This is a genomic window from Methylobacterium brachiatum (genome assembly GCF_020523825.1).
Taxonomy (GTDB): Bacteria; Pseudomonadota; Alphaproteobacteria; order Rhizobiales; family Beijerinckiaceae; genus Methylobacterium; species Methylobacterium brachiatum.
Genome location: NZ_JAJALK010000022.1, coordinates 1 through 55576 on the forward strand (window position 1 = coordinate 1; position 55576 = coordinate 55576).

Genomic DNA, 55576 nt, shown 5'->3' on the forward strand with positions numbered 1-55576 from the left:
TCGACTTGCATGTGTTAAGCCTGCCGCCAGCGTTCGCTCTGAGCCAGGATCAAACTCTCACGTTGAAGAGATTGATCTGGCCGATCACGTAATTCTCAGACGGAGCCTCACAATCGATCCCGCAGCGCTTCACAGCGCGACGAAATCGGTGAGCTCAAAAAGAGAAACACGACGATCGGCACTAGTCTCTCACTTGCCAGGGCACGAAGCCCCAGCCGCAAGGACAAACGCCGTCCGCGTCTCCCTTCCTCAAATCCAACAATGTCAAAGACCGGTCGATCGGGCCCGAGGGCCCACCCACCAGAGACAGACAGCCGATCGCCCGGCGTTCCCGCCGGCCAACCCCGCCGATCTGTCAGAAGATGCCTCAGCGCCCGGGCCACTTCCGCGGCCGGCGCCGATGAGCGGTGTATACGCAGATGGTTCCCGGCCGTCAACAGGGTTGTTCCGGGATGGAGCCGATTTTCTTGGACTCCGGTGACGACAGGGGTGTGACGGCCGATTCGCTCCCGACTCCCGGTTGTGCCTCCCCTCCCCTGGGATGCCGTGTCAGGCGTCGAGGGTCAGGGTCATCCCGTCATAGGCGGGCACCACGCTCGCCGGCAGGCGCTCGGCCAAGGCGGCGTAGTCGAGATCGGTGTGGAGGTTGGTCAGCACCGCCCGGCGCGGCTTCGTCTCGGCGATCAGCGCCAGGGCGTCCGAGACCGAGAAATGCGTCGGGTGCGGCGTATCCCGCAGGGCGTCGATGATCAGGAGATCGAGGCCGTGGAGCCGTGCCCGGCTCGCCGCCGGGATCAGGCTGACATCGGGCATGTAGGCGGCGCTGCCGAACCGGAATCCCAGCGCCGCCTCGGTGCCGTGCTCCACGGGCAGCGATTCGACCGGGATCGGGCCGCCCGGCCCGTCGAGGGTCAGTGCGGGGGGCAGGTCGCGCAGGTCGAGGATCGGCGGATAGGCGCTGCCGGGCGGCGTCTCGAAGCAGTAGCCGAACCGGGTCGTCAGCAGCGACCGGGTGAGCGTGTCTGCATAGACCGGGATGCGCGCCCGCATGGTGATCACCAGGGGCCGCAGGTCGTCGATGCCGTGGGTGTGGTCGGCATGGGCGTGGGTGTAGAGCACGGCGTCGAGGCGCTGGACATCCGCATCGAGGAGCTGCTCGCGCAGGTCCGGCGAGGTGTCGACCAGCACCGTGGTCCGCCCTCCCCCGGAGACGCGCTCGACCAGGATCGAGCAGCGGCGACGCCGGTTGCGCGGATCCTCCGGATTGCACGCGCCCCAGCCGCTGGCGACCCGCGGCACCCCGCCGGAGGAGCCGCAGCCGAGGATGCGCAGGGTCAGGCTGGCCGGCGCATCCACCGAAACCGTCACGCTGCCTCCCCGGGCTTGGCCTTGTCGAACAGGGCGAAAAAATTCGCCGTGGTGATCCGGGCGAAATCCTCGGCGGAGAGGCCCAGGGTCTCGGCCAGCGACCGGGCGGTGTCGGCCGTGTAGGCCGGCTCGTTGGTCCGTCCGCGATGCGGCTCGGGGGCGAGGAACGGCGCGTCGGTCTCCACCAGGATCCGGTCGCGGGGCACGCGCCGGGCGATGTCGCGCAGCGCGTGCGAGCGCCGGAAGGTGACGATGCCGGAGAACGAGATCGACAGCCCGAGCTCGACCCCCACCTCGGCGAGGCGCTGGCCCGACGAGAAGCAGTGCAGCACCGCCCGGAACGGTTTTTTGCCCATCTCGTCGGTGAGCACCCGCTCCATATGGTCGTCGGCATCCCGGGCATGGATGACCAGGGGCAGGCCGGACAGGCGCGCCGCCTCGACATGGGCGCGCAGCACCCGCTCCTGCACGGCCTCGGGGGCGCCGTCGGGATAGTGGTAGTCGAGCCCGGCCTCGCCGATCCCGACGCAGCGGGGATGCGCCTTCGCGATCCCCGCGATCGTCTCGGCGGGCACGTCCGGCTCCTCGGCGGCCCCGTCCGGATGGGTGCCGATGGTGAACCAGATCTCGGGATGGGCCTCGGCGATGGCCCGGTAGGTCTCGGCCCGGGCGACCCGGGTCGAGATGGTCAGCATCCCGGTGACGCCCGCATCCCGGGCGCGGGCGATCACGCCCGGCAGGTCGGCGGCGAAGTCTGGGAAATCCAGATGGCAGTGGCTGTCGATCAGCATCGTGTCTCGGAGTGCTGTCAGGCGGCCGGCGTTTCGGGCCGCTCGAACCGCGGGAAGACCGGGGCCGGGGCGGGCAAGGCGGTGCCCGGCACCAGGCGACCGCCCTCCCCCATATCGGCAAGCGTGCGCCGGTCCGACGGAACGGCGAGCAGGTCCAGGAGCCTGGACGCCGCCGTGGGCACGAAGGGCTGGACCAGGATGCCGAAGGCCCGCAGGGCTTCCAGCGTCGTGTAGAGCACGGCGTTCATCCGGGCCGGATCGGACTTGCGCAGCTTCCACGGCTCCTGGCCGGCGAAGTAGCGGTTGGCTTCGGCCACCACCGCCCAGATCTCGGCCAGGACGCTGTGGAGCGCGAGCTCGCCCATCAGCCCGCGCACCGTCTCCGGCAGCGCGTCGGCCAGCGCCAGGAGGGCGCGGTCGGCCTCGTCCAAGGAAGCGGGCAAGGCGCCGGGATCCGGCACCGCGGCGTCGCAATTCTTGGCGACCATCGAGAGCGAGCGCTGGGCGAGGTTGCCGAGGTCGTTGGCGAGGTCGGCGTTGATCCGGCCGATGATCGCCTCGTGGCTGTAGCTGCCGTCACCGCCGAACGGCACCTCGCGCAGCACGAAGTAGCGCACCGGGTCGACCCCGTAGGTGTCGGCGAGCTCGAACGGGTCGAGCACGTTGCCGAGCGACTTCGACATCTTCTCGCCCTTGGAGAGCAGGAAGCCGTGGCCGAAGACGCGCTTGGGCAGGGGCAGCCCGGCCGACATCAGGAAGGCCGGCCAGTAGACCGCGTGGAAGCGGACGATGTCCTTGCCGATCACGTGCAGGTCCATCGGCCAGAATTTCGCCCGGGGATCGGCCTCGTCCGGGAAGCCGGTCACCGTCAGGTAATTGGTCAGGGCGTCGACCCAGACATACATGACGTGGCCGGGATGGCCTGGCACCGGCACGCCCCAGTCGAAATTGGTGCGGCTGACCGAGAGGTCCTTGAGGCCGGAGCGCACGAAGCTCGCCACCTCGTTCCTCCGGGTCTCCGGGCCGATGAAGTCCGGCTGGTCCTCGTAGAGCTTCAGCAGCCTGTCCTGATAGGCGGACAATCTGAAGAGAAAATTCTCCTCCTCCATCCACACCACGGGCGTGTCGGTGGCGAGGCTGCGGCGGCTGCCATCCTCGAGCAGGCGGGTCTCGGCCGCGTCGTAATAGGCCTCGTCGCGCACCGAGTACCAGCCGGCATACTTGTCCAGGTAGATGTCGCCTCTGGCCTCCATCCGCCGCCAGATCTCCTGAGCGGCTGCGTAATGGCCGGGCTCGGTGGTGCGGATGAAGCGGTCGTAGGCGCAATCCATCCGGTCGGCCATCGCCTGGAACCGGGCGGCGGTGCCGTCCACGAAGGCGCGCGGGCTGGTGTTGGCGCGGGTCGCGGCCTGCTGGATCTTGAGGCCGTGCTCGTCCGTGCCGGTGGAGAACAGCACGTCGTAGCCGTCGAGCCGGTGGAAGCGGGCGATGGCGTCGGCGGCGATCACCTCGTAGGCGTGGCCGATATGCGGCGCGCCGTTGGGGTAGGAGATCGCGGTCGAGAGGCCGAAGGTCTTCTTGGAGTGCGCCGGGGCGTTGGACGTCACGTCTGTGGTGTTCCGGATGATCGCGAGAGGCTGCCCGCGTTGTCGCGCGGCAGCGGCGGGGACGCAACCGCCGGGATCGGCTCCCGGCCGGGTGCGGGACCGCCGGCGGGGGATGGCGGGCCCGTCAACGCGGCTGGCGCGCGCTTAAAACTTTGGCAATCCTATCGAGATGACAAGAATCCGGCATTCTCTCTTGTGGAGCCGGCCCGTCGTGAGTTTTGCGCTCGACATCGTCAGAAACATCGTCGCGCATCGCAGCGTCGAGATCCCGGATCCGATCATCGACCGCTGGGTGTTCGGCGACCGGGTTCCGAGCCCGCTCCCGGCGGCGCACGCCCTCGAGGCGGTCGCCCGGCTGATCGAGAATCAGGCCGAGTACGATCATGTCGGGAGCCTGCTCGACGCGCGCTCCCGCAAGCTCCTGGGCGACGTCATCACGTACCGCGCCCTCGGACCGGTCCGCTACGCGCTGCCGATGAGCACGCCGGACTACATGGACCTCTACGCCAAGGCCGCGACCTTTCGCGTCGGGCCGAGCGAGCAGGTGTTCCCGCCGTTCCTGTTCGAGACCTTCGCGGTGGAGGACCAGGGCCACAGGCTGGAGCTCGGCGCGTGGCTCGGCAACATCGTCGCGACCTTCCTGGTGCGGCAATACTACCTGGACGGGCCGCGCCGGATCCAGCCCGAGACCGGCGACGTCGTGATCGATGCCGGCGGATGCTTCGGCGACACGGCGCTCGCCTTCGCGGCCAGCGTCGGCGAGACCGGGCGCGTCTTCTCCTTCGACCCGCTGCCGGCGCATCAGGCGGTCATGCGCGCGAATTTCGACCGCAATCCGCAGCTCGCCGAGCGGATCGCGCTGGTCCCGCACGCGCTCAGCCACGCGGCCGGCGAGACCGTCCGGTTCGCCGCCAAGGGCGCGGGCTCCTTCATGCACGCCCAGGGCGAGATCGAGGCCCGGACCGACACGATCGACCAGCTCGTCGAGCGGCAGGGGCTCGACCGGGTCGATTTCATCAAGATGGATATCGAGGGCGCGGAGCGGTCGGCGCTGATCGGGGCCCGGGCCACGATCGCGCGGCACAAGCCGAAGCTCGCGATCTCGGGCTACCATTCCGAGGACGACCTGATCATCATCCCGATGCTGATCAAGCGCCTGAACCCAGACTACGAGATCCACATCGGGCACCACACCAACTTCGAGTGGGAGACGGTGGTCTACGCCGCCTGAGGCGCGCCGCCCTACGGCGCCTCGGCGAGGTCGCCGAACAGGGACAGGATCACCGGGCGCCGGTCGAGATTGTAGATCGCGGCCTCCCGGGCGGCGCGGCCGAACCGCTCGGCCACCTCCACCAGGGCGGCGAGGCGTGCCGGCGGCTCGTCCCGGCGCCGGTCGAGCTCGGCCGAGACGAAGCGCAGGACCGCGTCCTGGGCGGCCTCGAACCGGGCCTCGGCATCGCGCCCGGCCAGGGTCTCGGCGAGCTTGAGCACCCGGCCCCAATCGGGCGTCTGCGCCCGGGCCAGCAGGGTCTCGACCTCCGCGACGAGGCCGGCGGTGACCGGATCGAGCATCGCCAGCGCCCGGGCGACCGAGCCCTCGCACTGGGCGACCGCCCGGGCCAGGGCGGCCTCGTCGGGCTGCGCGAACGGCTCGGGCAGGCCGCGCACCACCTGGGCCACCGCCTCGGGCGCGATGGGGCGCAGCATCAGCACCCGGCAGCGGGAGCGGATCGTCGGCAGCAGGCGCCCGGGCTGGTGGGCCAGGATCAGGAACAGGGCGCGGGGCGGCGGCTCCTCCAGCACCTTGAGCAGGGCGTTGGCGGCGTTGGCGTTCAAATCCTCGGCGCTGTCGAGGATGCAGACCCGCCAGCCGGAATCGGTGGCCGTCGAGGCGAACAGATCGAGGGCCCGGCGAACCATGTCGACCGAGATCTTGGTCGGCAGCGCCTTGGCGCCGGCGGTGCGGTGGCGGCGCAGGGCCACGAGGTTCGGATGCGACAGGCCCGCGACCTTGCCGGCGACGGGGTTCTCGTCCGGCACATCGAGCCCGGCCGGCCCGCCGCCCTCGGGATAGGCGAGCAGGCGGCGAGCGACCCGGTAGGCGAGGGTCGCCTTGCCGATGCCGGGGGCGCCGCCGATCAGCCAGGCATGGTGCAGGCGCCCCGCCGCGATCCCGGCCGCGAAGGCGTCGGCCGCGGCCTCGTGGCCGACCAGCGCCCGGGTCTCCCGCGGGCGCGGGATGCCGGGAAGGTCGCCGGGCTCGACATCGTCGGCGGCGCGGTCTGCCAGTCTCATGCGGCCTGTCTCATCGCGCGAAGGCCCGACCACCCGGCAAGGAGCGGCAAGCGCTTTGAAGTCCTCGTTGCGCGCGGTTTACACAGACGGGACGGCGGCGCCCACCGCCCCGGGGCCGAATCACGCCGGCCTCCTCGCGCGGCGGGCCTCGCCAACCCGCTCCGCGAAGGCCGCACGGGGCCGGGAGTGCGGAGAATCATTCTCTCTCCGGCAGCCTCCAGAACAGCAGACGGCGCGTGGAGCCTGCACCTGCGCCTCGCCGTCCACCCGCTGAACTGGGCTCGGCGACACCCTGACGGGTGAAGGCCAGGGATCGGCGGCAGCCGCCACCGATCCCCCGCGCGAAGATCGACCCGTCGAGACGCCCCGCACACCCGGGTCCGGCCCCTCAGGCGACGCCCCGGCTTCCCTTCAGCGGCAGCAGGCCCGGCAGGCGGGACGCCACGGTGGCGCGGATCGCGGATTCCACCGAATCCGGGTCGCGCGCGGCGTCGATCACCGCGCAGCGCTGCGGCTCGGCCCGGGCGATCGCCAGGAAGGCCTCGCGCAGCCGGGTATGGAAGGCGAGGGATTCGGCCTCGAACCGGTCGGCCCCCTGCCCCGTCCCGGCGCCGCGCCCGGCCGCGCGGGCGAGCCCGTCCTCGGGCGGCAGGTCGAGGATCAGGGTCAGGTCGGGCCGGGTCGGTCCGACCACGACCCGCTCCAGGGCAGCGATCACCGCCGGGTCGAGCCCGCCCGCGGCGCCCTGGTAGGCCCGGGTCGAGTCGATGAAGCGGTCGCACAGCACGATCTCGCCCCGGCGCAGGGCCGGGCGGATCAGCCGGTCGAGATGATCGATCCGGGCCGCGCTGAACAGCAGCGCCTCCGCGAAGGGGCCGTAGGGCTTGGCGACGCCCCCGAGCAGGGCCGCGCGGATCTCCTCGGCCCGGGGCGAGCCGCCGGGCTCGCGGGTCACGCAGACCGCCCGCCCCGAGCGGGCCCGCAGGGTCGCGGCCAAGCGGGCGACCTGGGTCGACTTGCCGGCGCCCTCGCCGCCCTCGAAGGTGATGAAGGCTCCCTGCGCGCGCTCTTCGGCGTCTGGCACGATCACGGGCGCCCAATCACGTCGGATCGGCCGCCCGGTCGCCGGATTTCGCGTCCTTCTTGCCGACCCGGTCGAAGGCCTTGCGGACCAGGCCGGTGCCGAATTCGAGCGCCGCATCCATCGCCCGCTGCGACAGGGTGCCGGGCTCGACCGTGGCGCCGGCATAGAGCGGCTGGTCGAGGGCGACCGTGTCGCCGCGCTGGATCCGCAGGGTGCCGACCTGCCGGCCCTCCTCCACGGGAGCGATGAGCGGCCCGGTATAGACCGCCTTGGCGCTGACCCGGTCGCTGGAGCCGCGGGGCAGCAGCACCCGCACCGGCTTCTTCGAGACCAGGGGCACCGAGCCGGCCTCGCCGCCGAACACCGAGGCCTCGGCCACGGTCTCGCCCGCCGCGAAGATCTGCCGGGGCTCGAAGGCGCGGAAGCCCCATTCCATCAGCTTGCGCGCCTCGGCGGCCCGGTCCCGGGCGGTCTTGAGGCCCGAGATCACCAGCACGAGGCGCTGGCCGTTCTGCACCGCCGAGCCGGTCAGGGCGTAGCCGGATTCCTCCAGGTAGCCGGTCTTGAGCCCGTCGGCGCCGATATCGAGCGCCAGCAGCGGGTTGCGGTTCTGCTGGCGGATCTTGTTCCAGGTGAACTCCTTCTCGGAGAAGATCTTGTACAGGTCCGGGTAGGTGTCGATCAGGTGGATCGCGAGCTTGGCCATGTCCCGGGCCGTGACCTTCTGGTCCGGCGCCGAGTAGCCGGTGGCGTTGCGGAAGGTCGAGTTCGTCAGCCCGATCTCCTTGGCACGCTGGTTCATCAGCCCGGCGAAGGCCTCCTCGGTGCCGGCCATGTTCTCCGCGATGGTGATCGCGGCGTCGTTGCCCGACTGGACGATCAGCCCGCGCAGCAGGTCCGACATCTTGATGCGGCTGTTGACCTGGGCGAACATCGACGAGCCGCCGCCCCCGGCCCCGCCCCGCTTCCAGGCGTCCTCGGTGACGGTGAACTCCGTGTCCATCGAGACGCGGCCGGATTTCAGCGCCTCGAACACGATGTCGGTGGTCATCAGCTTGGCCATGCTGGCCGGGGAGAACCGCTCGTCGGCGGCCTTCTCGAACAGCACCGAGCCGGAATCGGCATCGATCAGGATCGCGTGCGGGGCCGCGGTCTGGAAGCTCTGGGCGGCCGCGGCGGCGAGGCCCGCCCCCAGCGCGCAGGCGGCCGCGACAAGGGTGAGAAGGGTCCTGCGCATCACCGTTCCGTCCCGCGCCTGCCGTCCGATCGGAGGGACTCCGACCGTATCCGGATAACAAGCGTGACCATATTACGGTTTCGACGCGGGATCGAACGCGAAATGCCGCATTGCGGGACCGGGGCGCGCCGGAGGGCGCCTCAGTAGATCCCGGCCAGGCGCGCATGCCCGGCGCCGCCCGCCCCCAGCTTGGCCGGGCCGCCGGCTTTCGCCTGGGCCGGCGCCCTGGCGGCGGTGGCGACCTTGGCGGGCACCGCGACCTGGGCGGGCGCCGCACCCTTGGCGGAGGCCGCCGCCTTGGCGGGGATCGCGGCCGGGCCCCTGGCCGGCGCCGCCGCGGAGGCGAGATGCGCCAGGGCGGATCTGGACGCGGGCGGCAGCGCCGCGGGCGCCGCCGCGGCGACCTTCACCGGAGCGCCGGGGCGGCCCGGGCCGGGGGCGGTCCGGAGGGCGGCGATCTTCGACGCCGCGCCGTGGCCGCCCGCCTGCGGCGAGGCCTGGCCGGAGGCCGGGTTGAGCCCGGCGACCTTCAGGCCCGCGCCCTTCGTCTCTGCGGCTTTGTTGTCGGCGACCTGGATCGGCGCCGGCCGGAAATCCCGGACCTTCTGGGCGGTCGGCTGGACGGCCGCCGGCACCCGCATGGCGGCCGAGGCCATCATGATCGGGGCGCGCACCGGGGCCGGCCGCTCCTGCCGCGGCGCCGGGGCCTCGTCCGACTGCGCGCGCTCGGGGGCGGGCTTGAACGCCAGCGGCTCGGGAGCCGAGCGGGCGTAGCGCTCCGGCTCCTCGGTGGGGCCGAGATCGGCCATCATCACGGTGGAGCGGCCGGCCGGCTGCCCGTCGGTGCGCAGGCTGGCGAGCAGCTTGCGGTCGTCGCTGCCGGCGACCGAGGCCCGGCCGGCATATTCGACCCGCACCCGCGCGGTGCCGCGGCGGTGGAAGCCCAGGGCCTCGGCCGCCTCCTCGGACACGTCCATGACGCGGCCGGCATGGTAGGGGCCGCGGTCGTTGACCCGCACGATCATCGAGGAGCCGTTGTCGAGGTTGGTCACCCTCGCGTAGCTCGGCAGCGGCAGGGTCGGGTGGGCGGCGGCGATCGAGTGGCGGTCGAACACCTCGCCGTTGGCGGTCATGCGCCCGTGGAAGGCCGAGCCGTACCAGGAGGCCAGGCCCTCCCGGACGTAGCCGCGCGGATCCTCCTTGGGCACGTAGGTCTGGCCCGCCACCACGTAGGGCTTGCCGGTGTAGCGGCGCCCGCCGCCCTTCGGGATCACGTCGCCCTCGTTGTAGAGCCGCGGGCTCGCCTTGACCCCGTATTTCGGGTCGATGCCGTTGCCGGAGGCGAGCTTCTGCTGCTGGGGATTGGTGGCGCAGTTGGCCGTGGCCAGGGCCACGCCCGAGACGGCCAGGAGCCGCAGGGCGAGGCGCGCAGGCCGGGGAAGGGTCGTGCGCACCATATCGGGGATCACCAAACTCTACGCGGGACCATGGCCGGGGGACGGACCGGCACCGGCCGCGCCTCTGGGCTCAGCCGGTCCACCGAGAATTGTATCGGTCGCGTAAAGGAAGGCTGAACGACGCCTGCGGTCGTGGTTCAGGAGATGCCGCCGAGCCGCTCCCAAGCCTCGCGTGGGACATCAGGAATTGCCGGCAGGTGGCTGCAGGAACGACGTTTCTCGTTCTCGGCGGTGAAGGCCCGGGCGCATTCGTCGCGCGGGCGGATGCCGAAGGGCCGGCACGCAAGCGGGGGACGGATCGCGGATGTCCGAGGCGGCTCGGCATCCGCCCCGTCGTCCCGACGAACGCTTCGAGCACCCTGCGCGGGCGCAGGGCCATGCCCGGGTTCAGCGCGGCGGGGTGTCGGTCAGCTGCGCGATGGAGCGGGCGCCGCGCTGCTTGAACAGCAGGTCGAGGCCCTCCAGCATCAGGGCGTGCATCTTGGTCCGCTCGGCATAGGCGAGGTCGCGGAGCTGGTCGTAGACCGGCGGCTCCAGGTAGACCGACATCTGCCGGGCGCGCTGCTTCAGCGTCGCGGCCGGCTTCGCCGCCGGGGGCGCCAGCGCCAGGGTCACGATCTCGGCGCCCTGCGGCCGGGCCGCGTGCCGGTCCGGCGGGTTCGCCGAGGCGACGATCGCCGCGAGGCTGAGCTTAGGCGGCTTGGACATGCTGGCCCGTCTTCAGAGACTGCGTGCGGCGCTCGATCCACGACCAGAGGCGGCGGACCTCCCCGGCGGCCTGGCCCTTGGGATTGAACTCGGTGACGCCCTGGCCGAGGCCGATCGCGTCCTGGTGGTCGGTGCGGGCGACGATGTTCACGTCGGGCAGGATGCCGAGCACGGCGAGCCCGTCGGCCGCGTCCCGGACCCGGTAGGAGCGGGGCGGGGTCTGGTTCAGCACGAAGGCGAACTTCTTCTCCAGCCGGTAGACCGCGGCCAGCGTCGGCTTGAACGCCCGCAGGTCGGCCGGGGTCGGCCGGCACGGGATGATGCACAGGTCGGCCGCGCGGATCGCCGAGAGCGTGCCGGTGGAATCGACCCCCGGCGTGTCGATGAACACGTAATCGTAGGCCGAATCACGCAGGCGCTCCATCACGGCGTCGATCTGCGTCGCGTCGATCTGGGCGACCTCGGGACCGTCGGCGGTGCGGTGGTCGAGCCAGTCCGAGATCGTGGCCTGGCGGTCCATCTCGAGGATGCAGACCGTGTGGCCCGCCTCCCGGGCGGCCACCGCCAGGGAGATGCACAGCGTGCTCTTGCCGCTGCCGCCCTTCTGCGTGACGAAGGTGATCGCTTTCATCCTGGGCGTCCTCCAGAAGGCCCCGCGCATCCGCCGGGGTGCGGGCAACCACGATTGCCGCGCCCGCGCCGGGCAACCTCAGGTGCCTGATCACGGGCTGCCGCGATCCTGTGACCCAAGGATGTCGTGCGGCACGTTGCGTCCGGTATGGTTAACGACCCGTTAAAGGACGTCGCCGCCGCCGGGCCGCCGGATCCCGCGCGTAACTGGTCCGCCCCGCACAACCTAAACTTCAAGTTAACATTTGTGTCGACCGAGACCCGAACGGTCTTTTCAGTCGTTGGTGGATACCGTAGCCTCACGGTCGCCGGCGCCGGTACCTCGATGGATTTAATAACCTCAGGTTTCGTTGTGTTCGACAGTCCGGCGAGGAATGGTATGTCCGAAGCCCCGATCTCCCAATCCGTCCTCGACGCCTCCGGCGTGGTCGGGACCTGGGTCCACGATCACTGGGCCGATCGTCTGGCGCTCTCGGCCTCCCTGGCGGGGCTGCTCGGCCTCGACCCGGAGGCGGCCGCGAGCGGTGTGTCGCTCGCGGTGTTCCTGGACCGCACCCATCCGGAGGATCGGATCCGGATCGAGAGCTACCTGCACGCGGTCTCGGAGACCGGCGGCACCCTGGAGGCGGAGTTCCGCACCCGCGACACCCGCAAGGGCGTGCGGACCCTGCTGATGCGCGGCCGGATCGACCGCGATCCCACGGGCCGGACCCTGCAGGGCCGCGGCATCGCCATCGACCGGACCGAGACGCAGACCGCCAACCTCCTGCAGAGCGAGCGGGTCGTGAACCGGATGGCCGAGCACGTCATCGCCCTGCGCGACCTCGCCCAGGCCCTGCAGCGGCCGGTGCTGGTCGAGCGGATCGAGCACCTGATGATCGAGATCGGCTTCGAGCTCGCCCGCTTCCTGCCGGAGCCCGAGGACGAGCCGCGCCACTGAGCCCGCCGGTGCGCGATTGATCGCGGCCGCGCCCGCAAGCTACGGTCCCGGAAAGACTTGACCGGGAGGACGCCCATGGCGCGCGACACGATCTACGACCGCGATCTCGACCGTGTGCCGGCCAACCACCAGCCGCTCACCCCCCTGCTCTATCTCGAGCGGGCGGCCCAGGTGTTTCCCGATCAGGTCGCCGTGATCCACGGGGGCCTGCGGCGCACCTACCGGGAGCTCTACGCCCGGTCCCGGCGCCTGGCCTCGGCGCTGGCGCGGCGCGGGCTCGGCCGCGGCGACACCGTGGCGGCCCTGCTCGCCAACACCCCCGAGATGATCGAGTGCCATTACGGCGTGCCGATGACTGGGGCGGTGCTCAACACCCTCAACACCCGCCTCGACGCCGCTGCGATCCGCTTCTGCCTGCAGCACGGCGAAGCCAAGGTGCTGATCACCGACCGGGAATTCGCCAGGACCGCCGCGGCGGCGCTGGAGGGGCTGGAGCCGAAGCCCTTCGTGATCGACGTCGACGACCCGGATTATGACGGGCCGGGGGCGCGGCTCGGGGAGACCGCGTACGAGGCCTTCCTGGCGCAGGGCGACCCGGCGCACGATTGGGCGCTGCCCGGCGACGAGTGGGACGCGATCACCCTGAACTACACGTCGGGCACGACCGGCGACCCGAAGGGCGTGGTCTACCACCACCGGGGGGCGGCGCTGCTGGCGCTCGGCAACGTCATCACCGGCGCGCTCGGGCAGCACCCGGTCTATCTCTGGACCCTGCCGATGTTCCACTGCAACGGCTGGTGCTTTCCCTGGACCCTGTCGATCGTGGCCGGCACCCATGTCTGCCTGCGCCAGGTCCGGGCGGAGGCGATGTACCGGCTGATGGCCGAGCACGGGGTCACGCATCTCTGCGGCGCGCCGATCGTGATGCAGATGCTGATCAACGCCCCCGATGCCGAGCGCCGGGACCTGCCCCGGCGGGTGGCGTTCTTCACCGCGGCGGCGCCCCCGCCCGAGGCGGTGCTGGCTGGGATGTCGGAGGCCGGGTTCGACGTGACCCACCTGTACGGCCTGACCGAGAGCTACGGCCCGGCGGTGGTCAATGCCTGGAACGCCGACTGGGACGCTCTGGCGGCGGACCAGCGGGCGGCCAAGAAGGCCCGCCAGGGCGTGCGCTACCCGGTTCTGGAGGCGCTGGACGTGCGCGACCCGGACACGATGGCGCCGGTGCCGGCCGACGGCACGACGATCGGCGAGGTGATGATGCGCGGCAACGTCGTGATGCGCGGCTACCTCAAGAACCCGAAGGCCACGCAGGCCGCGTTCCGGGGCGGCTGGTTCCGCACCGGCGACCTCGGGGTGAGGCACCCGGACGGCTACATCCAGCTCAAGGACCGCTCGAAGGACATCATCATCTCAGGGGGCGAGAACATCTCGTCGATCGAGGTGGAGGATGCCCTGTTCAAGCACCCGGCGGTGTCGGCCGCCGCGGTGGTGGCCAAGCCGGACGCGAAATGGGGCGAGACGCCCTGCGCCTTCGTGGAGCTGAAGCCGGGCGCCTCGCCCAGCGCCGACGAGCTGATCCAATGGTGCCGCGGCCGGCTGGCCGCCTACAAGCTGCCCCGCCACGTGGTCTTCGGCGAGTTGCCGAAGACCTCCACGGGCAAGGTTCAGAAGTTCATCCTGCGCGAGCGGGCCCGCCAGGATGGGACCTGACGCGGAGCCGGTCAGGCCTGCAGGGGCTGCCGGCGCCCAGCGCGGACCGGCACGCGCACGGCCTTGGCGGCGCGCAGGTCGGAGGCGATCTGGGCGATGAAGGCCTGGATCGACACGAGGCTGAACAGGCTGATCGAAGCCACCAGGGCGGCGGAAACCAGGATCTTGGCGGTAGCGGGGTCCACGGCGTGACGTCCTTGACGTAGGGCTCGCCGCGGGCTGCCCGGGCGAGGGGCGCCGTCGAGGGCGCCCGCGATGAACCGAAGGTGGGCGTGCGGCCGCGGTTTCACCAGCGTCGCCGTGATGGGCCTGGCATGCGTGTGGGTTCGGGCTCTCGCGGAGCCGTTCCTGCGTCAACCGGAGGTGCTGGCCCAATGCTCCGTTTCCCGCAATAAGCCGGCCCGGTGCGGGGCGCGCACCGGGGGAGAGACGTATGGCCGGCAAGGGGCGCGCGAAGGGGTTCGCGGAAGGGGTTGCGGAGCGGATCGCGGGCGGCCTCCTCGTGGGGGCGCTCGCGGTTCAGGGCGCGATCCTGGCGGCGGCGCCGGTCCGGGCCCAGGCGCCAGCCCAGGACCCTGCCAACGAGCCGATCACCCGGGCGGGCTACGTCTATGTCGGCGGCCGCTACCAGAAGCTCGGCGACAAGACCGTGATGGTCGGCCAGATGTTCGTGCAGTCGCGCACGCCGGCCAAGATCACCCAGCCCTACCCGGTGGTGATGGTGCACGGCCTCGCCCAGACCGGGGTGAACTTCCTCGCCACCGCGGATGGCCGCCCGGGCTGGGTGCAGCGCTTCGTCGAGAAGGGCTACCAGGTCTACGTGGTCGATCAGGTCGGGCGCGGGCGCTCGGGCACCAACCCGGAGGTCTACGGCCCCTACGACCGGCTCGGCACCCGCAGCCTCGAGAAGACCTACACGGCGCCGGAGGTCTACGACCTGTTCCCGCAGGCCAAGCTCCACACGCAATGGCCGGGCGGCCCCGGCGTGCAGGGCAATGCCGCATTCGACCAGTTCTTCGCCAGCCAGGTCCCGTTCCTGGCCAACGGCCAGCAGACGGAGGAGCTCGTCGACCCGGCCCTGGTGGCGCTGCTCGAAAAGATCGGGCCGGCGATCCTGCTCACCCACGGCCAGGGCGCCCTGTTCGGCTGGGCGGCCTCGGATGCGCGGCCAGACCTGGTGAAGGCCCATGTCAGCGTCGAGCCGAACGGGCCGCCCTTCTTCGACGTGCAGTTCCGCGGCGGCAAGGAGTTCTGGGAGAAATCCGGCGACGGCCGCGCCCGCGCCTACGGGCTGACCCGGATGCCGCTGACCTTCGAGCCGCCGGTCAAGGCGCCGGAGGATCTGGTCGTGGCGCAGCAGGCCAAGGGGACGGACAAGGCGGCGGACAAGGGAGCGGACGGCCAGATCCGCTGCTGGCTGCAGGCCGAGCCGGCCCGGACCCTGCCGAACCTCGCCAAGGTGCCGGCCGTGGTGGTGACCGCCGAGGCCTCGTTCCACGCCACCTACGATGCCTGCACGGTCGCCTTCCTGACCCAGGCCGGCGCCAAGCCGGACGCGATCCGGCTGGCCGACCGGGGCCTGCGCGGCAACGGCCACATGGTGATGCTGGAGACCAACAGCGACGCCGTGGCGGATCTCGTGGCCGGCTGGATCGGGTCCCACGTGAAGTAGCCGCCTCGGAGCGGGCCGCGCTATCCGCGCCTCGTCGGAGGATGTGTGAAACCGCGGGCCGGAGCGGGGTGAGCGGTGCGCCGCCTCGCGACCGTCCACAGGCGTCTGCAGGGGCCCGGGCCCGGGCCGCGCCGCCGGGCAGGCGGGACGCGCCATCGCCGCGTGTTGAAACCGCAACAGCCCTCGCCTTCCGCGTGTGACCCGCTTGCGGCCAAGCCTGGCCGCACGTACTGCGTGTAGCGGAAAGCTGAACGAAAACAGCAGTTTATCACAATTCTAAAGAGCGGGGCAGCCCCGCCGGGACCGATCCCGGCGAACGCGGCCGGCTGTCCACGGCGTCGTACAGGGCTCAGGCAGATGAGAGTCGTTCACCCCCGTTCCGGCGCCCTGCGCGCGCTTCTCGCCGGCGCCTCCCTGGCGGTGCTGGCGCAGGCCGTGCCGGCGCAGGCCCAGGACGCGACGCCCCCGCGCCGGGGCGTCTCCCGCCCGCCGGCCGAGGGCAGCGTGCAGCTCGACGAGATCAGCGTCGAGAGCCGCGGCGGCGGCCCGGTCCAGGCGGCGCGCTCCACCGCGGCCTCGCGCGCCGTGGAGAGCCCGACCGGCCCGATCGACGGCTTCGTGGCCAAGCGCTCGAACACCGCGACGAAGACCAACACCCCGCTGATCGAGGCGCCGCAATCGATCACCGTGATCGGGCGCCAGCAGCTCGACGCCCAGAACGCCCAGACCCTGACCCAGGCGACCCAGTACGTGGCGGGCGCCTATGGCGGCGTGTTCGGCGCGGATTCGCGCATCGACTACCTGACCCTGCGCGGCTTCGTGGTCAGCGATTTCGGCATCTACCGGGACGGGCTGCAGCAGCTGAATTACGGCTTCGGCTACTTCAAGACCAACACGTTCGGGCTCGAGCGCATCGAGGTGCTGCGCGGCCCGGCCGCGGTGTTGTTCGGGGCCGGCAGCCCGGGCGGCATCGTCAACCAGGTGACCAAGCGTCCGACCCTCGACCCGTTCGGCTATGCCGAGGTCGGCGGCGGCTCGTTCGGCCAGAAATACGCCGCCTTCGATTTCGGCGGCCCGGCCGACCAGGAGGGCCACTGGTTCTACCGGCTGACCGGCTACGGCCGCCACGGCGGAACCCAGGTCGAGGGCGCCCCGGATGACAGCTTCTACATCGCGCCGGCGGTCACCTATAAGCCGGACGGGGCGACGCGCTTCACCTTCCTGTCGAGCTTCCAGCACGACAACACCGCGGTGACGTCGAACTTCCTGCCGTATTTCGGCACCGTGCGGCCCAACGCCTCCGGCCTGCGCATCCCGCGCTCGCTCAATGTCGGCGATGCCGGCTTCAACACCTTCCAGCGCGACCAGGCCTTCCTGGGCTACGAGTTCGAGCACGATTTCAACGAGACCTGGACCTTCCGGCAGAACCTCCGGTACTCGTTCCTCAAGAGCTTCCAGAACTCGGATATCGGCCAGCTCGGCTACAGCAACCCGGCCCAGACGCTGCTCGCCCGCTACCAGTTCCGGGACAGCGCCAAGGTCAACCTGTTCCAGGTCGACAACCAGGCCGAGGCGCGGTTCTTCGACGGGTACTTCCGCCACGACCTGCTGATGGGCCTGGACTACAAGGATTACCGCCTGAACGACAACCAGGCGTCGCTGTTCCCGGCGAGCGACCTGAACATCCTCGCCCCGGCCTACGGCCTGCCCACCGGGACGCCGTCGCCGTACCTGATCAATTCCGACGCGTTCAAGCAGCTCGGCCTCTACCTGCAGGACCAGATCAAGATCACCGACCGGCTCACCCTGCTGGTCGGCGGCCGCCAGGATTTCGCCGACAACCGGGTGGTCGACAAGCTCAACAACGGCACGGGCAACAACGGCCGCAGCGACAACGGCACGACCTACCGCACGGCGCTGATCTACAATTTCGACAACGGGCTCGCCCCCTATGTCAGCTACTCGACCTCGTTCCAGCCGCTGATCGGCACCGGCCTCAACAACCAGACCTTCAAGCCCGAGACCGGCAAGCAGGTGGAGGGCGGCGTGAAGTTCGAGCCCCCCGGCCAGGGCTACTTCGTCACCCTGGCGGGCTTCGACATCCACCGCCAGAACGTGCTGACCGCCAATCCGATCAACCCGCTGTTCAACGCCCAGCTCGCCGAGGTCCGGTCCACGGGCTTCGAGGCGCAGCTCGTCGCGAGCCTGTTCGACGGGCTCAACGTGGCGGCCTCGTACACGATCTACGGGCTGACCAACGAGCGGGGCGGCCCGGACCTGATCGGCAAGGTCCCGGTCAACATCCCGGAGAACTTCGCCAACCTGTTCGTCGACTACACGATCCCGACTGGCGACCTGCGCGGCTTCGGCTTCGGCGGCGGCGTCCGCTATGTCGGCCGCTCCTTCGCGGATGTCGCCAACGCCTTCCGGGTGCCGGATTACGTGCTGTTCGACGCGCAGGTTCATTACGATTGGGAGCGCTGGCGGCTGCAGGTCAACGCGACGAATATCGGCGACCGCCGCTTCGTCTCGTCCTGCCAGACGACCACGTCCTGCTTCTATGGCGATGCCCGGCGGGTCCTGGCGAGCGTGAGCTACAAATGGTGAGGCATTCGCCTCGCCGGCCTTGAGAGCGCACGCGAACGTCGCGTTGTAAGCTTTTGATCCGAAAGACCGTTGATTGTGTCCCCCCCTTAGGGCAGTGGGGGATGCTCCTGTTCCGGGTCCGGGAGCACCACGGACGCTTCCGCACTCACTCCGTCATCCCGGGGCGCCGCAGGCGAGCCCGGGATGACGGATTTGTCGGCAGGACGACCCGTGCGAAGCCCCCATGTCGCCGGGCCAGCGGGAGGCTCCACTGCCTGCTGCCAAGGCCTTGAAAGGACTGGGTTCGCCCGGTCCGGACCCGGTCAGCCCGCCACGGGCTGCGGCCCGGACAGGCGGGTCGGCAGGGTGTCGATGCGCAGGGAGCGGCGCAGGCCCCGGGAGAGGGCGTCCACCGCCACGGTCACCAGGGCGGTGGCGGCGATCAGCACCACGGCCACGTCGAGGCGCAGCTCCGAGATCGCGGCGTCCACGTAGAAGCCCAAAGTCGTCACCCCCAGGATGCCGAAGATCGCGCTCTCGCGCAGGATCAGCTCCCAGCGGTAGAGCAGGTAGGCCAGGAACTGACCGTAGAGGCGCGGCACCGTCTCGTAGGCGTAGAGGTTCAGCCCCGTGGGCGCGTCGGCCCGGTAGGGCAGCGCGTCGGCGTGCCGGCCCATCAGGTAGGCGACGATCCCGGCATTGTGCAGCGCCAGCGCGAGGATCGCCGGCAGCATTGAGGGGCCCAGCAGCTGCAGCCCGCAATAGGCCAGCATGTATTCCGGGGTCGAGCGCACCACCACGAGGAGCACGCGCCCGAGCGGCCGTCCGAGGGGCCCGGCGAAGCGCCGTGCGGTGAGCGGGAACAGGACCAGCGCCCCGAGCGCGGTCGCCGCCAGGGCGATCTGCGCCAGGATCAGGGTCTGGATCGTGCCCGGCAGGATCTGGTCGGCGAGGATCGGGCGCAGCCAGGACCAGAGCCGCGCCCAGGTCTCGGGCTCGGCGAGCGCGGCGCCGCGCAGGGGCGTCGGCACGATGTCGTGGCCGAGGAAGCGCGCGAGGCTCGCCCCGATGGCCGCGTTGCCGATCGCCGGGGGCAGGGCCAGGGGGGCGGCGGCGAGCAGGAGCGGCACGGTCCAGCCCCGGATCCAGAGCCGGCGGGTGCCGATCAGCCCGTAGAACACCAGGAGCAGCGCCCCGGCCTCGGCGTAGCGGCCCTGGCGGAAGGCGGATTCGAGGTAGAAGCCCATGGTCGGCAGGCCGATGAAGCCGAGGACCAGGCTGGAGCGCAGGCCGCATTCGAGCCGGTAGAGGGTGTAGTCGCGCAGCCGCCCGGCCACCTCGGGCAGGCGGGCATACAGGAAGGCCGAGACCGTGCCCGTGCCCGCGGGCAGCACCCGGAGCGCGGCGAGGTCGGCCTCCTCGATGATCTCGGCATAGACCTTGGCGCAGATGCCCGCGTAGGGCAGCGCGATGGCGAGAACGCCGGTCGTGGCCGAGAGGCCGAAGACCTGCATCAGCAGCAGCGCCCAGAACAGCTCGTGCACGGCGCGCAGGCCCGCGCAGGCGAGCCGCACGGTCCGCGAGCGGGCGAACGGGATCGCCAGCAGCAGGCCGCTCCCGGCCCCGAGCCCGACGCCCAGCACCGCGAAGGCCACCGTGTAGACGACGCTCCAGCCCTCCACCGACGGGAAGTCCGGCCGGACCAGGCCGTCGAGCAGGCGGGCGAGGTCGGCGAACGGGTGCAGGGTGGTGACGTGCAGATCCGCGACCAGCAGGCCCGCCAGCGCGGCCGCCAGGAACCAGCGGCTCACCGCCGCGTAGCCGGGCCGCGGCACGGCGAGGCGCATCAGGCGGCCTCGTAGAAGGGGCGCAGCCGTTCCGGATCGAGCGCCTGGGCCGGGGCGTCGAGGACGATCCGGCCGGCCTCCAGCACCACGATCCGGTCGGTCTGGGCGAGGGCCAGGGCCACGTCGTGGAGCGCCAGGATCAGGGTCTCGTGGCTCGCCGCCATCTCGGCCAGCACCCGGGCGCCCTGCTGGCGGTCCAGGGCCGAGACCGGCTCGTCGCCCACCAGGATCGGCCGGCCGTTATAGAGGGCGCGGGCCACCGAGACGCGCTGCTGCTGGCCGCCGGAGAGCTCCCCGGCCTTCGCCCAGAGTTTGTCCGCCAGCCCGACCCGGTCGAGGATGCGCTCGACGGCGGTGATGTCGGCCTTGGCCGGGCGGACCAGATTGCGCAGGTTGTGCAGGGTCGAGCGCCGGTCGAGCCGGCCCATATAGACATTGTGGAACACCGACAGGGTCCGCACCAGGGCGGCGGCCTGCGGCACCAAAGCGACCGTGTCGGGCGCCTGGGCCTGGATCAACCCGATGAGGGTCGACTTGCCGGCGCCGGAGCGGCCCATCAGGGCGACGCGCTCGCCCCTCCGCACCGTCAGGTCGATGCCCGACAGGACCGTGCGGCCGCCATAGGCGGCGGAGGCGTTCGCCAGGAGGATCGCCGTCCGGGACCCGTCGGGCACCGCCTCAATCCAGCAGGCCGGTGGAGCGGCCGACCTCGACCAGGGGCTCGTAGGCGGCGTTGGTCACCGGGATGAACTTCGAGCGCCCGAACGGCTCCAGGATCGCCGGGTCGGTGACGCCGACGAGGGCGTCCTTGAGTTTCTCGGTGAAGCCGGGGCCGTAGGTCCGGTCCACGTCGCCCCGGACGGTCCATTGGTAGTCCGGGAAGGGCGGGCTCTCCCAGATCACCGACACCGCTTTGGGGTCGACCTTGCCGGCCTTCGTGTCGAGGTCCCAGACCGAGTAGTCGACGGCGCCGACCGCGAAGGCGCCGGACTGCACCAGCTGGATCGTGCGGCTGTGGTCGCCGGAGAATCCGACCCGGGCAAACACCTGCTCCGGATTCTTCCCCGGGAAGGCCTGGCGGATGAAGTATTCCGGCATCAGCCGCCCGGAGGTCGAGGCCCGGGCGCCGAACGTGAAGGTCTTGCCGGCGATGGCCTGCGGGAAATCCTTGCTGGGCTCCAGCCCGCTCCCGGCATGGGCGATCAGGTAGGTCTTGAACGCCGCGTCCTCGGCGCCCTGAGCGATCGCCTGGGAGCCCGGCACGGCGCGGCGCGCCTGGACCCCGGTGAAGCCGCCGAACCAGGCGAGCTGCACCTGGCCGTTGGTGAAGGCGGTCACCGCCGCCGGGTAGCTCTTGACCGGGATGTAGCGCACCGGGACGCCGAGCTTGGCCTCGAGATAGGTCGCGACCTTGCCGAAGCGCTCGACCAGACGGCTCTCGTCCTGGTCGGGGATGCCGGTGAAGACCAGGGGCGGGACCGGCTTGGTCGGCTGGGCCTGCGCGGCCGTGCCGAGCGCGAGCGAAACCAATCCCAGGGCGAACCGCCCCACCCGTCCCAGTCCCGGCATGGATCCTCCACCGCATCGCGCCCGCGTCCGGCGCGCCTCGTGCGGTGCCCTGGATATCGGATTCAAGACGATGCGCCAGAGCTTTGATGGCGCCCCCGTGTTCCGAGAACCAGAAGCCGTCGTTCGGTACGCGGCTCCGGCGGCCGACATCTTCGGGCGCCGGTCATCCGGCCCTCGTGCCTGCCCGCAGGACGTGCAGGCACGGGGCGAGACGATCAGCTTTAATGGCGGCGCATCATGTGGTGGCGGTGGTGCCGGCGCATCATGTGATGGCGGCTGCGCATCACGCCCCGGGAGGTCATCCGGGCGCCGCGGTGCATGCCGCCGAAATTGCTGTTGCCGGTGGCGGCGGCGTTCCGGTCGAGGCCGTCGCCGGGGGCCGCGAGGCTCGGGCTGGCGGCGCCGAGGACGAGGCCGAGCGCGAGGGTCGCGCCGAGGAGGATCTTGTTCATGGGGTGATCGGACTTTCCGCGACCCTGCGCCGCGCCGATCCGAACGGATCAGCCGCGCGCTTGTTCCGGGACGCCCCGGGCCTCGGGCGTCTCCACCACGGCGAACAGGGCGGGCTGCGCATCGCGCGCATCCGGCACCGGGACGGCCCGGATGCGGGGCGGCAGCGGCCCCCCGAGCAGGTCCAGGAAATCCCCCGAGGCGGCGATCCCGATCTCGGCCGCCTTGGCCCGGGCCTCCAGGCGCGACAGGGCGTTCATGGCCGGGCCCAGCACCGTGTACTCGGCCCGCACCCCGTCATCGAACACGCCGACCAGAAGGTCGCCGGCATGCAGGGCGACCACGACCCGCAGGGTGAACAGCCCCTCCTTCTCCCGCGCTTCGTTGAGGGCGGCGATGCGGTCCTGGAGCGACAGGGCGCAGGCGAGCGCCGCCCGGGCCTGCGCCCGGGGGCGGCCGACCACGAACTGCACCAGCACGGCGTCGCCGACATACTTGTCCACGAGGCCGCCCTGCTCGGCCACCGCGGCCTGGGCGGCAGCCCGGACGGCGAGCAGGGCCGTCACCATTGCCTCGGGCGGATGCTCCCGGCTCAGCCGCGAGAAGCCGCGGATGTCGAGGACCATCAGGCAGGCGTGGCGCCGGTGGATGCCCATGGCGGCGTCCGCGTCCTCGGCGGCGAGGTCGAGGGCGACCGTGTCGGGCACGAACCGGGCGAGCTGGGCGCGCTCGTGCTCCATACGCAGGGCCCGGGTGACGGCGTCGCGCAGGCGGACCACACCGTCGATCACCAGCAGGCCGGCCGCCACGAAGGTAGCGAGCCCGGTGATCTGCGCGGTCGGGAAGGAATCCGGCCCCGGGAACAGGTCCGGCCAGGCCAGCCCGACCAGGAAGGTGGCGGTCCAGCAGGCGGTCACCACCCCGCAGAACAGCAGGGTCTGGGCGACCCGCATGCTCAGGCCGGTCTGGAGCAGGAGCAGGAAGGCCGGCAGGCGGCTCACCGCGTCGGCGCCGAGGCCGGCGCCACCGCCGGCCAGCATGTGCTCGATGATCACGTAGACGGCGAGCCCGGCATTGAGCAGCGTCCCGGCCCAGCTATAGGCCGCCGCCGCGGGGCCCCCGCCCCGCTCGCCCAGCCCGAACCAGATCGTGCCGACGCCGTAGAGGCCGAGGATGAACCAGTGGCTCAAGGCGTGCAGCGAGCCGTCATAGGCCTGGGCCGCCATCAGCAGCACCAGCACGATCACGATCCGCAGCCCGAGCAGCCGCAGGCCGCCGCCCGCCTGCATGGCGCGCAGGACCGCGGCGTCGTCCTCGGCCACCTCCGCCTTGCGCGCGGTGCGGTCCCGGGCGCTCAGCGCGGCGGGGAGCGGCGGGGTCCGGGCACCGCCCGAGGCCATCACGTCCCCCGGTCGAGACGCCGGGCCGCGCTGAACCGGTTGAGGAAGCGCGGCTCCTTCTCGGGGGCGATCCGGATCGCGAGGTGCAGGGTGCCGTCGGCCTCGGCGCGCCGGTCGAGGATCTCGGCGTTCTCGTAGAGCCAGTTGAGCGCCGCCCCGTCCTCGGGCGGCAGCGACACCGCGAAGCTCGCCCGGTGGCGGCCGATCCGCGCCTCGATCCGGGCGGTGAGCGCGGCGAGCCCCTCCCCGGTCAGCGCCGAGACCAGGACCGGCGCGTCGCTGTCGCGGTCGTTGCGGGCCTTGGACTGGCCGCTGAGATTCATCAGCCGGGTCCGCTCGTCGTCATCCAGGAGGTCGGACTTGTTCCAGACCTCGATGATCCGCTCGGCCGTGGTCTCGATGCCGAGCTCGCGCAGCACCTCGCCGACATCCTCGGCCTGGGCCTCGGAATCGACGTGGCTGACGTCGCGCACGTGCAGGAGCACGTCGGCCTCGATCGCGTCCTCCAGGGTCGCCCGGAACGCCGCGATCAGCGGGGTCGGCAGGTCGGAGATGAAGCCCACCGTGTCGGACAGGATCACGGTCTCGCCGTGGGGCAGCTTGGTCGCCCGGGCGGTGGGGTCGAGGGTGGCGAACAGCATGTCCTTGGCGGTGACCTCGGCCCGGGTCAGGGTATTGAACAGGCTCGATTTTCCGGCATTGGTGTAGCCCACCAGGGCGACGATCGGATAGGGCACCCGGGCGCGGCTCTGCCGGTGCAGGCCGCGGGTCCGCACCACCGCGTCGAGGTCGCGCTCGATCCGGGTCATGCGCTCCTGGATCATGCGCCGGTCGGCCTCGATCTGGGTCTCGCCGGGGCCGCCCAGGAAGCCGAAGCCGCCGCGCTGCCGCTCCAGGTGGGTCCAGGACCGGACCAGCCGCGACTTCTGGTAGGCGAGGTGCGCGTGCTCAACCTGGAGCGTGCCCTCCCGGGTCGAGGCGCGGCGCCCGAAAATCTCCAGGATCAGGCCGGTGCGGTCGATGACCTTGGCGCCCCATTCCTTCTCGAGGTTGCGCTGCTGCACCGGCGAGAGCGCGCAATCCATCACCACGAGGCCGATCTCGCGGGCGCGGATCAGCCCGGCGATCTCCTCGACCCGGCCCTTGCCGAGATAGGTCGAGGGGCGGATGCGCGGTAGGCTGATCGCCAGGCTCTCGACCACGTCGAGCTCGATGGCGGCGGCGAGCCCGGTGGCCTCGTCGAGGCGCGCCTCGACGGAGCGGGTCGGATGGGCGGCGCCGTTGCCCGGCACCCCCGGCCCGTGCGCGCCGCGCGCCAGATAGGGCCCGATCACCAGGGTATGGGTCGCCGCGGCGATCTCGCCCTCGGGCGCGGCCTGTGCCTGGAGCCGGGCCTCGCCGGACGTCAGCGTCTCGCTCATGCAACCTTTAACGCCGCCCGCGCGCGGACGGCTTCGTTCGAGAAGTCGGATTGTCCGAGATGGGGATTGGGCGGGGCCGGGCCAAGATGCCGGGATTCAAGAGGTTGGGATCGGAGCGATCGGAATCCGGAGGCCCGCTCGGCGCGATCTTTCCCGCCCGCGCCCCTATCCGAAGGCCTCGAAGGAGCCCTCCAGCCGGCCGCGCGATCCCCGGAGGCCGCCTTCGAGGCCGCTAACGCAGCACCTCAGGATGAGGGGGGAGATCGGGATCGGGTTGGGATTCGCCGCCCGCTGCCGGCGAATCGCGGCCTCAGAGCGCGCGAGCCGATCGCCTCTCAACAGATCACGCCTTCTCGGCGGTCTCGTCCGGCTCGAACAGCTGCACCGGGTGGCCCGGCATGATCGTCGAGATCGCGTGCTTGTAGACCAGCTGCGAGTGCCCGTCCCGGCGCAGCAGCACGCAGAAATTGTCGAACCAGGTGACCACGCCCTGGAGCTTGACGCCGTTGACGAGGAAGATGGTCAGCGGGATCTTGTTCTTGCGGACATGATTGAGGAACGTGTCCTGAAGGTTCTGTGCGCGTTCGCCCGCCATCTTCTTTGCCTTCTTGTTGTCCCGGCGCGAAAGGCCCGGGTTGGGTACGCAACGTTGGGTCCGTCACGCGCGGGATCGTCCGATCATCCCGCCCGGACCGGATATACAGCATGACCGCGTGAAAGCGTGGGGGCAAGCAAGGCCCGCGCCCGCCGATCCGTAACGGATCGGCGCCTCTTTCACGGTCCGCGCCGAGACTGCGCCTGCAAGATCCCGGCCGCCCCGGATCGCTACGGGCCGATGCCGAGGGACTTCAGCTTGCGGTGCAGCGCCGAGCGCTCCATGCCGATGAACTCGGCCGTGCGCGAGATGTTGCCCGAGAACCGCGCGATCTGCGCCACGAGGTACTCGCGCTCGAAGATCTCGCGGGCCTCGCGCAGCGCCAGGCTCATCAGCTTCTCGCCGCCCGCGCCCCCCGGGGTGGTCGGCACCAGGGCGCCGATCTCGGAGGGCAGCATCTCGGAGGTGACCTCCTGCTCCGGGTCAGCCTGGGTCAGGATCATCAGGCGCTCGACGTTGTTCTTGAGCTGGCGGACGTTGCCCGGCCAATTGTGCGACTGGAGCACCGCCATCGCGTCCTCGGCGATCACCCGCTTGGGCAGGCCGGTCTGGGACGAGATGTTGTCCATGAAGAACTGGATCAGCTCGGGCACGTCCTCCCGGCGCTCGGACAGGGCCGGCACCCGGATCGGCACCACCGAGAGCCGGTGGAACAGGTCCTCGCGGAACCGGCCCGCGGCGATCTCTTCCTGCAGGTCCCGGGACGAGGACGAGATGATGCGCACGTCGACATGCACCCGGGTGGTGCCGCCGACCCGTTGAAAGTTCTGGTCGACGAGGACGCGCAGGATCCGGTTCTGGGTCTCGCGGGGCATGTCGGCGACCTCGTCGAGGTAGAGGGTGCCGCCATGGGCCTCCTCCAGGGCGCCGACCCGCCGGCCGGACTCGCCCTCGACCCCGAACAGCTCCGCCTCCATCGTCTCCGGCAGGATCGCGGCCGCGTTGAGCAGCACGAAGGGGCCGTTCGCACGCGCCGAGGCCTTGTGCAGGCTGCGCGCGGCGAGCTCCTTGCCGGAGCCCAGCGCCCCGGTGATCATCACCCGGGCGTTGGTCGGCGCCACCCGGTCGATGGTCTGGCGCAGCTGGTTGATCGCCAGCGAGCCGCCGACGATGCGGTTCGGATTGCCCGAGCGCGCCGTCAGGTCGCGGACCTCGCGCCGGAGCCGGGAGGCTTCCAGCGCCCGCTCGGCCACCAGGATCAGCCGGTCGGCCTTGAACGGCTTCTCGATGAAGTCGTAGGCGCCCGCCTTGATGGCCGAGACCGCGGTCTCGATGTTGCCGTGGCCCGAGATCATCACCACCGGCAGGTCGGGATTGGCCGCCTTAATCAGGTCGAGCACCTGCAGGCCGTCGAGGCGCGAGCCCTGCAGCCAGATGTCCAGGAAGACCAGGTGCGGCCGGCGCGCCTCGATGGCGGCGAGCGCCTCGTCGGAGCCGCCGGCCGTGCGGCAGCGGTGGCCCTCGTCGTCGAGGATGCCCGCCACGAGGTCGCGGATGTCGGCCTCGTCGTCGACAATCAGGATATCGGCGCTCATGCGTGCATCTCCGCGATCCGGGGGGCCGTCGGTGCGGCGCCCTTCTCCTCTGTCGTGACGGGACTGGTCTGCGGGCCCGAGGCGGACGGCTCGGGCCCGTGCTCGCGCGGGACCCGCATCTGAACCTGCCCACCACGGCCGGCGGGATTGTCGTTCAACGCGATCCCGCCGCCGTGCTCCTCAAGCACCTTGCTGACGATAGCAAGCCCCAGCCCCGTGCCACCCTCGCGTGTGGTCATGTAGGGCTCGAGCAGCCGCTGGCGCCCCTCGACCGGAAAACCCTTGCCGTTGTCGGTGACCGTGATCACCGCGAAACCGTCCTCGACCGCCAGGCTCAGGGCGATCTTGCCCTTGCCGAGCTCGGCCGGCGGCACCTCGGCCACCGCCTCGACGGCGTTCTTCAGGATGTTGGTGATCACCTGGCTGAGCAGCCGGATGTCGAAGGCCGCCACGATCTTCTCCGCGCTGCCCGCGCCGCCCTGCGCCGAGAACGCGAAATCGATGTCCGGATGCGCCACGCGCATCATGAACAGGTTCTGCTTGGCGATCTCGGTCAGGTCGTTCGGGGCGATGGCGGGCTTGGGCATCCGCGCGAAGGCCGAGAACTCGTCGACCATGCGCTTGATCTCGTCCACCTGGCGCACGATCGTGGCGGTGCACTGGTCGAACACCTCCTTGTCGGCGGTGATGACCTTGCCGTACTTGCGCCGGATGCGCTCGGCGGAGAGCTGGATCGGGGTCAGGGGGTTCTTGATCTCGTGGGCGATGCGGCGGGCGACGTCGCCCCAGGCGGAGCTGCGCTGCGCCTGGACGAGGTCGGTGATGTCGTCAAGGGTCACCACCGAGCCGCGGGAGGTCCCCTGGGCCTGCTCGCTCGTGACCCGCACCGTCACGGTGCGCTCGCCCCGGGACCGGGTGAGCTGGAGCTGCTGCTGCTGGAGGGCGCGCGGGCGGCTCTCGCTCTCGGCGAGCACGGGGGCGAGCTCCGGCACCGCCCGGGCCAGCGGCTGGCCGATCAGGGCCTCGCTCTCCAGGTCGAGCATCCGCTCGGCGGCCGGGTTGGCGATGGTGACGAAGCCCGCCGCGTCGAGGCCGATCACCCCGGGCGAGACCCCCGACAGCACCGCCTCCGTGAACCGGCGGCGGGTGTCGATCAGGTCGTTGGCGGCGATCAGCCCGGTATGCTGGCGGCGCAGCTCCTGCGTCATCTTGTTGAAGCTCTCGCCGAGATGGGCCAGGTCGCCGCTGGTCTTCTTGGTCGGCACCTGGGCGTAGAAATTGCCCGACGCGACCTGGTCGGCGGCGTTGATCAGCCGCCGGATCGGCGCCACGAACCGGTTGGCGAAGTTCATCCCGAACCACACCGCCGAGAGCAGGGCGATCAGGGCGATCAGCAGGAACACCGACGCGAAGGTGATCTGGATCGAGCGCCGGAGCGAATCGTAGGTCAGGTACTCGGCCGCCGCCGCCCGCGACACGCCCGGGAAGTCGATGGCGAGCTGGCTGACCTCCCGCTGCACCATCAGCACCGCGTCGTCGTAGGCCGGCATCCGCAGGAGCGCCGCGAAGACCCGGCCCTCCGAGGGCAGCAGGCAGATCGGGTCGGTGGAGGTCGCTGCCTCCTCGAAGGCCGCCGCCGAGGGCAGCCGGACCTGCTTGAGCACGTCGATCTTGGCGCGGGCGACCACGTCGGTCGGCCCGCGCATGATCTGCGCCACCGGCAGGCCGAGATTGGTCGCCCGGGTGGTCAGGAAGTTCTCGAACCAGGCCCGGTCCCGGTCGAAATTCGGGCGCGCCCGGGTCAGGTCGTCCACCAGGATGCGGATCTCCCGGGCCAGCGACTGGCATTGGTTCTCCTGGTAGGCGTCGGCCACCTCGACGGATTTGAGCACCACGTCGCGGACCCGGTCGGTGAAGCCCAGCGACAGGCCCCGGTCGATGGTCACCGACGCCACCACGGCGAGCAGCACGGTGGGCAGGATCGCGATCAGCGAGAACAGGCCGACGATGCGCGAGTGCAGCCGGGCCACCGCCGCATTGGCCTTGCGGGCGTGCAGGAAGACCCGCGCCTCCCAGGCGATCACGAAGACGAGCCCCAGCACCAGGGCGGCGTTGATGCCGAGCAGCGTGACGCCGTAGGCCGGCGTCGGCGTCACCCGGATCACCCCGGCCAGGATCAGGAAGGTCGCCAGCGCCGAGACCAGCGCGGTCACCACCACGGCGGCGCCGATCCAGCCCGGCCCGCGCGGCCCCGGCCGCAGCGACTCCGCGAGCGGCGTGCCCGGGTCCGGGTCCGACGAGAATTCCGACGCCGCTTCCTGTGTCGCGGTTTCCTGGGCAACGGCCTCTGGCGCAACGGCATCTTGGCCGGCGCCCTGCACGGTCTCCTCGGCCGGCGGCCTCGACCCGTCGCCCGCCACCTCGGCCACCGGCTCGGCGGACGAACGGGCAGCCCCCTCGGGGTCCGGCGCAGGGCCTTCCACAGGCGGTGAGCGTCGCAGGAACGGCATGACTGGTGCAGGGCCACAACAGTGTGGCGGAATTAATACGAGTCGCGGCGCCGGAGAGGCGATCGGTGGTCCATTCGGCGCCGGTATCTTGCGCCGGCTCAGTGTGAGCGGCGGCGCTTCCGCAGGGGTGGCTCCAGGCGAATGTTCGTCACCGGCACCGCGAAGCGGAGTGGCTGCCATACAGGCTGAGCCTTTGGATGCGGCGGGTGCGCAATCGCGGCGCATCGGTTCGGGCGTGAACAAGGCTGCGAGTCACGTCGACCGCGCACAGACCGTTGGGGAACGCTCATCTGCGGGTGGCCCTCGGTTATTCTTGCGTGGCAGTCTAGATTGGGCTGCACGGTGAGCTTTGCGGGCGATTGAGGAATGAGCGACGGGTTTCTGTCCGCTGCCACCATAAGCCCGCTGATGCTCGCGGCGACCGCCGGCTTCGTCGACTGGTTCACGAGCCGGCAGGATCGGCGCGATGCTTCGGAGCACGAGCGCTAGGATTTCGGCACTGCTCTTAAGGCGGGTGCTTCAGATCAGCGCATCGCGGGCGAGGCCGCGTTCGGACGCGTCTGGTTTTCGCGCCGTTGCGACTGTGACGACGACGCCCATCCCTTGACCCCACCGGCACGGCCCCGTACCCCCGCCCGTGGAGGCGAACGGGGTCTGGTGGCCCCCCTGGTCTTCAAAACCAGTGGTACGCCAACAGCGTACGGTGGGTTCGATTCCCATCCGCTTCCGCCAAGCCCCACAGCCTCCGAGCATGCATCCCCGTCGCGTCGTAACGGGCGCGGCCGATGCCGCCTTGCGCGTGTCGCGCCTGAGTGGTCCGCTTCGGATGAGGCGCTCGCAGAAGTGCGCCCGCCGATCCGGAGGAGACCCGCCATGCTGTCACGCCGGCAAACGCTCGCCCTGGCTCTGGCCAACGGCCTCGCCTTGACCGACAGAACGGTCCTGGCCGCGGGAGAGGCCGCCGCGCCGACCGTCAAGAGCCCGGTCTCGTTCGCGGTCCCGCCGGGGGCGTGCGACTGCCACGTCCACGTCATCCCCGATCCGGCCAGGTTCCCGTTCTGGGCGGGGCGCGGCTACACCCCGCCGGTCGATCCGCCTGAGCGCCTGCTCGCCCTCCAGCACGCGCTCAAGCTCGACCGCGTGGTGATCGTGACGCCCAGCGTCTACGGCACCGACAACGCGGCCACCCTCGACGGATTGCGCCTGCTCGGATCCCGGCGCGCCCGCGGCGTGGCGGTGATCGGCGCCGGGACCGGCCCGGCCGAGCTCGACGCGCTGGCTGAGGCCGGCATCCGCGGCATCCGGGTCAACCTGGAACAGGCCGGCGTGTTCGATCCGGCGGCCTCCGCCAAGGCCCTGGCGAGCGCGGTCCAGCAGATCGGGCAGCGGCCCTGGCACCTCCAGGTCTATGCCCGCCTGTCGGTCATCGGCCCGCTGAAGCCGCAGCTGGCCGCCCTGCCGGTGCCGGTGGTGTTCGACCATTTCGCCGGCGCGCAGGCGGCCCTCGGCCCCGACCAGCCGGGCTTCGGCGACGTGCTCGACCTCGTGCGCGGCGGCCGGGCCTGGGTGAAGCTGTCGGGCGCCTATCGCGCCTCGACCCGGGCGCCCGACTATCCCGACGTGGCGCCGCTCGCCCGGGCCCTGGTGGCGGCGAACCCGGAGCGGCTGGTCTGGGGCAGCGACTGGCCGCACCCGGACAGCACGCCGAAGCCGGGCCGGAAGCCGACGGATCTCGCCCCCGCGCAGGATATCGACGACGGCCGCCTGCTCGACCTGCTCGCCGCCTGGGTGCCCGAGCGCGCCGCCCGTGACAGGATCCTTGTCGAGAATCCCAAGCGGCTGTACGACTTCTGAGCGAAATATCGACCCGGCGGACGCGCGGACCGGGAATCCGGTCCCTGGACTCGCCGCCGCGCTCGCCCGGGAGATCGCCCATGCAGGGTCTGGCACGTCTCGGCCTGCCCGCCGCCGCGGATTGCGCGTCCGGCCGATCACGCTCCGCGCGCGGGGCGCTCGTCCTGCTGACCGCCGCCGCCGTCCTGGGCGCCGCCGCCCTCGCGGCCCGGGCCCCCGGCGCCGCCCTCGATCCCGATCTGGTGCGGGTGCTCCGCTTCATGGCGCTGATCAAGGGCGGGTTCGCGCTGGCGGCCTTCGCGGGCTGCTTCTGGCGCCTCGCCCGGCCGGCCGGCCCGTGGCGCATGCCGGTCTACGTCGTTGGGCCGCCGCTCATCGCGGCGGGCGCGATCGGGCTCTGGTCCGCCCAGGCCCTCCCGATCGCGGCGGCGGGCCTGCATCTCGGCCTGCTCGCTCTGCTGGCGGCCGCGCTGACCGACCCCCGATTCCTGCCCGACCTGGCGCGCCTCGGCCCGGGCGGAACGGCGGACCGCCCGATCCGTTTCCCCGAGACCCGCTCGATGCGCCGGGCGCTGCCGCGTCGAACCGCCCCGACCCGTTCCCCATGATCGACACGCTGTTCCCCCTCCTCCCGCCCGGCGCGCAGGCGGCCCTGCGCAGGCTCGCCGCCCGCTGGCCGTCGCGCCCCGCCCGCGCGGAGCCGGTGGTCCGGCTCGACCACGATCCGCGCCCCGGCCCGATGAAGCCGCTGCTCCCGCCGGCCGCGATCAACGACAACCCGCTGCAGGCCGTCCACGAGGCGGTGGAGCGGGACCTGCGCGCCAGCGGCCATCTGCGCTGAGACCGTTTTGGGGGCTGAACGCGATCAGTTTGAGCGTTTGGGGGGCTGCTTACGACCCTGAACGGTCATTTCGGTATCGACCCAATATAATCATACATGCTGCTAAGAGCTTGGCCTGAAAGAGGGCATAGACATCTACTCTGCTCAACAGTAGAAATTGACCTAAAGCAACCACATGGTGGGCGTCTGCTGATTGCCTTGACCTGATTACTAGAATCACTCGATGGATTTGTGTGATCAGCCTGTGGTGGGGGAGCTATTTCACTAAGCCCTCTGTTCCTGTCCGATTTGAAGCTTGCGGCTCAGAGGGACGGGCCGGAGGCTGGCGATCATTGAAGATTAGCCCTTCGGCAATCGTCCCGATCCCATACATTCCTTTCTGGTGATTCTGGTTCTCCTTCGCAACCGTGCGCAATGCGTCAAGCTCTGCATGGAACTCGTCCCGATAGATTGAGCCAAGTTTCGTATCTACCTCATCAAGGTAGTGGCTCGGTCCCATGCTGGCCAGCGCGATGGCCGAGACCTCATTCCACGTGTTGTGGACCATGCTCATGAGGATGCCGCAGAGGATCGCCATCACCACCAACGGGCTACTATTGCTGGCGGTCTTGTCGAGGATTAAAATGAGATAAAACGTGTAGGTGCCCATCACGGTGATCAGCAGAACGGCGATCCGGATGAGCAAATGCCCCAGAGTCATCAGCATGAGCACGGCGGTCCCACCTTGAGTCTGACAGCCGATGAAGGCGTTGGCCTGCCTGATCAGCTTTCGCGCACGCCTGCGGCCAAACCTGTTTCGGCTTCTTGAGAACAGCCTGGGGACGTAGATCAAGAGAATGGTGGTGACGATGGATAGGGCTGTCGGCAGTACGATCTTATCGAACCAATAGGTCTCCCAGAAATTCAGCTCGCCCATCCTGCACCTGTCTCGCCTTCGATGGCGAAGCCTATCACAAGTTTACGCACTAGGTCCGAACAGAGCTTGGTGCGTCCACCGCCCGGCATACAGCACGCCATGGAGAAATCGCAGTGGCAACTCTACATGGCGCTCGAAGAGTGAACGCGCCGGAACGGGAGAATGCGACTATGGAAGCTGATCAAAGCCGACCTCGTGCGCAAGGGCATGTTCAAACAACCACTTAATTTTCTGAGCGTATGCACGAGCGCCATATTTTTGAAGCAAAAAATTTTCTTAAGATAATTGAGGCTTCCCCAAAAATCGTGGGAAAAAGATCAGAAAATACCTAATCGGCTATAGAATATCGTCGCAGGGCGTCGCTCTGCTTGGAGAATCAAAGAGCAGTCGGAATGCCTTGATTGAAGTTACTGACACGCTCTCGCCCAAAGAGTTCCATAGATAGAATTCTGCTTGTCTCATTATAGGTAGTACATAGTGAGCGGAAGACGTTATCAACCAGCTAAATCCGTAGCTGATATAGAGCGTGATTTTGTGTCTGCCATTGAGATCGCCAAGAATATCTATTCGGCCGGAAACGCCAAGCTAAAATCTTATTAAGATTGAATAATTGCCATTAGTAGCCGGACATATCCTAGGCTAGCCGCTCCGCTCGAAGCTTCGCAGCGATCTCCGACGCAACATCCTCGGGATCATGCGGCTCACCGCGGATCTCAGTAAGCGCCTGTGCGATTGCCAGCATTTGGTGTTCAGTTTCGAGGTGAGATGGGTCGGATCGTTTCTGAATCAGCTTGGATCGTCTGCCCAGGCTTGGCAGGTCGCCTCGTATAGCGTGAGGCCGCGTAGCGTCTTGAACCGCCGAGCGAAGTTGTGGGCATCCAGGTGCTTATGACGCAGAGCGGTCGTATGTCAGAATTTAAGCGAACGTCTGGTTTCTGCTTCTGAATCACAAAAGCGGTCCGGCGCAAACCCTCCCAAAGCAGCCCTTCAAACGGCCAAGTGGGCTGAGTCCCGACCAGGGATGAGGCGCGGTCCTCAGCGCTTGGGGGCACCCGCCGGGGCGGGCCGCGCGGCCGCTCCGGCCTCCATCCAGTGGCAGGCCGTGGTGGTCGGCAGGCCGGCGCATTCGTAGCTCCGGTCGCCCAGGGTCACCCGGTCGACCAGGCCGGTGATCTCGCTGCGGGTCACCAGGGTGCAGCCGAGATGGTCCGCCTTGGGATCGGCCAGCAGGGCGGCCGCCGCGGCGGCGCCGTCGTGCATCAGCATCCGGTAATTGGCCAGGGACGGGCAGCCGATCACCTGTCCGGTCCCCGGCCCGGCGGCCTTCCGGTCCGGGCCGGAGCGGGCCGGCGCCTTGGCCGGCTGGCCCAGCGCCGGCAGGGCGCAGAGGCCGAGGGCGAGAGCGGCGACGCGAAGTGGCATGCGTGTCATCGGCCGCCCCTAACGCATGACGCGGCACAGGGGAATCCGGCTGTTCGGCCGCACCGTGCGGGACCGGGGCGCCGGACCGGCGGATCGGCCGGCGAATCTAGCACGGAGACCGGGCGGTGTCGTACCCGCGCCGACGCCGCGGCGGTGCTGCGCGCACGCGGTTGCGGCCGGCCGCGAAACCGTCGATGAAGCCCGCGATGGAATCGCCGGCGCCGGACATCCGGGGCGCCGCGGGCGGGACGGACAAGGAGAGGTCATGGCGACGACGATCGATAGCGACCAGAAGCTCCATCTGGTCTTCGGTGGTGAGTTGCAGGACCTCGACGGCGTCCGGTTCCGGGACATCAAGGGCCTCGACATCGTCGGCATCTTCCCGGACTACGCCTCCGCGCAGGCCGCCTGGCGGGCCAAGGCGCAGGCCACCGTCGACAGCGCGCAGACCCGGTATTTCGTGGTCCACCTGCACCGGCTGCTGGAGCCGCCGGTCGCCTGAGGCCGGGGCGGGCCGGGCGTGCGCCTGTGCGGTGCGCCCGTGAAGGCATTGTGACACTTCCGGCCCGCTGCTAAGAGCCTCGCCCGTCATCAGATCCATCCGGCCCGCGGGGGACCGGTATTCGGAGCGCGGCGCGAAGCTCGGCCGCGAGTGGGCGGACGTCATGAAATCCTCGATCAAGATCATCGCCGGCAACGCGAGCCGGCCCTTGGCCGAGGCGATCGCCGCCTATCTCGAATTGCCGCTGGCCAAGTGCATGGTCCGGCGGTTTGCCGACATGGAGATCTTCGTCGAGCTCCAGGAGAACGTGCGCGGGGAGGACGTGTTCATCGTCCAGTCGACCTCGTTCCCGGCCAACGACCACCTGATGGAGCTGCTGATCATGATCGACGCGGCGCGTCGGTCCTCGGCCCGGCGCATCACCGCGGTGATCCCGTATTTCGGCTACGCACGGCAGGACCGGCGCACCTCGGGCCGGACCCCGATCTCGGCCAAGCTGGTGGCGAACCTGATCACCGAGGCCGGGGCCGACCGCGTCCTGACCCTCGACCTCCATGCCGGCCAGATCCAGGGCTTCTTCGACATCCCCACCGACAACCTGTTCGCCGCCCCCGTGATGGTGCGCGACATCAAGGAGCGGCTGCCGAGCGCCGACCGCATGGTGGTCTCCCCCGATGTCGGCGGCGTCGTGCGCGCCCGCGCCATCGCCAAGCGGATCGATTGCCCGCTCGCCATCGTCGACAAGCGCCGCGAGCGCCCCGGCGAATCCGAGGTGATGAACATCATCGGCGAGGTCGAGGGCCGCTCCTGCATCCTGGTCGACGACATCGTCGATTCGGGCGGCACCCTGGTCAACGCCGCCGAGGCCCTGCTCAATGCCGGCGCCCGGGACGTCTCGGCCTACATCACCCACGGCGTGCTCTCCGGCGGCGCGGTCTCGCGCATCGCCGCCTCGCGGATGAAAGAGCTGGTGATCACCGATTCGATCCAGCCGACCCAGGCCGTCAAGCTCGCCCGCAACATCCGGGTGGCGACGATCGCGCCGCTGCTCGGCGAGGCGATCGGGCGGACCGCCACCGAGGCCAGCGTCTCGAGCCTGTTCGACTGATCGCGCCGTCCCTGCGCAGGGACGCGCGGCACCCCGTCGGCGCGATGGGCAACCGGCGCAGCATTCGTCGCAGTGCCGGCGACGGATTTCGGCGCTACCTCCCGGTGCGGACGCATCGCCGATCTGGGAGGGCGGGCACTGGGTCGGACGACACTCATCGGCATCCACGGGCTCGCCAACAAGCCACCCCGGGATGAGAAGGCCGCCTGGTGGCGCGCGGCGATCCTCGAAGGCCTCGCCCGCAACCGCGGCGCCGCGCCGCCCGAGGTGCCGTTCACCTTCGTGTACTGGGCGGATCTGCGCTACCCTGAGCCCCTGGCCGGCGGGCGCAACCGCGAGCCCTACAGCCCCGATCCCGGCACCGGCCCGTTCCCCTCCCCGGCCGACGATCCCGACCAGGCGGCGCCGACGCTCACCGACCGGATCTATCGCGGCCTCTCGCACCTGCAGGAAGCCACCGGGCTCACCCCGGTCGACGACCTGATCCTGGAGCACCGCCTCGACGACCTCTGGGGCTATCACGCGGACGCAACGTTCCGCGCCGCCGCCCGCGCGCGCCTGCTGGAGGCCCTGACGGAGGCAACGGATCGCGACGTGCTGATCGTCGCGCATTCGATGGGCGGGCTGATCGCCTACGACGTGCTCCGGGCCGCCGAGCGGGACGGAACCGCCCTGCCCCGCTGCAGCCTGGTCACCCTCGGCTCGCCGCTGGCGCTCGCCGAGCTGAAGCTGACGCTCGCCGCCGAGCACGGCGACCTGCGCGTGCCCGAAGCGGTCACGGCCTGGACCAACCTGATGGACCGGCAGGACATCGCCACGGTGGGCGACGACCTCGCCGCGATCTATCCGCCCAACGCCGCCGGGGTGCGGGTCCGGGACGTGCCGGTGATCAACGCCTACCGGCGGCCGGACGGCACCGAGAACCGGCACAAATCCTACGGCTACCTGCGCACCCCGGAATTCTCGGAGGCCGTGGCAGCGTTCCTGGCGGCCGAGGCCTGAGACGGCCCCGGCCCCCGACAGGGCGCCGTCAGAGCCGGCCCGGCACGGCCTCGCGCAGGACCCGCTCCGCGGCGGCATCCTCGATCTTGTTGATCAGCCGGCTCGCCTCGTGCTCGTCGCGCAGGGTCTTGGCGAGGGTGAAGGTCGTGCCGGTGAGGAAGAGCGCCGCCATGGCGAGGTAGCCCTTGATCCAGATATCGGCGGGCAGGAAGAAGATCCCGATCGCCAGCATCGCGGCGGCGGCGGTGAAGCTCACCAGCGTGAAGGTCTTCCAGGCGGCGGTGTGGGGCATCTGCGGCATCATCGGTCGTGCTCCTGTGGCTGGGGTGGCGAACGGGGTGGGTCAGGCCTGGGCCCGGAGGCGGTCGAGCACCGCCCGCGGATCGGTGCGGGGGCGGCCGTAGCCGGCGGCGTCGAGGTCGGCCTCGATCCCGGACGCCGCCTCGGCCTCCAGGCCCGCCAGGGCCTCGGCGGCATCCGCCTCGGCGGCCTGGGCCTCGCGCAGGCGCGCCAGCGTCCGCTCGGCCTCGCCGAGGGCGCCCGCCGACAGGGCCGTGACCCGGCGCCCCTCGAGCCCCGCCCGCCGCAGCGCCTCGGTGGTCCGGGCGGTCTGGAGCCCGCGGTCGAGGTCCCGCAGCCGCTCGCCGCCCTGCCCGACCAGGCGCTTGAGCCGCTCGATCTCGGCGGCGAAGCGGGCGGCGGCGGCCCGCCGGTCGGAGCGCTCATCCTCCAGGGCGGCGATGTGGACCGCCGCCTCGCTGCCGAGATCCTCGCGCCCGTCGGCCAGCGCCCGGCGGGCCCCGTCCGACAGGGTCTCGATCCGGGCGCCGATCGCGTCCAGCGCGCGCGCCTCGGCGGCGTGGTAGGCCATAGCGACGGCGAGTTCGCGCCGGGCCGTCGCGAGGGCGCCGGCCGCGTCCCGGATCTGCTGGCGCAGAATCGTCACCGCATTGGCATCGTGGAGCGCCTGGGCGTTGTCGGCGATCGCGCCGCGCATCAGGAGGGAGAGGGTCCTCATCACGGTTCACCTCGGGGAGCGGCGCACCGGACCCGGTCCGGAATTGATTGAACGCCGTTCATGAAACACATAAGCACGGCCCAACGGGGTCGGCAAGGCATTTAATGAACGACGTTCAGAAAAAAGTGCGGGGCCGTCCCCGCAAGGGTCAGACCGACCGTCAGGCGGACCGCGAGGCGCTGATCGCGGCCGCGGTGGCGATCCTGGATGCGGGCGGGCCCGGCGCGCTGACCGCGCGGGCGGTCGCCGAGCGGGCCGGCACCGCGGTCGGCTCGGTCTACACCCAGTTCGACAGCCTGGAGCTGCTGCGGCTGGAGGCGAACGCCATCACGATGCGCCGCCTGCGCGACGCCCTGGCGGCGGCGCTGTCCGCCTGCCCGTCCCGGGAGACCGACGCCCGGCTGCTGTGCCTGGCCGACGCCTATCTGGGCTTCGCGGCGCAGAACCATCCCGCCTGGGTGGCGATCTTCGAGCGGCGCACGGTAGAGGCGCCCGCCTCGGTCCAGGCCGATATCGCGGCCCTGTTCGGGATCCTGGAGGGGGTCCTGCGGGATGGCGGGCAGCTCGCCGAGGACGCGATCCCGGTGATGGCCCGGGCGCTCTGGTCGAGCGTCCACGGCATGACCTACCTGGCCGATCTCGGCGGCCTCGGGCCCCTCGGGGCGGCGGATGTCCGGCCGATGATCGACGCCCTGGTGCGGGCGGCGGTGCGGGGCTTTCCGGGGACCTGAAATCGTCCCCGCGCCGGGTCTGGTCGAACGATCGGGGCTCCGCCCCGATGCCCCGCCAAAGGGCTGAGCCCTTTGGGAACCCGGTTTCGTCGCCTACGCGGCTTTCACCTCGGCCAGGAACGCCTTGACGGTCTGGTCAAGGTCGTCGGAGCCGCGGGTGAGGTCGCGGGCGGCGGCCAGCACCTGCTCGGAGGCGATCCCGGTCTCGTCGGCGCCCTGGCGCAGGTCGGCGATGCTGCCGGACACCGCCTGGGCTCCGGAGGCGGCGCTCACCACCCCGCGCACGATCTCCTGGATCGCGGCGTTCTGCTCCTCCATGGCGGCCGCGACCCCGACCGCGATGCTGCGCATCTCCTCGATGGTCTGGCCGACCTCGCCGATCGCCGCCACGGCCTGCCGGGTCTCGCCCTGGATCCGGCCGATCTGGGTGGCGATGTCGTCGGTGGCCTTGGCGGTCTGGCTGGCCAGCTCCTTCACCTCCGTGGCGACCACCGCGAAGCCGCGGCCGGCCTCGCCGGCGCGGGCGGCTTCGATGGTGGCGTTGAGCGCCAGCAGGTTGGTCTGCGCCGCGATGCCGGAGATGAGGGCGACCACGTCGCCGATCCGCTCGGTGCCGTCGGCGAGCGCCCGCACGGTCGCCTCGCCCTGGCGAGCGGTCTCGGCCGCCCGGCCGGCGATCTCCGAGGTGCGGTGCACCTGCCCGGCGATCTCCTGGACCGAGGCCGACATCTCCTCGGTGGCCGCCGCCGCGGTCTGGACGTCGGCCGAGGTTCCGGCCGCCTGGGCGGTGACCGCGCCCGAGCGCTCGGTGCCGCGCGCGGCCGTGGCGGTCATCGCCTGGGCGGTGACTTCGAGCTCGGACGCCGCCGCGGCGAGGCCCCGGCTCAGCGCGCCCGCCCGGGTTTCGAAGGCCCGGGTCAGGCGGTCGAGGGAAGCGGCGCGGCGGGCGGCGCCCTCGGCATCGCCGGCGGCGCGGGTATCCGCCTCGGCCTTGGCGATCAGCGCGTCCTTGAACACCTGCACGGCGCCCGCCATCGTGCCGATCTCGTCGCTGCGCCCGCGCTCGGGCACCGCGGCGGCGGTGTCGCCCGCCGCGAGGCGGTGCATGGCCTGGTTCAGGGCCAGGAGCGGCCGCGTCACCCGGCGGCCGATCAGCGCCGCCAGCAGGGCGATCAGGGCGATCACCACCAGCATCCCGGCTGCCGCCCGCCAGGCCGCGTTCCACAGGATCGCGGCGGTGTCGTCGGCATAGATGCCGGTGCCGATCACCCAGCCCCAGGGGGCGAAGCCGCGGACGTAGGACAGCTTCGGGACCGGTGCGTCGGACCCGGCCTTGGGCCAGTAATAATCGACGAAGCCCTGGCCCTTCTGCTTGGCGAGGTCGACGAAGTCCCGGAACAGGTACTTGCCCGTCGGATCCTGCACCCCGGCGAGGTCCTTGCCCTCGAGCTCGGGCTTCATCGGATGCGCCACCATGCGGGGCTGCATGTCGTTGATCCAGAAGTATTCCTGGTCGTCGTAGCGCAGGGTCTTCACGGCCCGGATCGCGGCCCCCTGGGCGTCGGCCCGCGACAGCCGCCCGGCCCGCTCCTCGCCCTCGAAATAGGCCGCCACGCCGTAGGCCACGTCCGTCAGGTTGCGGGTCTTGGCCATGCGGTCCTGCTCGACCTGCGATTTCAGGTTGAGCAGGCCGATGCCAGAGACCACCGCGACGCCGACCAGTGCGGTAGCCGTAATCGTGTGGAGCTTCGCTCCGATGCCGATTTTCATGAGCCCGCCCCCGGACGACAAGAATAGGAGCGGCCAGTTTACAGCTTCCGCGTTAGCGCGCCGTGAAGACTGATCGAGGCCTTGCGCGGATCGAGATGACGCTGTCCACTCGCGGCCGACGAAAGCCAGGACCGGACGAGATGCCGGCGGGCCAAGGGAGGAACGACATGATGTGCACGCCGCGGGCAGACGCGATCCTGAAGGTTTGTCGCCGCCTCGTCCGGGCGGGACCGGCCGCCCTCGTGCTGGCGGGGCTGGCGATGGCCGCCCCGGCCCGGGCCGACGACGCCAAGGTCCGGATCAGCCGGCAGCCCGGCTTCGTCTACCTGCCGGCGGTGCTCGCCGAGCAGCACAAGCTCATCGAGAAGCAGGCCAAGGCGGCCGGCCTCGGGGATGTGACGGTCGAGTGGGTGAACCTGACCAGCGGGGCGGCCGGCAACGACGCGCTCCTGTCGGGCAATATCGACATCGTCGACAGCGGCTCCACCAACATGCTGCTGCTCAACGACCGCACGCGCGGCGACGTGAAGGGCCTGTGCGGCGTCGGCAGCACGCCGATGCTGCTGCTCACCCGCAACCCGGCCGTGAAGACGCTCGGCGACTTCTCCGGCAAGGACAAGATCGCCCTGCCCTCCGTGAAGGTCTCGACCCAGGCGGTGCTGCTCCAGATCGCCGCCAGGAAGGCGTTCGGGCCCGAGAACGCCACCAAGCTCGACCCGCTCACCGTCCAGCTCGGCCATCCCGACGCGGTGGCGGCGCTCGCCAGCCCGCAGAACGAGGTCAACAGCCACTTCTCGCTGCCGCCGTTCCAGCAGCGCGAGTTGCAGGACCCGGCGATCCACGCGGTGCTCAATTCCTACGAGCTGGTCGGCGAGCCGGTGAGCAACGCGATCTTCTACGCCCGCACCGGCTGGTTCAACCGCAACCCCAAGCTCGCCGCCGCCATCGTGGCCGCCATCGACGAGGCGAATGCCGAGATCGCCAAGGACCCGCTCCAGGCCGCCAAGGACTACGTCACCGCCACCAACGACAAGACGCCCCCCGAGACGCTGGTGGCGATCATGAAGGAGCCGGGCACGACCTTCTCCACCACCCCGTACGGGATCATGCTCCAGGCCCGCCACTTCTACGCGATGAAGACCATCAAGGCCGAGCCGAAGGACTGGAAGGACACGTTCTTCCCGATCGTCCACGGGCTGCCGGGGAAGTAGGACCGCCCCGGAGCTCTGTGCAAACGTTGTTGCCTGTTCCAGGCCGCGCTGTATCGGGGAGTGGGATCGGCGGGGGCTACCGCCGATCCCTGGCCATGACCCGTTAGGGTTTAGCCAACTCCAGAACAGCGGGTGGACGGCGAGGCGGAGGCTGAAGCTCCACGCGCCGTCTGCTTTTCTGGAGACTGCCAGAGAGAAGACCGTCCTCTGCACGCCCGGCCGCAACCGGCCGCGTGCGGCCTTCGCGGGTGAGTCGGTCACGCTCACAGCCTGTTTGTCGCTTGGCCGATGGTGCCGGTTAATCGGTGCCTGGAACTCCCGAACCGCCGAACCCGCGATTGCGCCCCACCCCGGGCGGCCCTATAGTGAGCCATCCCCATTCGACAGCGTGAGACGGGACTTCCGGATCTGCATCCGGAGCCCGCGGCCCGGTGCCCGGCCCCCGTCCCGCCAGGCCGGAGCACGAGAGCACATGTCCCAGGGTCCGCTGATGCCGAAGGCGACCGCCGTCTGGCTGGTCGAGAACACCTCCCTGGCCTTCGAGCAGATCGCCGACTTCTGCAAGCTGCACCCGCTCGAGGTGAAGGGCATCGCCGACGGCGAGGTCGCGGCCGGCATCAAGGGGCTCGATCCGGTCTCCACCGGCCAGCTCACCCGCGACGAGATCGAGAAGGCCCAGAAGGCGCCGCACTACAAGCTCAAGCCGGCCGTCTCGAAGGTGAAGCTGCCGGAGGTGAAGCGCACCACCAAGGGCCCGCGCTACACGCCGCTGTCCCGTCGCCAGGACCGGCCCAACGCCATCCTGTGGCTGCTGCGCAACCACCCCGAGCTGAAGGATTCGCAGATCATCCGCCTGGTGGGGACCACCAAGTCGACGATCCAGCAGATCCGCGAGCGCACCCACTGGAATTCCGGCTCGCTCCAGCCGATGGATCCGGTGACCCTGGGCCTGACCACCCAGATCAACCTCGACTTCGAGGTCCAGCGCGCGGCGGCCGACCGCCCGGCGGCGCTGGCCGCCGAATCCGGCGCCTCGCTCCTGCCCACCGAGGTCTCGACGGCGCCCGAGCCCGAGGAGACGGCCGAGCATGGCGGCCGCGAGGAGCGGATCGACGCCGATTCGGTCTTCGCCAAGCTCAAGGGCCGGCATCAGGACGAGGACGACGAGGACTAGGACTAGGATCGTCGACACCGTCGCGGCGCATCGAGCCCGGCTCAGCGTGCCGCGTCGAACGCTGCCAGGAAGGCCGTCAGGTTCTCCGGCAGGGCGGGGCAGAGGTAGCCGCCCTCCTGGACGAGCGCGGTGGGCAGCCCGGCCCGCGCGATCCGCTGGGCCGCGGCGGCGAAGCCCGCTTGGGTCACCGTGAGAACGCCGATCGGGTCGTCCGCGGCGGCGTCGAGGCCCAGAGCCACCACCAGCCCCCGGGGCTTGAGCGCCGCGATCGCGGCGAGCCCGGCCTCCACGGCCGCGAGCCACGGGCCGTCGCCGGAGCCCGGCGGCAGCGGCAGGTTGCGGTTGAGGCCGGCGCCGGCCCCCGCCCCGGTCTCGTCGGCATAGCCGGCATAGAACGGGAAGTAGTCCGACGGGTCGGCGTGGACCGAGACCGTGAGCACGTCCCCGCTGGCGTAGAAGATGCCCTGCGTGCCGTTGCCGTGATGCACGTCGATGTCGAGGATCGCCACGGGGCCGCCGGCAGAGGCCAGCATCCGCCGCGCCGCGATCCCGCTGTTGTTGAGGAAGCAGAAGCCGCCCGCCGAATCCGCGTAGGCGTGATGGCCCGGCGGCCGGCACAGGGCATAGGCGTGGCCGGCCTCCAGCGCGGCGTCGGCGGCCGCGACGGCGCATTGCGCCGCGCCGTAGACCGCCGCCCAGGTGCCGGCCCGGATCGGCGTCGAGGTGTCGGCGGTGTAGAGGCCGACGCGCCCGAGCAGGCTGGCGGGCGTCCGGTGCATCTGCGGCCGGGCGAAGCTGCCGGTGAGGATCTCGTCGGCTAGGCCCGGGATCTCCGCCCGGCGGGTCCAGGCCTCGGCCAGGAACGCGACGTAGCCGGCATCGTGCACCGCCCGGATCGGGTCGAGGCCGTAATCGGCGGGCTCCGCGAGGGCGTGGCCGCCGTCCCGGGCCGCCGCGTGCAGGATGGCGTAGCGGGAGGCCTGCTCGGGATGCGGGATCGGCGTACCCCGCCGCAGGTACAGTTCGGGATCGTGCCGGGCGGAGGCGGCGGTGTGGAAGACGCGCATGGGCGCAGGTTAGGCGCCCCGGCCCCGCGCGTCACCCGCCTTCGGATCGCGGCTTGAAGTCCGGGTTCCCAAAGGGCTGGGCCCGCAAAATCTCTCGGACCTTCCGAATCCGAAGTTTTCACGGATGAGCCCTGCGCAGCGACCGCGCCCGCGCTCTCACCCGTGGCGCCGGAGGGCGGGGGCTTCCTCCCGGGCGGGGCGGGGGTTGGGGCCGTCGGCGAACCGGCCCGCGAGGACGGGCGTCTCGGAGGCGATCTCGCGCAGCAGGGTCGGCACCCGAGCCCAGGGCTCGGTGACGGCGTGGGCGCCCCGCCGGCCGGCGGCCCGCTCCTGGCCGCCGGCCACGCGGATGTCCGGCCAGCGCGCGCCGAAGGCCTCGACGCAGGCCGGATCGAAATGGCGGCCGCTATCGGCCCGGATGCAGTCCAGGGCCGCCTCGAACGGCATGGCCTCCTTGTAGGGCCGCTGCGTGGTCAGGGCGTCGAACACGTCCGCCACCGCGACGATCCGGGCGGAGAGCGGGATCTGGGGGCCGGCCAGGCCCTTCGGATAGCCGCTCCCGTCCCATTTCTCGTGATGCGCCTCGGCGATCTCGGCGGCCAGCCGGATCAGCTCGGAGGTGCTGCCGCCCAGGATGCGCTGGCCGATGGTCGCGTGCGTCTTGATCAGGGCGAACTCGTCCGGGTCGAGCCGGCCGGGCTTCAGCAGGATGCCGTCCGGGATCGCCACCTTGCCGACATCGTGCAGCGGCGCGGCGAGGTACAGGTTGCGGCAGACCTCCGCCGGCAGGCCGAGCGCCTCGGCCACGATCTGGCTGTAGCGGGCCACCCGCCAGGTGTGGTCGCCGGTGTCGTTGTCGCGGTACTCGACTGCCAGCGACAGGCGGAAGATGATCTCCTCCTCCCGCTCGCGCATGTGCCGCAGGGCGGCCTCGACCTCGCCGTCGAGCCAGGCGGCCTGCTCGGCCAGCCGCCGCACCGCCTTGGCGAGGCGGATCAGGTTGCGCAGCCGCACGGTCTGCTCGACGCCCCGCATGGACTTGTCGAGGAAGTCGGTCGCCCCCGCCTCCAGGGCGGCGAGCCGCACCGCGTCGGAGATGTCGCTGGTGACCATCGCGATGGGCACCTGGGCGTAATGCGGGATGGTGCGCATCTGCTGGATGAACGCGATGCCGTCCATCGTCGGCATGTGGTAATCGACCAGCACGAGATCGAAGGCGCGCATCTGCGCCTCGACGAGGGCCGCAGCCGGGTCGGCATAGTCGGTGACGCTGACGTCGGGCTTGGCCTCCAGCATCTGCCGCAGCCGCAGGCGCATGGTCGCGCTGTCGTCAACCAGGAGCGCGTCCATCATGGCGTGTCGTCTCGCTCCGCGGGCTCGTGCCCGGCGCGGGAAGGGCAGAGGGTCGAGGCTGCGCCGGCCGCCGGGGCCGCGATCACGCGAGCCTGCGGGCGCCGGCAGCGGCGGGGGTCCGAGGACGGATCCAGAGGGCTGAGAGCGGTCATGGTCCGATCCGGTGACGATCGCGGGTGAAGTTGCCGTCCTCGATGTGGAAGGTCTCGCCGGCTATGCGATACATTTGGAATATTGCACGTTAAAGGGGAGTAAATGATCTCCGGCTCGCCTGTGGGGATGTTTTTCACTATACGCTAGATATAGGGATCGAGTTGTTCGGCATAAATGTCATGCATTCCCGGTAAAACTTGTATGTCCGGATCATGGTTGTGCGATTACGGATGATATCGATCGGCTATTAAGGTGTTTGAGCTTCGATATTGACGTTGCCGGCTCGGCACCGGCGCCGTCGCCTGCCGTGCTGCGGGGCCGCTCCGGGCGCCGCGCCTGCCGCGGGGCGCTGACAGGCCGGCCGGGCGGCGATACCGTCCCGCACTGTCGCCGCGAGACGGATGGTCCGGGCGATGCGATGCCCGGGAGAGGCCTCCGGCGATGATACGGTTCGATCTCGTCGATCTCGGCCTGTTCCGGCACGTGGTCGAGGCCGGCTCGATCACCCACGGGGCCGCGCGGGCGAACCTCGCCCTGGCGGCGGCCTCGACGCGGATCCGGCTGATGGAGGACTCCCTCGGCGCCGCCCTCCTGACCCGGGGGCGGCAGGGCGTCAGCCCGACCCCGGCCGGGCGCACGCTCCTGGCCCATGCCCGGGAGGTGCTGGCGGGCGTCGAGCGCCTGCGCGAGGAGATGGCGGTGTTCTCGGGCGGCGCGGTCGGGCAGATCCGGGTCCTGGCGAACACCAACGCGCTGACCGAGTTCCTGCCCGACGCGCTCTCGGCCTTCCTGGCCACCCATCCCGGGATCGGGGTCGAGATCGAGGAGCGCACCTCCGAGGAGATCGTCGGGCTGGTGGCCGAGGGCGCGGCCGATCTCGGCATCCTGTCGGGCACGGTCGATACCGGCTCGCTCCAGACCTTCCCGTTCCGGGAGGACCGGTTCGTGCTGGTGGCGGCCCGGGACCACCCCCTGGCGGCGCGCACCGACATCGCCTTCGCCGAGGTGCTCGGCCACGACCTCGTCGGCCTCGACCGGCGCAGCGCGATCAGCCGGTTCCTGGTCGCCCAGGCGGTGCGGGAGGGGCGGCCGATGCGCCTGCGGGTGCAGCTGCGCGGCTTCGACGCCGTCTGCCGCCTGGTCGAGGCCCGGGTCGGGCTCGCGGTGCTGCCCGAGAGCGCGGCCGCACGCGCAGCGCAGGGCCTCGCCATCGCGGTGGTGCCTCTCTCCGATGCCTGGGCGCGGCGCGACCTGACCCTGTGCCTGCGCGACCTCGACGGCCTGCCGCCGTTCATGCGCGCGTTCGTGGCGCAGCTGCGCGCGTAAGCGCAGGGCAGATCGGAGGCGGCCGAGAGATTGATATAAGGTGGGTGACTTCAATCAGAAGATGAGGTCGCCCGCGGTTGCCGACGCGGTCATGTAGATCTCCGTCTCCGGACGCTGGAAAATTACGTACGTGCTTTACGGAAACCATGATCGCTGGCATGTCTGCGTTTTCGCGCGTTGAGATCCTGACGTCGCGGGCGGGACAACTTCACAGATGATAGCGATGGGCAGCGGGGCGGACAGCTACGATGTGGCCGTGATCGGGGCCGGGCTGGCCGGGAGCTGCCTGGCCGGGGCGCTCGCCCGCGCCGGGACCCGGGTCGCGCTGATCGACGCCCAGGCCGAACGCGGCGCGGCGCGCCGCGACTTCCGGGCGGAGAAATTCGGGGCCGACCAGATGGCCCTGTTCGAGGGTCTCGGGTTCGGCCGGGCGCTCGCCGCCTACACGACGGCGACCGAGGAGGTGGCCGTGGTCCGCTACGGACGCCTCGCCTACCGGGAGGCCGCCCGCGAATGGGGCGCGCATTACCCCGTCCTGGTCGGGGCCGCCCGGGAAGCCCTGCCGGATGGATTGCTGATCCCCGGCCGGGTTGCCGACCTGGAACTCGGACCCGAGCGCCAGGCGCTCACCTTGAGCGACGGGCGCCGGATCGAGGCACGCCTCGTCGTGCTCGCCACCGGGTTGGGCCACGCGCTGCTGGCCAAGGCCGGCATCACCAAGCGGGCGCTGAGCCCGCGCCATTCCCTGGCGGTCGGCTTCGACATGGCGGCGCCCCGGGGCGACTTCCCGTTCCCGGCCATGACCTACTTCGCCGAAGGGTTCGGCGCGCGCGACGCCTACCTGACCCTGTTCCCGATCGGGGACGTGATGCGGGCGAACCTGTTCTGCTACCGCGACCCCGGCGAGCCCTGGGTCGCGTCCCTGCGCCGGGACCCGGAGGCGACCCTGCGGGCGATGATGCCCCGTCTGGCGCAGCATTGCCCGGACCTGTCCGTGGCCGGGCCCCTCGAGATCCGGCCGATCGACCTCGCCCGGGCCGAGGGGGTGGAGCGCGACGGGCTGGTGCTGATCGGCGACGCCTTCCAGACCGCCTGCCCGATCCCCGGCACCGGGATCGGCAAGCTGCTGACCGATGCCGACCGCCTCGCCCGGGTTCACGTGCCGGCCTGGCTCGCCAGCCCCGGCATGGGCCGCGAGAAGATCGCGGCCTTCTATGCCGACCCGATCAAGCAGGCCTGCGACGCGCGCAGCCTGCGCGCCAGCGTCTACGCCCGCGGCCTCGCCGTGGAGACGGGCGCGCTCTGGCGGGCCCGGCGCCTGCGCAACCGGCTCGCCCGCACGGCGATCCGCATGGCGAAGGACGGACCCAGGGCCGCCGCGGCTCTGGCGCCCGGCCTCCTGCCGATCGGACTGTAACCGGCTTCGTCGGGGCTCCGCCCTGACAACCGGCCGAAGGGCTCGCCCTTCGGAAACCGGATCCCGCGCCCCGGCTCTTCGTCGCGGCGCGGCCATGGGGTAGCGTCGCGCTGATTCCGCCGGGGGGCGGAGGAGGGTTGCGCATGCCGATCGAGACCGTGGACGCCGCCGGGAGCCGCAGGGGCGCCGAACTGCTGCTGGATGTGCTGCGCTCGGAGGGCGTGCGCTACATCTTCGGCAATCCTGGCACCACCGAATTACCGCTGATCGACGCGCTCACCGAGGCGCAGGACATCGGCTACATCCTCGCCCTGCAGGAGGCGACCGTGGTGGCGATGGCCGACGGCTACGCGCAGGGCGCGCGCCGGCCGGCCTTCCTCAACCTGCACACCGCCGGCGGCCTCGGCCACGGGATGGGCGCCCTGTGGAACTCGCAGGTCAGCGGCACGCCGCTGGTGGTCACGGCCGGCCAGCAGGACTTGCGCCACGCCCTCTCAGACCCGCTGCTGATGGGCGACCTCGTCGCCATCGCCGACCCGGTGGTGAAGTGGGCGCGCGAGGTCACCAGCCCGGACCAGATCCCGGTGCTCCTGCGCCGCGCCTTCCACGATTGCGCCGCCGCCCCGTCCGGCCCGGTCTTCCTGTCCCTGCCGATGGACGTGATGGAGGCGAAGACCGCCGTGCCGGCGGGCGAGACCTCGACCATCGACCAGCGGGCGGTGGCGGGCTCCCTCGACAAGCTGGCCGAGAAGCTCGCCGCCATCGCGCCCGGCCGCCTGGCCCTGATCGCTGGCGACGAGATCGACGCCTCGGACGCCTCCGCCCAGGCGGTGGCGCTGGCCGACCTGCTGTCGGCGCCGGTCTACGGCTCGTCCTGGCCGGCCCACATCCCCTTCCCCACCGCCCACCCGCTCTGGGCCGGCAACCTGCCGACCCGGGCCGACGCCATCGCCGACATCCTCGGGCGCTACGACGCGGTCTTCGCGCTGGGCGGCAAGTCGCTGATCACCGTGCTCTACTCGGAGGTCTCGGCGGTGCCGCCGGGGACGCAGGTTTTCCAGCTCTCGGCCGACGTCCGCGACCTCGGGCGCACCTACGCCACCAGCCTATCGACGGTGGGCGACATCCGCGCCTCCCTGGACGCGCTGCTGCCGCTGCTGGCCCCCCGCGTGGCTGATCGCGCCGCCGCCTTCGCGGAGCTGCGCGCGCGGGCGGAGACGGCCCGGACCGAGCGGCGGGCCAAGCTCGCCGCCGCGGCCGACGCCGCCTTCGAGGATCCGGTGATCGCGCCGCTGGTCGCGGCCCGCGAGGTGGCCCGGGCGGTGGGGGCCGAGACGACGATCATCGACGAGGCGCCCGCGACGCTGACCCATCTGCGGACCTTCCTCGACAGCGCCTCCACCCACCAATACGCGGCGATGCGCGGCGGCGTGCTCGGCTGGGGCATGCCGGCGGCGGTCGGCTTCTCCCTCGGCATCGACCGGGCGCCCGTGGTCTGCGTCGTCGGCGACGGGGCCGCGATGTACTCGCCCCAGGCGCTCTGGACCGCCGCGCACGAGAAGCTGCCGGTCACCTTCGTGGTGATCAACAACGCCGAGTACAACATCCTGAAGAACTTCATGAAAGGCCAGGCGCACTACGCCTCGGTGCGGGCCAACCGCTTCATCGCCATGGATCTCACCGACCCGCGGGTCGACTACCTGGCGCTCGCCACCTCCATGGGGGTGCCGTCCCGGCGGGTGACCCGGGCCGCCGACATCGCCCCGGCGATCGAGGCCGGGATCCGGTCCGGCGGTGCCAACCTCGTGGAGGTGGTGGTCCGGGCGAGCTGACCCGGGGCGTCGCCGAAGGCCGCCGCGTCCGTCCGTCACGCCAGGCGAGGCCCGGCCTGGGCGTGCCGGGCTTCACCGGACCATGCAGTCCCGCGCGAGCCCGGCCGTGTGCGTCCTCGCGGTGCCCGATGCGTCCATCGCGGGAAGGGGCGAGACGACGCTTCGACGCGGCTGCCGCGCCGCTTGGCGACGAGGCTGTCGGGCGATCGCCGCGCCATCTCTCCTGCGGGCCGGCCTCGCTTCAGGCGCGCCGCCACAGGCCTGATAGGCTCCGCCAGGCCGGCGCCAGGACGACGCTCGTCAGCGGGATCAGCAGACCGCCGACCACCAGCCCGATCAGGCCCGACGCCGCCGCGGTGACCAGCCACGCGACCAAGCCCTTGGCAAACGGGACGTAGGAGGCCGCGCTCACGGCGGCTTCGTGCGACACGTGTGCCGGCCCCGACAGGCCGTACGTTTCCAGCCCGTGCATCAGGATCCCGCCGCCGACCCAGATCATCGCGGCCGTTCCGACGATGGCCAGGAGCTTGAGCAGGATCGGCATGCCTTTGACCACGCCGCGCCCGAGACCGCGGATGAGGCTTCCGAGCGGCGGCCCCGCTTGGCTGCGGGCGAGGGCGAGGCCCGCATCGTCGGCCTTCACGATGAGCGCGACCGCGCCGTAGACGCCCGCGGTGATGCCCAGGGCGACGATGGCGAGCACAGCCGCCCGCATCCAGAAGCTGCCCTCCGGCAAGGCGGCCAGGGTGATGGCCATGATCTCGGCCGACAGGATGAAGTCGGTCTTGATGGCACTCGCGACGCGGCTGTCTTCCCGGGCCTGATCGCTCCCCGTGTCGCCCTGGCCCTCCGCCTCATGCCCGTGCGCGCGATGGGGAAAGAGAGCCTCGTAGACCTTCTCGGCGCCCTCGTAGCAGAGGTAGGCGCCGCCCAGCATCAGGAGCGGGGTGATCGCCCAGGGTGCGAAGGCGCTGAGCGCCAGCGCGCCCGGCAACAGGAACAGGAGCTTGTTCTTCAGCGACCCCAGGGCGATCTTGCCGACGATCGGCAGCTCGCGCGCCGCCGCGAAGCCGACGACGTAGCGCGGCGTGACCGCGGCATCGTCGATGACGACGCCGGCCGCCTTCGTTCCGGCCTTGGCGGCTTGACCCGCGACGTCGTCGAGGGACGCGGCCGCCCCCCTGACCATGAACGCGACATCGTCCAGGAGGGCGATCAATCCAACGCTCACAGGTCGTTCCTCGTCCACGGTAAGTCCGCCAGACAGACGATCCGCGACCGAATTTGATCCCTCGCAGACGATCGCGGCGGCGGCACAGCCGGACTCGTCCGCCCGGGTCGGCGCGATGCCCGCGCGGAAAGGCTCACTCCAGCCCCGGGACCGGCAGGCCGAACGCGGCGGCCAGCAGCACCATGTTGAGGCCGAGCACGACGGCCGCCCCGGCCACGGAGGCGATCTGGGTGAGCGGGCCGTTGGCGAAGGCCCCCATCACGCTGCGGCGGCGGGTGAACACCACCAGCGCGACCATCGGCACCGGCAGGGCGAGCGACAGCACCACCTGGGACAGGACCAGGGCCCGGGTCGGGTCGACGCCGATCGCCACCACCACGAAGGCCGGCAGCATGGTCACCAGCCGGCGGACGATGAGCGGGATGCGCCAGCCGGTGAAGCCCTGCATCACCATCTGCCCGGCGAGCGTCCCCACCACCGAGGAGGAGATCCCCGAGGCGAGCAGCGACACCAGGAAGGCGGCCCCGGCCGCCGGCCCGAGCAGCGGCGTCAGGGTGCGGTAGGCCTGCTCGATCTCGGCGACCTCGCTGTGGCCGGCATGAAAGGCCGCCGCCGCCATGATCACCATCGCCATGTTGACCAGGCCGGCGAGCAGCAGCGCCACCACCACCTCGCGGTTCGAGTAGCGCACCAGCAGGCGCCGGTCGGCGTCGGTCCGGGGGCTGCCCCGCCCCTGGGTCAGCCCCGAATGCAGGAACAGCGCGTGCGGCATCACGGTGGCGCCGATGATCCCGACCGCGATGGTCAGGGCCTGGGCGTCCGGGATCCTCGGGGTGACGAGGCCCTTGGCGGCGTCCGCCCAATCCACCGGGGCGATCACGAGCTCGACCGCGTAGCAGAGGCCGATCGTGCCGACCATGACGCCGATCGCGATCTCCAGGGGCCGGAAGCCCTCGTGCTCCAAGAGCAGGATCGCGTAGGTGACGATGGCGGTGATCGCCATGCCGGCCATCAGCGGCATGCCGGTGAGCAGCGACAGACCGATCGCGCCGCCGAGGAACTCCGCGAGGTCGGTGGCCATGGCGGCGACCTCGCTGATGCTCCAGAGGCCGAGCCGCACCGGCAACGGCGTCGCGTCGCGGCAATGCTCGGCGAGGTTCTTGCCCGTGACGATCCCGAGCTTGGCCGAGAGCGCCTGGAACAGCATCGCGGTGAAGTTGGCGAGCAGCACCACCCAGAGCAGGCCGTAGCCGTAGCGCGCGCCGGCCTGGATGTTGGTGGCGAAGTTGCCGGGGTCCATGTAGGCGATCGACGCCGTCACGGCGGGACCCACGAACAGCAGGAACCGGCCGCGCCCGCCCGACCGCCCGTCGAGCGTGTCGCGGATCGCCTGCTCCGTGCGCCGGCTCATCCTGCCGAGCGCGGGGCCATCCGGTGCCGTTCCCTCAGGCGCAGGTCCCTTGGGAGCAGGTCCCTTGGGCGCAGGTCCCTGGGGCGCAGATCCCCGGGGCATCTGGCCCCCCTGGACCGTCGCCGCGTCCGGCGTTGCCATGCCTCACCCTTTTCTCAAAGATATAGCTTGGGCTATATTCAGGGGATCGGCCGCGGGTTTCAAGGGGGCATTTATGGGGGGCCGCGATCGCGTCGCGGGACTCCCCTCTCCGGGGCGGACTTTGCTAGACAGGGGTCGGGCGGCGCCGGGGGGCGGCGAGAGGGAGAGCCGATGCAGGAACCGTCCGAGCCGATTGCCCCCGAGACCGTGCTGGTCGATCCCGAGCGGCATGTGGAGAGCTTCCGCCAGGCCCGCGAGGCGCGGCGCTCCGAACTCGTCGAGGATTACGTCGAGCTGATCGACGACCTGATCGGCGACGGCGGCGAGGCGCGCCAGGTCGATATCGCCGCCCGCCTCGGCGTGGCCCAGCCCACGGTCGCCAAGATGCTCAAGCGGCTGTGCGAGGACGGCTTCGTCCAGCAGCGGCCCTATCGCGGCGTCTTCCTGACCGAGGCCGGCCGCCGGCTCGCCAGCCAGGCGCGCGAGCGCCACCGCATCGTGGAGCGCTTCCTGTGCACCCTCGGGGTCAGCCCCGAGACCGCCCGGCGCGATGCCGAGGGGATCGAGCACCATGTCAGCGCCGAGACCCTGGCGGCGTTCCGCGCCTTCGTGGAGGGGCGGCAGGAGACCTGACCGGCGACCGGGCGCATTGCGTCCGATGCGGGACGGCGTATCCTCCGCGTGATGCGTGCGCCTCGTCCGAAGTCGTCCCTGCCGCCTGTCGGCGGACTCGGTTCCGAGCCCGTCCGGGAACTCGACCGTGTCCGGATTCTGCGGGCGGTCTCGGGCGACGACGACGTGACGGTTCCGGCCGGTACGACCGGTACCGTCGTAGCGATCTATGCGGACGGCGAGGCCTTCGAGGTCGAATTCACGGAGCCGGTCGACACGCTGGCGACGGTCGAGGCCGACACCGTGTGCCTCGTCGAGCGAGCGGTCGTGTGACCGACCCGGACGCTTGGCCGTCCCGCTTTCACGTCGCCCCAGCCAAGGTCTCCGCCTATCTGCTCAAACCGAGCCACCGGGACGGCGCCGCGAAGTGCCGGTTCCTCGCCGCGTTCGGATTTACGCCGGGCGATCCGGACGCCCTGATCGATGCGTTGCTCGACCCTGCGCGGCAGCCGCATTTCCGTGGGTTCGTGCCCGGATATCGGGCCACCAAGCTTTACTTCGAGGGCCCCCTGGCCGCCCGCGGTGGCTTGGATCCGCAGGTCAGAACCGTCTGGCAGGTCGATGATGCCGATCCGTCCCGGACAGCACGGTTCATAACCCTCAAGCCGCTTCCGCGGCCCCGGCCCTGACCGTCCGCCACTCACACCGTCGGCGCCGCCACCTTCTGGCGCAGTCCCAGGATCACCGCGCGCAGCATCTCGGCGCCTGCCTCGCCGGGATCCGGCAGGGTGCCGGAGCGGGAGGCGTAGATCCGCTCGTGCACGAAGGCGAGCTTGGCGATCACCGTGGGGGTCAGCTTGAACGGGTAGAGCGCCGGCTGGCCCATGCTGTGGGACAGGGAGTTGATCGCGTAGGTCAGCGGCAGCCACGCCTCGATCAGCCGGTCGAGGTCCTGGGTGTCGTAGGGGTCGAAATCGATCACCGTGGGCGCCGGCCTGGCGTGGCGCAGGCGCGGGCGCACGTGCAGCTCGAAGGTCGAGGCGGTCTCCACCGTGTCGACGATGTGCAGGTAATGCGCGAAGGTCTCGGCGAAGTCCTCCCAGGGATGGGCGGTGGCGTAGGCCGAGACGTAGGAATCCTCCCAGTCGGCCGGGGCGCCGCGGGCGTAATGGTCCTGCAGGGCCTGGACGTAGTTCAGGCTCTCGTCGCCGAACAGCGCCCGGAACGCGCCCATGGTTGGCCCGTTCATCACCAGCAGGTACCAGAAATAATGCCCGATCTCGTGCCGGAAATGGCCGAGCAGGGTCCGGTAATGCTCGCCGAACAGGATCCGCCGCCGCTCGCGCTCGACGTCGTCGGCCTCGGCGATGTTCATGGTGATCAGGCCGTTGATATGGCCCGTGAGCACCGGCGTCCCGGCCGAGAACGTCTCGGAGGGATCGACCAGGAAGTCGAAGGCCAGGCCGTCCGTGTACTGGGCCCGGGTCGCCAGCGGCAGTTCGAGGCGCAGCAGCGAGTAGAACAGCCGGCGCTTGGCCGCCTCGATCTGGCGCCAGCGGGTGAGGTTCCAGGATTGCGAGAGGTCCGGCACCACCCGGTTGTGCCGGCAGGCGGTGCAGAAGATGTCGTGGCTGTCCTCCGGCACCAGCCAGTTGCAGGCCCCCGACAGGGCGTTGTTGCAGTAGCGGTAGCGCCGGCCGGGATCCGCGTAGGCGTGGAACGTCTGGGCGCCGCCCATGGCGGGATGGCTTGAGAGCGCCACGGGCTCCAGGGCCGAGACCTCGTGCACCGCGCAGGCATAGCCCAGCTGCCGCGCGCAGCTCTCGCAGGCGGTCGCCTCGAAGGTGACCGGCTGGTCGCAGGCCTGGCACTGGAAGAGCTTCATCGCGCCGTCCCGGGCCGGCAACCGGCCCACCTTCCGGTCAAACGAGGGCGGCCGGCAAAGTTCCGGCCAAGGTCGGCGGCGATCCCCGGAAGCGGGCGCCGCCGCACGAAAATTGCTTGTGACC

The 55576-nt window shown here is 70.9% G+C and carries 50 protein-coding genes, 1 tRNA gene, 1 rRNA gene and 1 pseudogene; 22 read left to right on the forward strand and 31 right to left on the reverse strand.

Annotated features, from left to right (window positions below):
- The 4 genes from LGR69_RS28325 to metG form a co-directional block, all read right to left on the reverse strand.
- Nucleotides 1–65 (reverse strand): 16S ribosomal RNA (locus LGR69_RS28325); the annotation flags it as partial.
- Between the two features lie 484 nt (nt 66–549).
- Nucleotides 550–1368, reverse strand: coding sequence for an MBL fold metallo-hydrolase (locus LGR69_RS28330; protein ID WP_230368127.1), 819 nt, complete (start codon nt 1366–1368; stop codon nt 550–552).
- Nucleotides 1365–2159 (reverse strand): TatD family hydrolase, encoded by a 795-nt coding sequence (locus tag LGR69_RS28335; RefSeq protein ID WP_230368128.1) that lies wholly within the window; start codon nt 2157–2159, stop codon nt 1365–1367. Before LGR69_RS28335 ends, LGR69_RS28330 begins: the two co-directional genes overlap by 4 nt.
- Before the next feature lie 17 nt (nt 2160–2176).
- Nucleotides 2177–3766, reverse strand: a complete 1590-nt coding sequence (gene metG, locus LGR69_RS28340; protein ID WP_122160099.1) for a methionine--tRNA ligase — start codon at nt 3764–3766, stop codon at nt 2177–2179.
- A 211-nt stretch (nt 3767–3977) separates the two neighbouring features.
- Here metG and LGR69_RS28345 point away from each other — a divergent pair, with 211 nt between their 5' ends.
- Nucleotides 3978–4997, forward strand: a complete 1020-nt coding sequence (locus LGR69_RS28345) for an FkbM family methyltransferase (protein WP_230368129.1) — start codon at nt 3978–3980, stop codon at nt 4995–4997.
- Nucleotides 4998–5008: 11 nt separating this feature from the next.
- On the opposite strand, the gene LGR69_RS28350 is transcribed toward LGR69_RS28345, so the two are convergent.
- From LGR69_RS28350 to LGR69_RS28375, 6 genes are all read right to left on the reverse strand, one after another.
- Nucleotides 5009–6061, reverse strand: a complete 1053-nt coding sequence (locus LGR69_RS28350; protein WP_230368130.1) for a DNA polymerase III subunit delta' — start codon at nt 6059–6061, stop codon at nt 5009–5011.
- 388 nt (nt 6062–6449) lie between these two features.
- Nucleotides 6450–7151, reverse strand: a complete 702-nt coding sequence (gene tmk / locus LGR69_RS28355; RefSeq protein ID WP_230368131.1) for a dTMP kinase — start codon at nt 7149–7151, stop codon at nt 6450–6452.
- 10 nt (nt 7152–7161) lie between these two features.
- A complete protein-coding gene (locus LGR69_RS28360; protein ID WP_007562999.1) occupies nt 7162–8382 on the reverse strand; it encodes a D-alanyl-D-alanine carboxypeptidase family protein in 1221 nt (406 codons plus the stop codon).
- A gap of 140 nt (nt 8383–8522) precedes the next feature.
- Nucleotides 8523–9839, reverse strand: a complete 1317-nt coding sequence (locus tag LGR69_RS28365; protein WP_230368132.1) for a septal ring lytic transglycosylase RlpA family protein — start codon at nt 9837–9839, stop codon at nt 8523–8525.
- Between the two features lie 387 nt (nt 9840–10226).
- Nucleotides 10227–10547 (reverse strand): ribbon-helix-helix domain-containing protein, encoded by a 321-nt coding sequence (locus LGR69_RS28370; protein ID WP_050736065.1) that lies wholly within the window; start codon nt 10545–10547, stop codon nt 10227–10229.
- A complete protein-coding gene (locus tag LGR69_RS28375; RefSeq protein ID WP_007563006.1) occupies nt 10531–11178 on the reverse strand; it encodes a ParA family protein in 648 nt (215 codons plus the stop codon). The genes LGR69_RS28370 and LGR69_RS28375 overlap by 17 nt, the downstream gene beginning before the upstream one ends.
- A 378-nt stretch (nt 11179–11556) precedes the next feature.
- Here LGR69_RS28375 and LGR69_RS28380 point away from each other — a divergent pair, with 378 nt between their 5' ends.
- The gene (locus LGR69_RS28380; RefSeq protein WP_007563008.1) at nt 11557–12117 is read left to right on the forward strand and encodes a PAS domain-containing protein; all 561 of its coding nucleotides are present in this window, start codon (nt 11557–11559) and stop codon (nt 12115–12117) included.
- Between the two features lie 75 nt (nt 12118–12192).
- Nucleotides 12193–13830, forward strand: a complete 1638-nt coding sequence (locus LGR69_RS28385) for an acyl-CoA synthetase (RefSeq protein WP_230368133.1) — start codon at nt 12193–12195, stop codon at nt 13828–13830.
- 11 nt (nt 13831–13841) lie between these two features.
- Here the strand turns inward: LGR69_RS28385 and LGR69_RS28390 are convergent, their stop codons facing one another.
- A complete protein-coding gene (locus tag LGR69_RS28390) occupies nt 13842–14015 on the reverse strand; it encodes a hypothetical protein (protein ID WP_230368134.1) in 174 nt (57 codons plus the stop codon).
- A 248-nt stretch (nt 14016–14263) separates the two neighbouring features.
- Between LGR69_RS28390 and LGR69_RS28395 the strand changes: the two genes are divergently transcribed.
- Entirely contained in the window at nt 14264–15502 is a 1239-nt protein-coding gene (locus LGR69_RS28395; protein WP_230368135.1) for an alpha/beta hydrolase, read from the forward strand.
- A 357-nt stretch (nt 15503–15859) separates the two neighbouring features.
- On the forward strand, nt 15860–18109 hold the full coding sequence (locus tag LGR69_RS28400) for a TonB-dependent siderophore receptor (protein WP_007563015.1): 2250 nt from the start codon (nt 15860–15862) through the stop codon (nt 18107–18109).
- Nucleotides 18110–18411: 302 nt separating this feature from the next.
- Here LGR69_RS28400 and LGR69_RS28405 read toward each other — a convergent pair whose 3' ends face one another.
- From LGR69_RS28405 to LGR69_RS28445, 9 genes are all read right to left on the reverse strand, one after another.
- On the reverse strand, nt 18412–19935 hold the full coding sequence (locus LGR69_RS28405) for a PhnE/PtxC family ABC transporter permease (RefSeq protein ID WP_230368136.1): 1524 nt from the start codon (nt 19933–19935) through the stop codon (nt 18412–18414).
- Nucleotides 19935–20609 carry an ATP-binding cassette domain-containing protein gene (locus LGR69_RS28410; protein ID WP_230368137.1) on the reverse strand — a complete coding sequence of 225 codons (675 nt, stop codon included), beginning with the start codon at nt 20607–20609 and terminating at the stop codon, nt 19935–19937. The genes LGR69_RS28405 and LGR69_RS28410 overlap by 1 nt, the downstream gene beginning before the upstream one ends.
- A 4-nt stretch (nt 20610–20613) precedes the next feature.
- On the reverse strand, nt 20614–21504 hold the full coding sequence (locus LGR69_RS28415; RefSeq protein ID WP_230368138.1) for a putative selenate ABC transporter substrate-binding protein: 891 nt from the start codon (nt 21502–21504) through the stop codon (nt 20614–20616).
- A 221-nt stretch (nt 21505–21725) separates the two neighbouring features.
- The gene (locus LGR69_RS28420; protein WP_122160109.1) at nt 21726–21956 is read right to left on the reverse strand and encodes a hypothetical protein; all 231 of its coding nucleotides are present in this window, start codon (nt 21954–21956) and stop codon (nt 21726–21728) included.
- Between the two features lie 48 nt (nt 21957–22004).
- Complete coding sequence (locus LGR69_RS28425) at nt 22005–23354, reverse strand: adenylate/guanylate cyclase domain-containing protein (RefSeq protein ID WP_007563025.1); 1350 nt, start codon at nt 23352–23354, stop codon at nt 22005–22007.
- The gene (hflX, locus tag LGR69_RS28430) at nt 23354–24775 is read right to left on the reverse strand and encodes a GTPase HflX (RefSeq protein ID WP_230368139.1); all 1422 of its coding nucleotides are present in this window, start codon (nt 24773–24775) and stop codon (nt 23354–23356) included. The genes LGR69_RS28425 and hflX overlap by 1 nt, the downstream gene beginning before the upstream one ends.
- 343 nt (nt 24776–25118) lie before the next feature.
- Entirely contained in the window at nt 25119–25370 is a 252-nt protein-coding gene (gene hfq, locus LGR69_RS28435; protein WP_007563033.1) for an RNA chaperone Hfq, read from the reverse strand.
- A gap of 230 nt (nt 25371–25600) precedes the next feature.
- Nucleotides 25601–26965, reverse strand: coding sequence for a nitrogen assimilation response regulator NtrX (gene ntrX, locus LGR69_RS28440; RefSeq protein ID WP_007563035.1), 1365 nt, complete (start codon nt 26963–26965; stop codon nt 25601–25603).
- Nucleotides 26962–29475, reverse strand: coding sequence for a sensor histidine kinase NtrY-like (locus LGR69_RS28445; RefSeq protein WP_230368140.1), 2514 nt, complete (start codon nt 29473–29475; stop codon nt 26962–26964). The genes ntrX and LGR69_RS28445 overlap by 4 nt, the downstream gene beginning before the upstream one ends.
- A 366-nt stretch (nt 29476–29841) precedes the next feature.
- On the opposite strand from LGR69_RS28445, the gene LGR69_RS31935 reads away from it, so the two are divergent.
- The 5 genes from LGR69_RS31935 (at nt 29842) to LGR69_RS28465 (ending at nt 32170) form a co-directional block, all read left to right on the forward strand.
- Nucleotides 29842–29964, forward strand: coding sequence for a hypothetical protein (locus LGR69_RS31935; RefSeq protein ID WP_268868851.1), 123 nt, complete (start codon nt 29842–29844; stop codon nt 29962–29964).
- A gap of 150 nt (nt 29965–30114) precedes the next feature.
- Nucleotides 30115–30207: transfer RNA gene (locus LGR69_RS28450), tRNA-Sec, on the forward strand.
- Nucleotides 30208–30348: 141 nt separating this feature from the next.
- Nucleotides 30349–31329: an amidohydrolase family protein gene (locus tag LGR69_RS28455; RefSeq protein WP_230368141.1), complete on the forward strand. Its 981-nt coding sequence runs from the start codon at nt 30349–30351 to the stop codon at nt 31327–31329.
- An 80-nt stretch (nt 31330–31409) separates the two neighbouring features.
- Nucleotides 31410–31937 carry a hypothetical protein gene (locus LGR69_RS28460; protein ID WP_230368142.1) on the forward strand — a complete coding sequence of 176 codons (528 nt, stop codon included), beginning with the start codon at nt 31410–31412 and terminating at the stop codon, nt 31935–31937.
- A complete protein-coding gene (locus tag LGR69_RS28465) occupies nt 31934–32170 on the forward strand; it encodes a hypothetical protein (protein ID WP_007563043.1) in 237 nt (78 codons plus the stop codon). The genes LGR69_RS28460 and LGR69_RS28465 overlap by 4 nt, the downstream gene beginning before the upstream one ends.
- A gap of 256 nt (nt 32171–32426) precedes the next feature.
- Here LGR69_RS28465 and LGR69_RS28470 read toward each other — a convergent pair whose 3' ends face one another.
- The 3 genes and pseudogenes from LGR69_RS28470 to LGR69_RS28475 form a co-directional block, all read right to left on the reverse strand.
- The gene (locus tag LGR69_RS28470) at nt 32427–33086 is read right to left on the reverse strand and encodes a hypothetical protein (protein WP_230368143.1); all 660 of its coding nucleotides are present in this window, start codon (nt 33084–33086) and stop codon (nt 32427–32429) included.
- Nucleotides 33087–33872: 786 nt separating this feature from the next.
- A pseudogene (locus LGR69_RS32335) lies at nt 33873–33962 on the reverse strand (transporter substrate-binding domain-containing protein); the annotation flags it as partial.
- A gap of 159 nt (nt 33963–34121) precedes the next feature.
- Nucleotides 34122–34508 carry a hypothetical protein gene (locus LGR69_RS28475; RefSeq protein WP_230368144.1) on the reverse strand — a complete coding sequence of 129 codons (387 nt, stop codon included), beginning with the start codon at nt 34506–34508 and terminating at the stop codon, nt 34122–34124.
- 265 nt (nt 34509–34773) lie between these two features.
- Between LGR69_RS28475 and LGR69_RS28480 the strand changes: the two genes are divergently transcribed.
- The 3 genes from LGR69_RS28480 (at nt 34774) to LGR69_RS28490 (ending at nt 37120) form a co-directional block, all read left to right on the forward strand.
- Nucleotides 34774–35010, forward strand: a complete 237-nt coding sequence (locus tag LGR69_RS28480; protein ID WP_007563053.1) for a DUF4170 domain-containing protein — start codon at nt 34774–34776, stop codon at nt 35008–35010.
- A 163-nt stretch (nt 35011–35173) separates the two neighbouring features.
- The gene (locus tag LGR69_RS28485; protein WP_007563055.1) at nt 35174–36118 is read left to right on the forward strand and encodes a ribose-phosphate pyrophosphokinase; all 945 of its coding nucleotides are present in this window, start codon (nt 35174–35176) and stop codon (nt 36116–36118) included.
- A 72-nt stretch (nt 36119–36190) separates the two neighbouring features.
- Complete coding sequence (locus LGR69_RS28490; protein WP_230368145.1) at nt 36191–37120, forward strand: hypothetical protein; 930 nt, start codon at nt 36191–36193, stop codon at nt 37118–37120.
- A gap of 28 nt (nt 37121–37148) precedes the next feature.
- Here the strand turns inward: LGR69_RS28490 and LGR69_RS28495 are convergent, their stop codons facing one another.
- Together LGR69_RS28495 and LGR69_RS28500 are read right to left on the reverse strand one after the other, a co-directional pair.
- Nucleotides 37149–37424 (reverse strand): YiaA/YiaB family inner membrane protein, encoded by a 276-nt coding sequence (locus LGR69_RS28495; protein WP_007563059.1) that lies wholly within the window; start codon nt 37422–37424, stop codon nt 37149–37151.
- 39 nt (nt 37425–37463) lie between these two features.
- Nucleotides 37464–38138 (reverse strand): PspA/IM30 family protein, encoded by a 675-nt coding sequence (locus tag LGR69_RS28500; protein WP_122160118.1) that lies wholly within the window; start codon nt 38136–38138, stop codon nt 37464–37466.
- Between the two features lie 104 nt (nt 38139–38242).
- Between LGR69_RS28500 and LGR69_RS28505 the strand changes: the two genes are divergently transcribed.
- Entirely contained in the window at nt 38243–38869 is a 627-nt protein-coding gene (locus tag LGR69_RS28505; RefSeq protein WP_230368146.1) for a TetR/AcrR family transcriptional regulator, read from the forward strand.
- 93 nt (nt 38870–38962) lie between these two features.
- On the opposite strand, the gene LGR69_RS28510 is transcribed toward LGR69_RS28505, so the two are convergent.
- Entirely contained in the window at nt 38963–40639 is a 1677-nt protein-coding gene (locus LGR69_RS28510) for a methyl-accepting chemotaxis protein (RefSeq protein WP_230368147.1), read from the reverse strand.
- A gap of 167 nt (nt 40640–40806) precedes the next feature.
- Between LGR69_RS28510 and LGR69_RS28515 the strand changes: the two genes are divergently transcribed.
- Entirely contained in the window at nt 40807–41850 is a 1044-nt protein-coding gene (locus LGR69_RS28515; RefSeq protein ID WP_230368148.1) for an ABC transporter substrate-binding protein, read from the forward strand.
- 472 nt (nt 41851–42322) lie between these two features.
- The gene (locus LGR69_RS28520; RefSeq protein ID WP_007563070.1) at nt 42323–43024 is read left to right on the forward strand and encodes a DUF1013 domain-containing protein; all 702 of its coding nucleotides are present in this window, start codon (nt 42323–42325) and stop codon (nt 43022–43024) included.
- Nucleotides 43025–43065: 41 nt separating this feature from the next.
- Here LGR69_RS28520 and LGR69_RS28525 read toward each other — a convergent pair whose 3' ends face one another.
- Nucleotides 43066–44091, reverse strand: coding sequence for a histone deacetylase family protein (locus tag LGR69_RS28525; protein ID WP_230368149.1), 1026 nt, complete (start codon nt 44089–44091; stop codon nt 43066–43068).
- A 156-nt stretch (nt 44092–44247) separates the two neighbouring features.
- Nucleotides 44248–45441 (reverse strand): HD domain-containing phosphohydrolase, encoded by a 1194-nt coding sequence (locus LGR69_RS28530; protein WP_230368168.1) that lies wholly within the window; start codon nt 45439–45441, stop codon nt 44248–44250.
- Between the two features lie 597 nt (nt 45442–46038).
- On the opposite strand from LGR69_RS28530, the gene LGR69_RS28535 reads away from it, so the two are divergent.
- From LGR69_RS28535 to LGR69_RS28545, 3 genes are all read left to right on the forward strand, one after another.
- Nucleotides 46039–46923 carry a LysR substrate-binding domain-containing protein gene (locus LGR69_RS28535; RefSeq protein ID WP_230368150.1) on the forward strand — a complete coding sequence of 295 codons (885 nt, stop codon included), beginning with the start codon at nt 46039–46041 and terminating at the stop codon, nt 46921–46923.
- A gap of 223 nt (nt 46924–47146) precedes the next feature.
- Nucleotides 47147–48340, forward strand: a complete 1194-nt coding sequence (locus LGR69_RS28540; RefSeq protein ID WP_230368151.1) for an FAD-dependent oxidoreductase — start codon at nt 47147–47149, stop codon at nt 48338–48340.
- A 143-nt stretch (nt 48341–48483) separates the two neighbouring features.
- Entirely contained in the window at nt 48484–50172 is a 1689-nt protein-coding gene (locus LGR69_RS28545) for a thiamine pyrophosphate-binding protein (protein WP_230368152.1), read from the forward strand.
- A 241-nt stretch (nt 50173–50413) separates the two neighbouring features.
- Here LGR69_RS28545 and LGR69_RS28550 read toward each other — a convergent pair whose 3' ends face one another.
- Nucleotides 50414–51403, reverse strand: a complete 990-nt coding sequence (locus LGR69_RS28550) for a DUF808 domain-containing protein (protein WP_230368153.1) — start codon at nt 51401–51403, stop codon at nt 50414–50416.
- Between the two features lie 133 nt (nt 51404–51536).
- Nucleotides 51537–52814, reverse strand: coding sequence for an Nramp family divalent metal transporter (locus LGR69_RS28555; protein WP_039902862.1), 1278 nt, complete (start codon nt 52812–52814; stop codon nt 51537–51539).
- A 312-nt stretch (nt 52815–53126) separates the two neighbouring features.
- Between LGR69_RS28555 and mntR the strand changes: the two genes are divergently transcribed.
- Genes mntR through LGR69_RS28570 form a run of 3 tightly spaced genes read left to right on the forward strand, consistent with a single transcriptional unit; the run spans nt 53127 to nt 54256 of the window.
- Entirely contained in the window at nt 53127–53588 is a 462-nt protein-coding gene (mntR, locus tag LGR69_RS28560; RefSeq protein ID WP_007563085.1) for a manganese-binding transcriptional regulator MntR, read from the forward strand.
- A 51-nt stretch (nt 53589–53639) separates the two neighbouring features.
- On the forward strand, nt 53640–53900 hold the full coding sequence (locus tag LGR69_RS28565) for a DUF4926 domain-containing protein (RefSeq protein ID WP_007563087.1): 261 nt from the start codon (nt 53640–53642) through the stop codon (nt 53898–53900).
- Entirely contained in the window at nt 53897–54256 is a 360-nt protein-coding gene (locus LGR69_RS28570) for a DUF6883 domain-containing protein (RefSeq protein ID WP_230368154.1), read from the forward strand. Before LGR69_RS28565 ends, LGR69_RS28570 begins: the two co-directional genes overlap by 4 nt.
- Before the next feature lie 11 nt (nt 54257–54267).
- Here LGR69_RS28570 and LGR69_RS28575 read toward each other — a convergent pair whose 3' ends face one another.
- Entirely contained in the window at nt 54268–55452 is a 1185-nt protein-coding gene (locus LGR69_RS28575; protein WP_230368155.1) for a zinc-binding metallopeptidase family protein, read from the reverse strand.
- Between the last annotated feature and the right edge of the window lie 124 nt (nt 55453–55576).

What these genes read in the sequence shown, in the direction of transcription:
- LGR69_RS28335 (WP_230368128.1), bottom strand. Translation starts at nt 2,159, where the DNA reads ATGCTGATCGACAGCCACTGCCATCTGGATTTCCCAGACTTCGCCGCC.
- LGR69_RS28350 (WP_230368130.1), bottom strand. Translation starts at nt 6,061, where the DNA reads ATGAGACTGGCAGACCGCGCCGCCGACGATGTCGAGCCCGGCGACCTT.
- LGR69_RS28360 (WP_007562999.1), bottom strand. Translation starts at nt 8,382, where the DNA reads ATGCGCAGGACCCTTCTCACCCTTGTCGCGGCCGCCTGCGCGCTGGGG.
- LGR69_RS28365 (WP_230368132.1), bottom strand. Translation starts at nt 9,839, where the DNA reads ATGGTGCGCACGACCCTTCCCCGGCCTGCGCGCCTCGCCCTGCGGCTC.
- LGR69_RS28370 (WP_050736065.1), bottom strand. Translation starts at nt 10,547, where the DNA reads ATGTCCAAGCCGCCTAAGCTCAGCCTCGCGGCGATCGTCGCCTCGGCG.
- LGR69_RS28375 (WP_007563006.1), bottom strand. Translation starts at nt 11,178, where the DNA reads ATGAAAGCGATCACCTTCGTCACGCAGAAGGGCGGCAGCGGCAAGAGC.
- LGR69_RS28380 (WP_007563008.1), top strand. Translation starts at nt 11,557, where the DNA reads ATGTCCGAAGCCCCGATCTCCCAATCCGTCCTCGACGCCTCCGGCGTG.
- LGR69_RS28385 (WP_230368133.1), top strand. Translation starts at nt 12,193, where the DNA reads ATGGCGCGCGACACGATCTACGACCGCGATCTCGACCGTGTGCCGGCC.
- LGR69_RS28395 (WP_230368135.1), top strand. Translation starts at nt 14,264, where the DNA reads ATGGCCGGCAAGGGGCGCGCGAAGGGGTTCGCGGAAGGGGTTGCGGAG.
- LGR69_RS28400 (WP_007563015.1), top strand. Translation starts at nt 15,860, where the DNA reads ATGAGAGTCGTTCACCCCCGTTCCGGCGCCCTGCGCGCGCTTCTCGCC.
- LGR69_RS28405 (WP_230368136.1), bottom strand. Translation starts at nt 19,935, where the DNA reads ATGCGCCTCGCCGTGCCGCGGCCCGGCTACGCGGCGGTGAGCCGCTGG.
- LGR69_RS28415 (WP_230368138.1), bottom strand. Translation starts at nt 21,504, where the DNA reads ATGCCGGGACTGGGACGGGTGGGGCGGTTCGCCCTGGGATTGGTTTCG.
- LGR69_RS28420 (WP_122160109.1), bottom strand. Translation starts at nt 21,956, where the DNA reads ATGAACAAGATCCTCCTCGGCGCGACCCTCGCGCTCGGCCTCGTCCTC.
- LGR69_RS28425 (WP_007563025.1), bottom strand. Translation starts at nt 23,354, where the DNA reads ATGGCCTCGGGCGGTGCCCGGACCCCGCCGCTCCCCGCCGCGCTGAGC.
- hflX (WP_230368139.1), bottom strand. Translation starts at nt 24,775, where the DNA reads ATGAGCGAGACGCTGACGTCCGGCGAGGCCCGGCTCCAGGCACAGGCC.
- hfq (WP_007563033.1), bottom strand. Translation starts at nt 25,370, where the DNA reads ATGGCGGGCGAACGCGCACAGAACCTTCAGGACACGTTCCTCAATCAT.
- ntrX (WP_007563035.1), bottom strand. Translation starts at nt 26,965, where the DNA reads ATGAGCGCCGATATCCTGATTGTCGACGACGAGGCCGACATCCGCGAC.
- LGR69_RS28445 (WP_230368140.1), bottom strand. Translation starts at nt 29,475, where the DNA reads ATGCCGTTCCTGCGACGCTCACCGCCTGTGGAAGGCCCTGCGCCGGAC.
- LGR69_RS31935 (WP_268868851.1), top strand. Translation starts at nt 29,842, where the DNA reads ATGAGCGACGGGTTTCTGTCCGCTGCCACCATAAGCCCGCTGATGCTC.
- LGR69_RS28455 (WP_230368141.1), top strand. Translation starts at nt 30,349, where the DNA reads ATGCTGTCACGCCGGCAAACGCTCGCCCTGGCTCTGGCCAACGGCCTC.
- LGR69_RS28460 (WP_230368142.1), top strand. Translation starts at nt 31,410, where the DNA reads ATGCAGGGTCTGGCACGTCTCGGCCTGCCCGCCGCCGCGGATTGCGCG.
- LGR69_RS28465 (WP_007563043.1), top strand. Translation starts at nt 31,934, where the DNA reads ATGATCGACACGCTGTTCCCCCTCCTCCCGCCCGGCGCGCAGGCGGCC.
- LGR69_RS28470 (WP_230368143.1), bottom strand. Translation starts at nt 33,086, where the DNA reads ATGGGCGAGCTGAATTTCTGGGAGACCTATTGGTTCGATAAGATCGTA.
- LGR69_RS28475 (WP_230368144.1), bottom strand. Translation starts at nt 34,508, where the DNA reads ATGCCACTTCGCGTCGCCGCTCTCGCCCTCGGCCTCTGCGCCCTGCCG.
- LGR69_RS28480 (WP_007563053.1), top strand. Translation starts at nt 34,774, where the DNA reads ATGGCGACGACGATCGATAGCGACCAGAAGCTCCATCTGGTCTTCGGT.
- LGR69_RS28485 (WP_007563055.1), top strand. Translation starts at nt 35,174, where the DNA reads ATGAAATCCTCGATCAAGATCATCGCCGGCAACGCGAGCCGGCCCTTG.
- LGR69_RS28495 (WP_007563059.1), bottom strand. Translation starts at nt 37,424, where the DNA reads ATGATGCCGCAGATGCCCCACACCGCCGCCTGGAAGACCTTCACGCTG.
- LGR69_RS28500 (WP_122160118.1), bottom strand. Translation starts at nt 38,138, where the DNA reads ATGAGGACCCTCTCCCTCCTGATGCGCGGCGCGATCGCCGACAACGCC.
- LGR69_RS28505 (WP_230368146.1), top strand. Translation starts at nt 38,243, where the DNA reads ATGAACGACGTTCAGAAAAAAGTGCGGGGCCGTCCCCGCAAGGGTCAG.
- LGR69_RS28510 (WP_230368147.1), bottom strand. Translation starts at nt 40,639, where the DNA reads ATGAAAATCGGCATCGGAGCGAAGCTCCACACGATTACGGCTACCGCA.
- LGR69_RS28515 (WP_230368148.1), top strand. Translation starts at nt 40,807, where the DNA reads ATGATGTGCACGCCGCGGGCAGACGCGATCCTGAAGGTTTGTCGCCGC.
- LGR69_RS28520 (WP_007563070.1), top strand. Translation starts at nt 42,323, where the DNA reads ATGTCCCAGGGTCCGCTGATGCCGAAGGCGACCGCCGTCTGGCTGGTC.
- LGR69_RS28525 (WP_230368149.1), bottom strand. Translation starts at nt 44,091, where the DNA reads ATGCGCGTCTTCCACACCGCCGCCTCCGCCCGGCACGATCCCGAACTG.
- LGR69_RS28530 (WP_230368168.1), bottom strand. Translation starts at nt 45,441, where the DNA reads ATGGACGCGCTCCTGGTTGACGACAGCGCGACCATGCGCCTGCGGCTG.
- LGR69_RS28535 (WP_230368150.1), top strand. Translation starts at nt 46,039, where the DNA reads ATGATACGGTTCGATCTCGTCGATCTCGGCCTGTTCCGGCACGTGGTC.
- LGR69_RS28540 (WP_230368151.1), top strand. Translation starts at nt 47,147, where the DNA reads ATGGGCAGCGGGGCGGACAGCTACGATGTGGCCGTGATCGGGGCCGGG.
- LGR69_RS28545 (WP_230368152.1), top strand. Translation starts at nt 48,484, where the DNA reads ATGCCGATCGAGACCGTGGACGCCGCCGGGAGCCGCAGGGGCGCCGAA.
- LGR69_RS28555 (WP_039902862.1), bottom strand. Translation starts at nt 52,814, where the DNA reads ATGAGCCGGCGCACGGAGCAGGCGATCCGCGACACGCTCGACGGGCGG.
- mntR (WP_007563085.1), top strand. Translation starts at nt 53,127, where the DNA reads ATGCAGGAACCGTCCGAGCCGATTGCCCCCGAGACCGTGCTGGTCGAT.
- LGR69_RS28565 (WP_007563087.1), top strand. Translation starts at nt 53,640, where the DNA reads ATGCGTGCGCCTCGTCCGAAGTCGTCCCTGCCGCCTGTCGGCGGACTC.
- LGR69_RS28575 (WP_230368155.1), bottom strand. Translation starts at nt 55,452, where the DNA reads ATGAAGCTCTTCCAGTGCCAGGCCTGCGACCAGCCGGTCACCTTCGAG.